At 37.2% G+C, this 57,671-nt stretch carries 51 protein-coding genes and 1 pseudogene (1 of these 52 cut by a window edge); 16 read left to right on the top strand and 36 right to left on the bottom strand.

What is annotated here, in order from left to right; all coding sequences use genetic code 11:
• Together ACFVT8_RS02940 and ACFVT8_RS02935 are read right to left on the bottom strand one after the other, a co-directional pair.
• On the bottom strand, positions 1-509 hold the 5' portion of the coding sequence (locus ACFVT8_RS02940) for a deoxyribonuclease IV (protein WP_387082031.1). The gene continues 385 nt to the left of window position 1, outside the view; only the first 509 of its 894 coding nucleotides appear in the window; its start codon is at positions 507-509; the stop codon falls past the left edge of the window.
• 12 nt (positions 510-521) lie between these two features.
• Positions 522-1,823, bottom strand: a complete 1,302-nt coding sequence (locus ACFVT8_RS02935; protein ID WP_387082032.1) for a DEAD/DEAH box helicase — start codon at positions 1,821-1,823, stop codon at positions 522-524.
• A 602-nt stretch (positions 1,824-2,425) separates the two neighbouring features.
• On the opposite strand from ACFVT8_RS02935, the gene ACFVT8_RS02930 reads away from it, so the two are divergent.
• Entirely contained in the window at positions 2,426-3,481 is a 1,056-nt protein-coding gene (locus ACFVT8_RS02930) for a 2,3-butanediol dehydrogenase (RefSeq protein WP_387082033.1), read from the top strand.
• Positions 3,482-3,540: 59 nt separating this feature from the next.
• Here ACFVT8_RS02930 and kdpC read toward each other — a convergent pair whose 3' ends face one another.
• The 3 genes from kdpC to kdpA form a co-directional block, all read right to left on the bottom strand.
• Positions 3,541-4,185 (bottom strand): potassium-transporting ATPase subunit KdpC, encoded by a 645-nt coding sequence (gene kdpC / locus ACFVT8_RS02925; RefSeq protein ID WP_387082034.1) that lies wholly within the window; start codon positions 4,183-4,185, stop codon positions 3,541-3,543.
• A gap of 11 nt (positions 4,186-4,196) precedes the next feature.
• Positions 4,197-6,260, bottom strand: a complete 2,064-nt coding sequence (kdpB, locus tag ACFVT8_RS02920; RefSeq protein ID WP_387082035.1) for a potassium-transporting ATPase subunit KdpB — start codon at positions 6,258-6,260, stop codon at positions 4,197-4,199.
• A gap of 137 nt (positions 6,261-6,397) precedes the next feature.
• Positions 6,398-8,101, bottom strand: a complete 1,704-nt coding sequence (kdpA, locus tag ACFVT8_RS02915) for a potassium-transporting ATPase subunit KdpA (protein ID WP_387082036.1) — start codon at positions 8,099-8,101, stop codon at positions 6,398-6,400.
• A gap of 372 nt (positions 8,102-8,473) precedes the next feature.
• Here kdpA and ACFVT8_RS02910 point away from each other — a divergent pair, with 372 nt between their 5' ends.
• The 5 genes from ACFVT8_RS02910 (at position 8,474) to ACFVT8_RS02890 (ending at position 14,559) form a co-directional block, all read left to right on the top strand.
• On the top strand, positions 8,474-11,191 hold the full coding sequence (locus ACFVT8_RS02910) for an ATP-binding protein (protein ID WP_387082037.1): 2,718 nt from the start codon (positions 8,474-8,476) through the stop codon (positions 11,189-11,191).
• Between the two features lie 138 nt (positions 11,192-11,329).
• On the top strand, positions 11,330-12,034 hold the full coding sequence (locus ACFVT8_RS02905; RefSeq protein ID WP_387082038.1) for a response regulator transcription factor: 705 nt from the start codon (positions 11,330-11,332) through the stop codon (positions 12,032-12,034).
• A gap of 131 nt (positions 12,035-12,165) precedes the next feature.
• A complete protein-coding gene (locus tag ACFVT8_RS02900; RefSeq protein WP_049663835.1) occupies positions 12,166-12,393 on the top strand; it encodes a FeoA family protein in 228 nt (75 codons plus the stop codon).
• Positions 12,390-14,369, top strand: a complete 1,980-nt coding sequence (gene feoB / locus ACFVT8_RS02895; protein ID WP_387082039.1) for a ferrous iron transport protein B — start codon at positions 12,390-12,392, stop codon at positions 14,367-14,369. Before ACFVT8_RS02900 ends, feoB begins: the two co-directional genes overlap by 4 nt.
• Before the next feature lie 10 nt (positions 14,370-14,379).
• Entirely contained in the window at positions 14,380-14,559 is a 180-nt protein-coding gene (locus ACFVT8_RS02890; protein ID WP_387082040.1) for a FeoB-associated Cys-rich membrane protein, read from the top strand.
• Between the two features lie 210 nt (positions 14,560-14,769).
• Here ACFVT8_RS02890 and ACFVT8_RS02885 read toward each other — a convergent pair whose 3' ends face one another.
• Together ACFVT8_RS02885 and ACFVT8_RS02880 are read right to left on the bottom strand one after the other, a co-directional pair.
• A complete protein-coding gene (locus ACFVT8_RS02885) occupies positions 14,770-14,901 on the bottom strand; it encodes a hypothetical protein (RefSeq protein ID WP_387082041.1) in 132 nt (43 codons plus the stop codon).
• A 210-nt stretch (positions 14,902-15,111) separates the two neighbouring features.
• Positions 15,112-16,800, bottom strand: coding sequence for a methyl-accepting chemotaxis protein (locus ACFVT8_RS02880; RefSeq protein WP_387082042.1), 1,689 nt, complete (start codon positions 16,798-16,800; stop codon positions 15,112-15,114).
• A gap of 361 nt (positions 16,801-17,161) precedes the next feature.
• On the opposite strand from ACFVT8_RS02880, the gene ACFVT8_RS02875 reads away from it, so the two are divergent.
• Together ACFVT8_RS02875 and ACFVT8_RS02870 are read left to right on the top strand one after the other, a co-directional pair.
• On the top strand, positions 17,162-17,701 hold the full coding sequence (locus ACFVT8_RS02875) for a 4-hydroxy-3-methylbut-2-enyl diphosphate reductase (protein ID WP_387082043.1): 540 nt from the start codon (positions 17,162-17,164) through the stop codon (positions 17,699-17,701).
• 73 nt (positions 17,702-17,774) lie between these two features.
• The gene (locus tag ACFVT8_RS02870) at positions 17,775-18,743 is read left to right on the top strand and encodes a 4-hydroxy-3-methylbut-2-enyl diphosphate reductase (RefSeq protein WP_387082044.1); all 969 of its coding nucleotides are present in this window, start codon (positions 17,775-17,777) and stop codon (positions 18,741-18,743) included.
• Between the two features lie 207 nt (positions 18,744-18,950).
• Here ACFVT8_RS02870 and ACFVT8_RS02865 read toward each other — a convergent pair whose 3' ends face one another.
• Positions 18,951-19,652, bottom strand: coding sequence for a response regulator (locus ACFVT8_RS02865; protein WP_387082045.1), 702 nt, complete (start codon positions 19,650-19,652; stop codon positions 18,951-18,953).
• Positions 19,653-19,842: 190 nt separating this feature from the next.
• A complete protein-coding gene (locus ACFVT8_RS02860) occupies positions 19,843-21,426 on the bottom strand; it encodes an ATP-binding protein (RefSeq protein WP_483869498.1) in 1,584 nt (527 codons plus the stop codon).
• A 111-nt stretch (positions 21,427-21,537) separates the two neighbouring features.
• Here ACFVT8_RS02860 and ACFVT8_RS02855 point away from each other — a divergent pair, with 111 nt between their 5' ends.
• From ACFVT8_RS02855 to ACFVT8_RS02840, 4 genes are all read left to right on the top strand, one after another.
• Positions 21,538-22,587 carry a TRAP transporter substrate-binding protein gene (locus ACFVT8_RS02855; protein ID WP_387082046.1) on the top strand — a complete coding sequence of 350 codons (1,050 nt, stop codon included), beginning with the start codon at positions 21,538-21,540 and terminating at the stop codon, positions 22,585-22,587.
• A 287-nt stretch (positions 22,588-22,874) separates the two neighbouring features.
• Positions 22,875-24,137: a dicarboxylate/amino acid:cation symporter gene (locus ACFVT8_RS02850; RefSeq protein WP_387082047.1), complete on the top strand. Its 1,263-nt coding sequence runs from the start codon at positions 22,875-22,877 to the stop codon at positions 24,135-24,137.
• A 237-nt stretch (positions 24,138-24,374) separates the two neighbouring features.
• Positions 24,375-24,911 carry a tubby C-terminal domain-like protein gene (locus ACFVT8_RS02845; RefSeq protein WP_387082048.1) on the top strand — a complete coding sequence of 179 codons (537 nt, stop codon included), beginning with the start codon at positions 24,375-24,377 and terminating at the stop codon, positions 24,909-24,911.
• Positions 24,912-25,298: 387 nt separating this feature from the next.
• On the top strand, positions 25,299-25,478 hold the full coding sequence (locus ACFVT8_RS02840) for a hypothetical protein (RefSeq protein ID WP_249073528.1): 180 nt from the start codon (positions 25,299-25,301) through the stop codon (positions 25,476-25,478).
• Positions 25,479-25,546: 68 nt separating this feature from the next.
• On the opposite strand, the pseudogene ACFVT8_RS02835 reads toward ACFVT8_RS02840, so the two are convergent.
• The 12 genes and pseudogenes from ACFVT8_RS02835 to ccpN form a co-directional block, all read right to left on the bottom strand.
• Positions 25,547-26,437 (bottom strand): annotated as a pseudogene (locus ACFVT8_RS02835) (PhzF family phenazine biosynthesis isomerase).
• A gap of 435 nt (positions 26,438-26,872) precedes the next feature.
• Positions 26,873-27,409, bottom strand: a complete 537-nt coding sequence (locus tag ACFVT8_RS02830) for an NADPH-dependent FMN reductase (RefSeq protein WP_387082049.1) — start codon at positions 27,407-27,409, stop codon at positions 26,873-26,875.
• Between the two features lie 150 nt (positions 27,410-27,559).
• Positions 27,560-27,808, bottom strand: coding sequence for a DUF2164 domain-containing protein (locus ACFVT8_RS02825; RefSeq protein ID WP_387082050.1), 249 nt, complete (start codon positions 27,806-27,808; stop codon positions 27,560-27,562).
• Positions 27,809-28,557: 749 nt separating this feature from the next.
• Positions 28,558-28,782 carry a hypothetical protein gene (locus ACFVT8_RS02820; RefSeq protein ID WP_387082051.1) on the bottom strand — a complete coding sequence of 75 codons (225 nt, stop codon included), beginning with the start codon at positions 28,780-28,782 and terminating at the stop codon, positions 28,558-28,560.
• A 15-nt stretch (positions 28,783-28,797) separates the two neighbouring features.
• The gene (locus tag ACFVT8_RS02815; protein WP_387082052.1) at positions 28,798-29,919 is read right to left on the bottom strand and encodes a Nif3-like dinuclear metal center hexameric protein; all 1,122 of its coding nucleotides are present in this window, start codon (positions 29,917-29,919) and stop codon (positions 28,798-28,800) included.
• 1 nt (position 29,920) lies between these two features.
• The gene (locus ACFVT8_RS02810; RefSeq protein ID WP_387082053.1) at positions 29,921-30,613 is read right to left on the bottom strand and encodes a tRNA (adenine(22)-N(1))-methyltransferase; all 693 of its coding nucleotides are present in this window, start codon (positions 30,611-30,613) and stop codon (positions 29,921-29,923) included.
• Positions 30,614-30,797: 184 nt separating this feature from the next.
• A complete protein-coding gene (locus ACFVT8_RS02805; protein WP_387082054.1) occupies positions 30,798-31,145 on the bottom strand; it encodes a c-type cytochrome in 348 nt (115 codons plus the stop codon).
• Between the two features lie 441 nt (positions 31,146-31,586).
• Complete coding sequence (locus tag ACFVT8_RS02800) at positions 31,587-32,150, bottom strand: hypothetical protein (RefSeq protein ID WP_387082055.1); 564 nt, start codon at positions 32,148-32,150, stop codon at positions 31,587-31,589.
• Positions 32,151-32,403: 253 nt separating this feature from the next.
• Positions 32,404-33,531, bottom strand: coding sequence for an RNA polymerase sigma factor RpoD (gene rpoD, locus ACFVT8_RS02795; RefSeq protein ID WP_049663796.1), 1,128 nt, complete (start codon positions 33,529-33,531; stop codon positions 32,404-32,406).
• Positions 33,532-33,563: 32 nt separating this feature from the next.
• Positions 33,564-35,396, bottom strand: coding sequence for a DNA primase (gene dnaG / locus ACFVT8_RS02790; protein ID WP_387082056.1), 1,833 nt, complete (start codon positions 35,394-35,396; stop codon positions 33,564-33,566).
• A 207-nt stretch (positions 35,397-35,603) separates the two neighbouring features.
• A complete protein-coding gene (locus ACFVT8_RS02785; protein WP_387082057.1) occupies positions 35,604-36,416 on the bottom strand; it encodes a pyruvate, water dikinase regulatory protein in 813 nt (270 codons plus the stop codon).
• A gap of 19 nt (positions 36,417-36,435) precedes the next feature.
• Positions 36,436-37,068 carry a transcriptional regulator CcpN gene (ccpN, locus tag ACFVT8_RS02780; RefSeq protein ID WP_387082058.1) on the bottom strand — a complete coding sequence of 211 codons (633 nt, stop codon included), beginning with the start codon at positions 37,066-37,068 and terminating at the stop codon, positions 36,436-36,438.
• 450 nt (positions 37,069-37,518) lie between these two features.
• On the opposite strand from ccpN, the gene ACFVT8_RS02775 reads away from it, so the two are divergent.
• Entirely contained in the window at positions 37,519-38,904 is a 1,386-nt protein-coding gene (locus tag ACFVT8_RS02775; RefSeq protein ID WP_387082059.1) for a glycine--tRNA ligase, read from the top strand.
• A 50-nt stretch (positions 38,905-38,954) separates the two neighbouring features.
• Here ACFVT8_RS02775 and ACFVT8_RS02770 read toward each other — a convergent pair whose 3' ends face one another.
• Positions 38,955-40,700, bottom strand: coding sequence for an HD-GYP domain-containing protein (locus ACFVT8_RS02770; protein WP_387082060.1), 1,746 nt, complete (start codon positions 40,698-40,700; stop codon positions 38,955-38,957).
• A gap of 1,256 nt (positions 40,701-41,956) precedes the next feature.
• Between ACFVT8_RS02770 and ACFVT8_RS02765 the strand changes: the two genes are divergently transcribed.
• Entirely contained in the window at positions 41,957-43,375 is a 1,419-nt protein-coding gene (locus tag ACFVT8_RS02765) for an S-layer homology domain-containing protein (RefSeq protein WP_387082061.1), read from the top strand.
• A gap of 42 nt (positions 43,376-43,417) precedes the next feature.
• Here ACFVT8_RS02765 and recO read toward each other — a convergent pair whose 3' ends face one another.
• From recO to rpsU, 13 genes are all read right to left on the bottom strand, one after another.
• Positions 43,418-44,212, bottom strand: a complete 795-nt coding sequence (gene recO / locus ACFVT8_RS02760; protein WP_387082062.1) for a DNA repair protein RecO — start codon at positions 44,210-44,212, stop codon at positions 43,418-43,420.
• A 391-nt stretch (positions 44,213-44,603) separates the two neighbouring features.
• A complete protein-coding gene (era, locus tag ACFVT8_RS02755; protein ID WP_387082063.1) occupies positions 44,604-45,521 on the bottom strand; it encodes a GTPase Era in 918 nt (305 codons plus the stop codon).
• The gene (locus tag ACFVT8_RS02750) at positions 45,508-45,921 is read right to left on the bottom strand and encodes a cytidine deaminase (protein ID WP_387082064.1); all 414 of its coding nucleotides are present in this window, start codon (positions 45,919-45,921) and stop codon (positions 45,508-45,510) included. The genes era and ACFVT8_RS02750 overlap by 14 nt, the downstream gene beginning before the upstream one ends.
• A gap of 107 nt (positions 45,922-46,028) precedes the next feature.
• The gene (locus tag ACFVT8_RS02745) at positions 46,029-46,379 is read right to left on the bottom strand and encodes a diacylglycerol kinase family protein (protein WP_387082065.1); all 351 of its coding nucleotides are present in this window, start codon (positions 46,377-46,379) and stop codon (positions 46,029-46,031) included.
• A complete protein-coding gene (gene ybeY / locus ACFVT8_RS02740) occupies positions 46,380-46,853 on the bottom strand; it encodes an rRNA maturation RNase YbeY (RefSeq protein ID WP_387082066.1) in 474 nt (157 codons plus the stop codon).
• A gap of 8 nt (positions 46,854-46,861) precedes the next feature.
• The gene (locus ACFVT8_RS02735; protein ID WP_387082067.1) at positions 46,862-48,982 is read right to left on the bottom strand and encodes an HD family phosphohydrolase; all 2,121 of its coding nucleotides are present in this window, start codon (positions 48,980-48,982) and stop codon (positions 46,862-46,864) included.
• A 289-nt stretch (positions 48,983-49,271) separates the two neighbouring features.
• Positions 49,272-50,228, bottom strand: a complete 957-nt coding sequence (locus ACFVT8_RS02730; RefSeq protein WP_387082068.1) for a PhoH family protein — start codon at positions 50,226-50,228, stop codon at positions 49,272-49,274.
• A 2-nt stretch (positions 50,229-50,230) separates the two neighbouring features.
• The gene (locus tag ACFVT8_RS02725; protein ID WP_387082069.1) at positions 50,231-51,349 is read right to left on the bottom strand and encodes a sporulation protein YqfD; all 1,119 of its coding nucleotides are present in this window, start codon (positions 51,347-51,349) and stop codon (positions 50,231-50,233) included.
• Positions 51,339-51,599: a hypothetical protein gene (locus ACFVT8_RS02720; RefSeq protein ID WP_100545958.1), complete on the bottom strand. Its 261-nt coding sequence runs from the start codon at positions 51,597-51,599 to the stop codon at positions 51,339-51,341. The genes ACFVT8_RS02725 and ACFVT8_RS02720 overlap by 11 nt, the downstream gene beginning before the upstream one ends.
• A 55-nt stretch (positions 51,600-51,654) precedes the next feature.
• Positions 51,655-52,143 carry a hypothetical protein gene (locus ACFVT8_RS02715; protein WP_387082070.1) on the bottom strand — a complete coding sequence of 163 codons (489 nt, stop codon included), beginning with the start codon at positions 52,141-52,143 and terminating at the stop codon, positions 51,655-51,657.
• 25 nt (positions 52,144-52,168) lie between these two features.
• Positions 52,169-53,173: a flotillin-like protein FloA gene (floA, locus tag ACFVT8_RS02710; RefSeq protein WP_387082071.1), complete on the bottom strand. Its 1,005-nt coding sequence runs from the start codon at positions 53,171-53,173 to the stop codon at positions 52,169-52,171.
• Positions 53,174-53,176: 3 nt separating this feature from the next.
• On the bottom strand, positions 53,177-54,505 hold the full coding sequence (locus tag ACFVT8_RS02705; RefSeq protein ID WP_387082072.1) for an NfeD family protein: 1,329 nt from the start codon (positions 54,503-54,505) through the stop codon (positions 53,177-53,179).
• Between the two features lie 331 nt (positions 54,506-54,836).
• On the bottom strand, positions 54,837-55,010 hold the full coding sequence (gene rpsU / locus ACFVT8_RS02700; protein WP_004227078.1) for a 30S ribosomal protein S21: 174 nt from the start codon (positions 55,008-55,010) through the stop codon (positions 54,837-54,839).
• A gap of 221 nt (positions 55,011-55,231) precedes the next feature.
• Between rpsU and ACFVT8_RS02695 the strand changes: the two genes are divergently transcribed.
• Both ACFVT8_RS02695 and ACFVT8_RS02690 read left to right on the top strand, forming a co-directional pair.
• Positions 55,232-56,569: a TrkH family potassium uptake protein gene (locus ACFVT8_RS02695; RefSeq protein WP_387082073.1), complete on the top strand. Its 1,338-nt coding sequence runs from the start codon at positions 55,232-55,234 to the stop codon at positions 56,567-56,569.
• 179 nt (positions 56,570-56,748) lie between these two features.
• Complete coding sequence (locus ACFVT8_RS02690) at positions 56,749-57,405, top strand: potassium channel family protein (RefSeq protein WP_387082074.1); 657 nt, start codon at positions 56,749-56,751, stop codon at positions 57,403-57,405.
• On the opposite strand, the gene ACFVT8_RS02685 is transcribed toward ACFVT8_RS02690, so the two are convergent.
• Positions 57,380-57,671: hypothetical protein (locus tag ACFVT8_RS02685; protein WP_387082075.1), on the bottom strand; the 292-nt coding region annotated here is incomplete at its 5' end. The genes ACFVT8_RS02690 and ACFVT8_RS02685 overlap by 26 nt on opposite strands.

The following is a 57,671-nucleotide window of genomic DNA, read 5'->3' as shown; positions in this document are numbered from 1 at the left end:
TTATGTGTAACGCCATCGATAATTTTTGCAAGTTCTTCAAAGGAACGTCCACATTCAGTTCCCTTCCCCGCCATTGTCTCTAATGCGATTTGTACAGGATAATCCTGTGACAGTACTTCATTTAAACCTTCAATAATCTTGGCAATCCCTGCGTCTGCTCCCGCACCTACATGAGCACCCGGATGCAAAACAATTTGTGTTGCTTCCAACGCCGCTGTACGTTCGATTTCAGACTGTAAAAAATCTACACCTAAACGGAAAGTTTCAGGTTTTTCTGTGTTCGCAATATTAATAATGTATGGAGCATGGACAACAATATTCGTCATACCATGCTCTTTCATGTGTAATAAACCGTTCATAATATTGAGGTCAGAAATTGCTTTACGACGAGTGTTTTGTGGTGCTCCTGTATAAATCATAAAGGTATTTGCCCCATATGAAAGAGCCTCTTTACTTGATCCGAGCAGCATTTCTTTTCCACTCATTGAAACATGCGATCCAAGTAGCATTTGAATGCCTCCTTATTTTTTACCGCGAGCTTTTAAACGACGTTCACGTTTTTTAATTTTTTCCATTTCCCATTTCATATTACGCTTGTAGCCTGGTTTTACTTTTTTCGGCTTACGCACTAATGCTTTTGCTTTCGCATCGATTTCATTTTCATGCTTCACACGATTTTTACGTGCATGACGATCTTTTAGTTCAGTCCATTCGCCATCTTTTACATCTTTTTGAACAAATGGAATGCCCATTTTCTCAACACGTACTACTGCATCCTCATCTGATGGCTCAAACAACGTGATAGCCGTTCCTTTATTCCCTGCACGCGCTGTACGTCCCACACGATGAATAAAGAATTCTAAGTCCTCTGGAATTTCGTAGTTAATGACATGTGAAATTCCTTGAATATCGATACCGCGTGCAGCAAGATCTGTTGCAACGATATATTGATAATCCAATTCTCGAATTTGCTTCATCATCTTCTTACGATCACGTGGACTTAAGTCACCATGTATTTGACCACAGCGAATCCCGTTTTCATTTAAGTAACCAGCAACGTGCTCTGCTGTTTTGCGTGTGTTGGTGAAAATTACAGCTAAAAATGGATTGATTCCTTCGATAACTTCCATCAAACGTTTATTACGTGATTTAGAACGCACTGGTACAAGCACAAAGTCAATTCCTTCTGCGACCGGGCGTTTATCGTTCATATGGATATGAACAGGTGCTTCCATATATTTTTTTAAGAAAGGCTGAAGCTTTTCTGGGATTGTTGCTGAGAATACAAACATTTCAAGTTTTTCTGGCATTTGTGAAGCAAAACCATCGATTTCCTCTATAAAGCCCATATCGAAGGCTAAATCTGCCTCGTCGACAACTAAAATTGGTGCCGTATGCACAAGTAACGCTTGCTCTGAAACGAGATCACGAATACGTCCTGGCGTTCCGACAACAATTTGTGGTTGCGTTTTTAATTTATCAATGGAGCGTTGTTTATCCGTACCTCCGATAAATAATTTCGCTTGAATAGTTGTTCCTTCTATTAATTGATTTAACGCATCAAAAATTTGTTGTGCAAGCTCACGTGTAGGTGACGTAATAACAGCTTGTACTTCCTGCTTCTCAGCATTAATTCGTTGCACTATTGGAATTAAAAAACTATGTGTTTTTCCTGTTCCTGTATGCGCTTGTCCGATTGCACTCTTTCCTTTTAATATTAGCGGAATGATCTCCTTTTGAATCGGCGTTGGTTCTGTAAAGCCAAGTCTTGCAATTGCGTCCTGCAAAAATGGCTGAAAATTATAATCAGTATATTTTGACATAATTCGTTCCTCCTAACATCTTTCACATTGTATCATGATTCGAACTCCAGGTATATTAACGTCCCATTATCTCAAGCATGAACATAATTTTATACTTTTATCATGGCTGTAGCGAAGCCCTTATCAAAGTTACTCGAAATACTATGAATATGCAATAAAAAAAGCGCTAAGACCTGTGACAAACGCCACTTCTTCTTACATAAAACTGTGTGATAATTTTATCGTAAGACTTCTACATTTCCATTTTGTGAGGAGTATCGAAACTTCTATAGTTTCCTTCCATTATAATTTAGTCTCGTCTTTTAGTGTGTTAAGCATAGCTTTAATACTATTTTGATACCGTCTGCTACTAAATACTAATGATGAGGAGCCGTTGATTTTTCATGATAGTGGTGACTCCCGCGGATAGCGCCAACTTGGAGTGAAAATCAACTTTTTTTATACACTTTTATTTTATATTAATATTTTTTCGACAAGCTAAAACGCTGTTAAAAAAAGTAAAAAAATAGTATTTTTCATGTCGATTTATTGTAAACTAATGCCTTGAAGAATTACCATATGTTACGATAAAAATGTTAGATACTAGAGGAGGTTGACTTATTATGAAAGCAGCAAGATGGTATAAAGCAAAAGACATCCGTGTAGAAAACATTGAAGAACCAGTAATTTCATCTGGAAAAGTAAAAATTAAAGTACATTGGACTGGGATTTGTGGTAGTGATTTACATGAGTACGCAGCTGGTCCGATATTCATACCAGTGGAACAACCTCACTATGTAAGTAAAGATATTGCGCCAATTGTTATGGGACATGAGTTCTCTGGTGAAGTAGTAGAAATTGGAGAAGGTGTTACAAAAGTACAAGTTGGAGATCCTGTAGTTGTAGAACCTATTCTTGCATGTGGCGAATGTGCAGCTTGCAAAAAAGGGAAATACAATATTTGTAAACATTTAGGATTCCACGGTCTTTCCGGCGGTGGTGGTGGTTTCTCTGAATATACAATGGTAGATGAAAAAATGGTACACAAAATGCCCGAAGGTCTTTCCTATGAACAAGGTGCACTTGTTGAACCAGCGGCAGTAGCATTACATGCAGTTCGTCAAAGTAAACTAAAAGCTGGCGATACAGCAGCTGTCTTTGGTACTGGGCCAATCGGTCTTCTAGTAATCGAGGCATTGCGTGCAGCTGGAGCAGCCGAAATTTACGCGGTAGAGCTTTCTGCAGAGCGTGCTGCTAAAGCATTAGAGCTTGGCGCTACAGCAGTTATTAATCCTAAAGATGAGGATGCAGTAGCTCGTCTACATGAATTAACAAATGGTGGCGTAGACGTTGCGTTTGAAGTAACAGGTGTTCCTGTAGTATTACAGCAAGCTATTGATTCTACAACATTTGAAGGTGAAACAATTATCGTTTCTATTTGGGAAACTGCAGCTTCTATTCTGCCTAACAATATCGTACTGACAGAGCGTTCTGTAAAAGGTATCATTGCATATCGCGATATTTTCCCAGCCGTTATGGAATTAATGAAACAAGGTTACTTCCCTGCTGAAAAACTTGTGACGAAACGAATTGCTCTTGATGAAGTCGTAACAGAAGGCTTCGAGGCACTAATGAAAGAAAAAAATCATATTAAAATCCTTGTAAATTCACAAGCTTAATATATAGAGAGACAGGTAGAGAAAACGAAGAAACCTTTCTCTACCTGTTTTTGATTTTGTTAACCCTCTTTATTCTCCATTTTTTTCATAATATCTAGATTGGCCATTAGGTAGTTCACCTTATTTTCCCCAAAAATCCTCAACGTTCGTTTTTCTGTATTTGCTTCTATAATTTTTTCAATCTCATCCTTCGAAAGCCCACTTGCTTGGGCAATTCGTTCGACTTGTATTTCTGCAGCTTTCATACTAATATGTGGATCCAAACCTGAGCCTGAAGCGGTCATTAAATCAGCAGGTATGTCTTGTCGTTTTACGGATGGATTTGCTAGTAAAAACTTCTCGATATCTATTTCTATTCGTTTCTTCAATTCTGGATTAGATGGTGCATAGTTAAACGTTCCAGAGCTAACACCACTATAGTTCACCTGGCCATTTTCGTCTGGGATCGTATCTTCTTTCGTATAGACATTATAGTTAACAGAGGAAACACGCCCCCAGAAATATTCCGGGGCAGTAAAAGCTTGACCGATTAATTCTGAACCAACAGCTTCCCCACCCGCTTCTATTAAACTACCATTTGCTTTATGATGAAATAACCCTTGGGCTAATGCAGTCACTGCAAATGGGTATATAAAACCACATAACACGAACATTGTCATTGTGATGAGTAATGCTTGCTTTGAGTCCTCAAAAAATTTCCGCATGTACTTTCCTCCTATAAGCCAAACGTATGGAATAGTGGTCCAATTAATAAATCAATCAATTTAATCCCAATAAAAGGAGCTATTATCCCACCTACTCCATAAATAAATAAGTTTTTATTTAATAATTTTTCAGCACTCATCGGCTTATACTTTACACCCTTCATTGCAATAGGTATTAATAGTGGTATAATCACAGCGTTAAAAATTAAAGCAGAAATAATCGCACTTGATGGAGAATGGAGATGCATAATGTTTAATGTACCCATTTCTGGTACAGCGACCATTAACATGGCTGGGATAATGGCAAAATACTTTGCGATATCATTTGCAATACTAAAAGTTGTTAATGCCCCTCGCGTCATGAGCAACTGCTTCCCTATTTCTACAACTTCAATAATTTTAGTAGGATTTGAATCTAAATCGACCATGTTCGCAGCTTCCTTTGCTGCATTCGTTCCCGAATTCATAGCAAGACCTACGTTAGCTTGTGCTAATGCAGGGGCATCGTTCGTCCCATCACCAGTCATAGCTACTACTTTCCCTTGTGCCTGTTCATCTTTAATTACTTGAATTTTGTCTTCTGGCTTACTTTCTGCTATAAAGCTGTCCACCCCTGCCTCCTTTGCGATGGCTGCTGCGGTTAGTGGATTATCTCCTGTACACATAATCGTTTTAATACCCATTGCTCGAAGCTGTTCAAAGCGTTCCTTGAGTCCAGCCTTCACGACATCCTTTAAGTAAATGACACCTAAAATTTTATCGTTTAACGCTACTATAAGTGGTGTCCCACCAACAGAAGATACTTGTTGAATAAGCTGTTCAAAATTTGTAGGAATGCTATGACCTGCTTTTAGGCTCTCTTTTTTTATCGTATCATAGGCTCCTTTTCGAATTTTTGTGCCATCCTTCATATCCAAACCACTCATACGAGTCTGTGCGGTAAAGGGAATATGTTCACTTGACTTAATAATGTTTTCTTCATCGTCCGTATTTACACCTAATTCGCAAGCAAGTGACAAAATAGACTTTCCTTCAGGTGTATCATCTGTTAAAGAACTAAGCCATGCAGCTTGCATTAAATCCTTACTTTCCACTCCTTTTACCGGAAGAAATTCTGCTGCCATGCGGTTTCCATAAGTAATAGTGCCAGTTTTATCTAAAATTAATGTATCTACATCCCCACACGCTTCTACGGCTCTACCAGACATCGCAATAACATTAAACTGAGTAACTCTATCCATACCTGCAATACCGATTGCCGATAATAATCCACCAATGGTTGTAGGAATTAAACAAACTGTAAGGGCAATTAACGTTGCGATAGAAATCGGTACATTTAAATAAGTTGTCATTGGATAGAGCGTCACAACGACTAATAAGAAAATAATCGTTAAGCTTACTAAAAGTGTATTGAGTGCTATCTCATTTGGCGTTTTTTTACGACTAGCCCCTTCAATGAGCGTGATCATTTTATCTAAAAATGATTCACCAGGCATCGAAGTAATTTCGATCATTAGCCAATCACTCGTAACCGTCGTACCACCTGTAACTGATGAAAAGTCTCCCCCCCGCTCTTTTACAACTGGCGCAGATTCACCAGTTATCGCCGATTCATCTACTGTAGCAATGCCTTCAATGACTTCTCCATCGTTTGGTATAACCTCTCCTGACTGAACTAAAACAATATCGCCCTTTTTTAGTTCATGTGCTTGTTTAAGTACTTCAGAGCCATCACTAAGCAAAACACGAGCCTGTGTAACTGTTTTTGTCTTTTTTAACGTTTGAACCTGTGCCTTTCCTCGTCCTTCAGCAATCGACTCCGCAAAGTTTGCAAATAAAATAGTTACAAAAAGAATGATAGCGACGATCGCATTATACAATCGATCATGTTCTCCTACTCCGCTACCAAACATATTCGGAAAGAAGGCTAATAGCAGTACAAACATAAACCCTACTTCTACTACAAACATAACGGGATTTTTCAGCATATATACTGGATTAAATTTCTTTAAAGCATCTATAATCGAGCTTTTTAGCATATTGCTCGTAATTAAACCTTTTCTTGCTGTTTCCATAGGTGTCTCTCCTTATTAAAAATCAATTTCGCCTTGGCGTAATTGCGTCCGAAGGCTCTTCATTCAGTAGGTATTTGGGTACCCACTGAAAAGGAACCACATCCGCATTCATCTCACCACATTCAGAGGCGGGAGTCTTAAGCTGAATGAAGATAAAGTTGTAAGTGCTCTGTAATTGGTCCGAGTGCTAATGCCGGTAAAAATGTAAGAGCACCAATCATTAAAACGATAGCTACAAGTAAAAATGTAAAAATAGTATTATCTGTTCTCAATGTTCCCACCGAGTCACTGTGAAACATCTTTTTCGCAAGTAGCGACGCTATTGCTAGTTGAATAATGATCGTCAAATAACGTCCGAAGAACATGGCAAGCCCTGTCGTCACATTCCAAAATGTTGAGTTGTCAGCTAATCCTTCAAAACCTGAGCCATTATTTGCTGAGGCAGATGCAAATTCATATAGAACTTGAGATAAACCATGCGCACCTGGATTCGTTATGGCTGCTACTCCTGACGGTGTTATCACTGCAAGCGCTGAAAATAGCAAAATAATAGCAGGATGGATTAGAATACAAAGCGCAATGAGCTTCATTTCCTTCTCCTCAATTTTCTTACCTAAAAATTGAGGTGTTCGACCAATCATCAAACATGCGATAAAAATTGTTAGTAACACATACATCATCATGTTCATCAGGCCGACTCCCTTGCCTCCAAACACAACATTTAGCATCATATTAAACATCGGTACAAGACCACCAAGCGGCGTTAATGTATCATGCATATTGTTAACAGACCCCGTTGTAAAAGCAGTAGTCACTGTCGTAAATAACGCAGATTGTGCCACTCCAAAACGCATCTCTTTTCCTTCCATACTGCCAAGCTCCTGTGAAATTCCGAGCTCATTAATGATTGGATTACCCGCCCTCTCCGCAACATACACAGTCACCAATCCGGCTAAGAACAGCGCACTCATTGCTGCAAAAATGGCTAGCCCTTGCTTTCCAAATATAGTTTTCTTTTTCCGATATACAACCATCAAACTGAATGCAACTACACAAGCACCTGGTAATAACATCATAGATAGCATTTCCACAATATTAGATATGACCGTTGGATTTTCAAAAGGTGTTGTTGAATTCGCCCCATAAAAGCCACCACCATTTGTTCCTATATGCTTGATGGATTCAAGTGAGGCTACAGGTCCAAGTGCAATATCTTGTAATTTACCTTCTATTGTTTGTACAGTTGTATTCGCATTCAAGGTTTGTGGTGTACCTTGAGATACTAAAACAATGGCAACAACAATAGATATAGGTATTAACACACGTGTAATAACACGAATAAAATCAATATAGAAATTGCCGAGTGCGTCTGTTTTAGCAACAAGACGACGACAGAAAGCCATACATGCTGCATAGCCAGTAGCTGCAGATGTAAACATCATAAAGATAATGACTAGCATTTGAGATAAATAACTAAGTCCCGATTCACCACTATAATGTTGAAGATTTGTATTCGTCATAAATGAAATAATAGTATTAAATGAAAGTGTTGCTCCCATATTGTCAATCTCATTTGGGTTTAAAAACAACATAGCTTGAATTCGTAAAAGAACATATCCGATAAACACCATAAAGGCATTCGATAAAATTAATGAAAGTACATACTGCTTACCAGTCATCTCTACTTGCTTAACGCCACACAATTTATAAATAACGGCATCAAGTCTGTCCATTACTGGATCAAGCCATGTTTTTTGTTGCATCGTCACTCGAAATAGATAGTGCCCAGTTAAAATAACGATCGGTAAATAAATAATTAAAACGATGGCGATTTGCCACATAACGCTATACCTCCTACAAGCCTATTAATAGTTTTCAGGATAAAGTAATGCATGCCCTAGATAACCGAAAAGGAATACAAGAACAATCCCCATAACAATCCACATTTTTTATTCCCCCTTATTTTTCATCGACTAGTTTGAAGCACCAAGTTGTTAATGCATATAGACTTGCAAAGCTTATGAAGAGTAAGCCAATCATCCAAAAGTCCATCAATCGAGCACCCTCCTTTATTTGGATGCTCTCATCATACTGACTTTCAAATTAATGTAGTGTTAGGAAATCGCTTTTCCTATTAAGAAACTATAAAGAGGGAAAATCTTAATACTTTCTTAATGAAAGATAACGCTATAATACAAATGAGGTGAAAGAGGATGGAAAATACACGTCCAACTCCAGAGACGTTTTTAGCGAGGCTTCAACAGGAAGAACAATTTGTAGGGAAGCTAAAGATTTTTCTTGGATATGCTGCTGGAGTAGGTAAAACTTATGCAATGCTAGATGCGGCACATCAAGCAAAAAAACTTGGAAAAGATGTGGTAGTTGGCTATGTAGAACCACATCCTCGTCCAGATACGTTAGCTTTACTTGAAGGAATTGAGCAAATTCCTACGAAAAAAATAATTTATAAGGGAAAACCTTTTCAAGAATTAGATATTGATACAGTACTGAAGCGCAAACCGGAAATTGTCCTTATTGATGAATTGGCACATAGCAATGTTCCGACTATGCGTCACAAGAAACGTTTTGGAGATGTAGAGGAATTACTTGCAAAGGGTATCCATGTCTATACAACCGTAAACATTCAACATATTGAAAGCCTACACGATTTAGTAGAGGAAATAACCGGAATAAAAGTACGAGAGCGTATTCCAGATTATTTAATTGATCAAGCTGCACAAATAAAGATTGTCGATATTGAACCAGATGAGTTAATCCAACGCCTACAAGAAGGCAAAATTTATGTAAAACAACAAGCAGAAAAAGCATTACAATCTTTTTTTCGTAAACAAAACCTAGTATCACTTCGAGAAATTGCACTACGAAGAGCTGCCGATACGATTAACTATAAGCAGGTAAACAGCGACGAATCTATAAAGCATCATGTACAAATCGAAGAGCATTTACTTGTTGGCATTAGTAGCTCTCCTACTAATGCCAAGGTTATTCGAACTACCGCACGCCTTGCACAGGCACTGCATGGTAAGTTTACAGCTCTTTATGTTCAAAACGTACAGGAACATGACAGGAGTAATGCAAATTCAGAAAGGCTCCAGCAGCATTTAAAACTTGTTGAACAGCTTGGTGGCCATGTCGTAATCGTTCAGGAAGATGATATAGCTGCTGCCCTTGCCAACTATGCACAAATAAGTGGTGTCACCAAATTAGTCATTGGTAGAACTAGCATGAGAAAAAAATGGTGGCAACCAAGCACCAAAATCAGCGATCGACTCAACGAATTTGTACCAAATTTGGCCATACACATAGTGCCAGATCAGGAAAACGAACAATTCTACTTCCCTACTATAAAAAATAAGCTGTCATTTGAATGGCTTGATTTATTTAAAATGACCATTGTGTTTGCCATAGTATCGATTATCGGACTGTACTTCTACACAATTGGTGTAAGCGAATCGAACATTATCACTATCTATATTTTAGGTGTCTTAATACTTGCCATTTGGTCATCAGGATGGATGATGAGCATTATTAGCTCCATTATGGCGGTACTGCTTTTTAATTATTTGTTTACAGAACCGCGATTTTCATTTAACGCCTATCATCGCGACTATCCGATCACCTTTGTGATCATGTTCCTTTCCGGAGTGATAACAAGTAGCTTAACAAAAAAAATAAAGAAGCAAACTATTGTAGCTGTTCGTAAATCTTATCGAATGGAGGTGCTCCTTGATACAAATCGCAGACTGCAACATGCTAAATCAATAGAAGAAATTATTATTGAAGGCATGTCACAAATCGTTAAATTAGTAGAAAAGCCAGTACAATTTTTTGAAATAGAAAATGACTTAATTGTGAAATCTATTTTTTTCCGTACCGAGAGCATATCTAGTATTGAAAATAAGAAGATAGCTTCCCAATTTGAGAATCCGAATGAGCATGGTGTAGTAAGCTGGGTTATCAATAATAAGCATGTAGCAGGCATTTCCACTGATATATTTCCTGAAGTGAATGCCTACTATTTACCGGTTATTTCAAATGGGAGTGTTAAAGGCGTTATCGGTATTGCCCTGTCAAAGCAATCACCGTTACCTGCATTTGAGCGTAATATTTTACATGCCATTATTAATGATTTTTCATTTGCACTTGATAAATGGTATTTACAAAAACTCAATGCAGAAGTAGCTAGAGAAGCTGAAATGGAACAAATGCGAGCAAACCTTTTGCGCGCCGTTTCTCATGATTTAAGAACACCACTAACTGCTATTTCCGGTAATGCAGATATATTACTATCTAATTCACCTCTAATTCGAGAGGATGAAAAAAGCAAAATATATGAGGATATTTATAAAAATTCAAAATGGCTTGTACAAATGGTTGAAAACTTGCTTGCTGTGTCTAAATTAGAAGATGGACAATTTGCTATAGAGATGCAATTGGAACTTGTAGAAGATATTATTCAAGAGGCATTAACACATGTCGTTCGTCTAAACAATACACATGAAATTTCCTATCATATTGAACCGGAATTTTTATTTGCTGTAATGGATGCGCGACTGATTATTCAAGTTCTAATTAATATTATTGATAATGCATTGACCTATACACCGTCAGGCAGTGTTATTACTATAAATGTCAAAGAATCTGAACGTTTTGTACACTTTAGCATTTCTGATGATGGGCCTGGCATTGATGATGCTATTAAAACCAGTCTATTTGAGCCATTTACTACCGGAAAAGTACAGCGTAGCGATAGCCGAAGAGGATTAGGTTTAGGCTTGGCTCTATGTCAAACTATTTTAAAATTACATGGTAGTGAAATAACAGTTTCGGATAATAGGCCAAAAGGAACGATTTTTAATTTTTCACTGAAAAAAAGCCCATTACCAAAAGTTAGAGATAAAATTTATTAAATAAGTTGATTTGAATAGAAGCTGGGTGACATCTTGGAGATCAGTGTCATAGAGTAGATCCTGAACGGGGCGCCCCAGGTAAGCACAAATCGGTCACATATTTATGGTGATGAGCTAAAAAAGGAGTAATGAAATTCTATGAATAAACGAATTCTAGTAGTAGAAGATGATATAGCCATTGGCAATTTAATTAAAATGACATTAGCTACTCAACAATATGAATTTGATATTGCACGAGATGGCCATAGTGCTTTACAAAAGGCTCTTGCCATGAATCCAGAAGTTATTATTTTGGATTTAGGACTACCAGACATAGACGGTGTAGAGCTTATAACGAAAATTAGAAGCTGGACTCAAACACCTATTATCGTAGTTAGTGCACGCGGCGAGGAGCACGATAAAATCAATGCTTTAGATGCCGGTGCAGACGATTATGTTACAAAGCCTTTCAGTGTTGAAGAGTTACTAGCCCGAATTAGAGTAGCTTTGAGAAGAATGTCATTTGAGCATCAGTTAGAAAATGAACCCTCTGTCTTTGTAAATGGTCATTTACAAATAAACTACGCGGCAAATACAGTGTTTGTAAATGACAAAGAAGTACATTTGACGCCTATTGAATATAAGCTCTTAGTTATTTTATCAAAGCATGTCGGCAAAGTTTTAACGCATAATTTTATTTTAAAGGAAGTTTGGCACAACGCACTTCAATCGGATGTTCCAAGTCTAAGGGTTTTTATGGCCACTCTTCGAAAGAAAATAGAGGATAATCCAACTAACCCAAAGTTCATCCAGACACATGTCCGCGTCGGGTATAGAATGCTTCGTTGTCACGATGAAGAATAAGGTTTGATCTTACTTTAACTTTGCTATTCCAATATTACTTTCTACAATAAACTTAATATTGATACACTAGAAAAAAAATGATAAGATTTTTTTGATAATGATTATCACTCACAAGAAAGTAGGTAGATCTTATGAACCTTCACGCGGTTCAATTGGGGGAAAAAGTTAAAGTGAAAGATCTACAGCAAATTGACTCTCTTTTATGTAAACGATTAAATGCTTTTGGTATAAAAGAAGGCTGTCAAGTTTGTATGGTCCAAAAAGGATGGTTTTCTGGAGCTTGTATATTGGAATGTCAAGGACAAAAAATCGGGCTTAGAAAAAAAGATTTAATGGATATAAAGGTCGAACAAGTATGAGTAGATTAGCTTTAATAGGAAACCCTAATATCGGTAAAACATCATTGTTCAATACGTTGACAAATTCATATGAATATGTTGGCAATTGGAGTGGTGTAACCGTTGAAAAAAAAGTAGGACAAGTAAAAAAACTACAAAAAGAAATAATTGATTTACCTGGTGTATATACGCTTAACCCTATTTCAAAAGATGAAAGTGTTGTTACTTCATTTTTACTAGAAGATCAAGTAGATGGAATTTTAAATATTATCGATGCTTCTAATTTCGAACGAAATATGCAATTAACTGTAGATATTCTCGAACTTAGAAAGCCTGTTTTCATTTGTTTAAATATGATAGACGTAGCGAAAAAGAAAGGCATCTCAATTGATGTCGAGAAATTACAGAGTTCTTTAGGAGTACCAGTCGTTCCGATAAGTGCTCGTACGGGGAAAGGTGTCGAAGGTATTTATGCCGCTATTCAAGCCTCAGATCGTACTCAACAACGTTTTACATTAACCTATGATGACCTAATTGAAGAAGGTATCGCAAAAATTGAAGCATTGTTACAGCATGTTCCTGAAGAACAAAGAAGATGGTGTACTATTCAATTTTTAATGGGAAATGACGCTGTTGACGCTTATTTGCAAAAGAAGGAATACTTTGAACAGCTAGCTACAATGCGCGATGCTTTAGAGAAGCAAATAGGTGAACCATTAAATAAAGCTATTACTTCAAAACGTGATTTATATATTTCTAACATCTATAGCGAAGTAATCATACAAGAGAAAATTGAAACACAATGGTCAGAGAAAGTTGATAAAATTCTAACACATCCGATTTTTGGTATTCCAATCTTCTTAGCGCTTATGTTTTTAATGTTTCAAGCAACGTTTGCATGGATAGGTACCCCTCTTTCGGATTTCCTGGATGGCTTTGTAAGCGGACCTCTTTCGGATGCTGTTACTAAGGGCTTAGAAGCAATTGGGGCAGCTCCTTTTATTGTTCATTTAATATGTGATGGAATAATTGCAGGTGTTGGCGGTGTTTTAGTTTTCATTCCGCAAATCTTTGTACTATTTTTCTTTATTTCACTATTAGAAGATTCAGGGTATATGGCGAGAATTGCAGTTGTGATGGATCGCCTTATGGAATTTTTCGGCTTAAACGGTAAAGCCTTCATTCCGATGATTGTAAGCTTTGGATGTAATGTTCCAGGTGTAATGGCTGCTAGAACAATTGAACAGCCAAAAGAACGACTATTAACAATTCTTGTTGCGCCATTTATGAGCTGCTCAGCAAGGTTACCTGTATATGCTTTGTTCGGTGCAGCATTCTTTTCTGCACATCAATCGTTAGTAGTATTCTCCCTATATGTTATGGGTATTGTGGTAGCGCTTATTGTAACAAAAATATTATCAATGACGATATTAAAAAATGAAACCTCCGTGTTTTTCGTTGAGTTACCAGCCTACCATGTACCACAGCTTAAAACACTTTGGCGTTCTACTTGGGAAAAAGGGAAAGGTTTTTTCCGCAAAGCTGGTACTATTATCTTTGCTGGCTCCGTTATTATTTGGCTTCTTTCTTATTTAGGACCACATGGTGCGAATGTCAATATGGATGACAGCTTTTTAGCAATTATTGGGGGCGCTTTTGGTGTATTGTTTATCCCACTTGGCTTTGGAACATGGCAAGCCGGTGCATCTCTTATTGCTGGATTCCTGGCAAAAGAAGTGATTGTTTCGACAATGGCGATTATTTATGGCGTAAGTGAAGGTGTCTTATCCTCTACAATGTCAACTCATTTTACTGCTTTAAGCGCCTATACATTCTTGGCCTTTGTTTTACTTTACATGCCTTGCTTAGCCACAGTAGGCGCAATAAAAAGGGAAACACAGTCTGTGAAATGGACTTTATTTGCAACCATATATCCATTTGTTGTAGCTTATGTTATCGCACTTTTGATTTATGGTATTGGGAATTTATTGATGTGAGGTGTAGAGAATGACTTTATTAATTAATATCTTAATTGGTAGTATTATATTTGGCTATGCTGGTATTACTTTATATAAGAGCATTAAAAAGCAGAAGAAGGGTAAATGTGCATCATGCTCAATACAGAAGAGTTGTTCTTCTAACGTCTGTGCCCCTCCTTCTAAAATTAAAGATTTTACTACTAAATAAATTTGTATGAAAATATAGCGAGGTAGTTTCCAAATGGAAAATTTCATTGGGAACTACCTCGCTTTTAATTGTGAGTTTTTAGACATAGAGGGCTTTCTTTGTTCTAAAGCTTAGTATTAAGAAACGTACTAGAGAAGATTACTCTACAGCCAACGATTTTAAATGTTTCATCATCAAGAGTTAGTGATGGCATTTGTTATAGTGTATATCCTATATAAAAGTTGATTGGAGTGGAGGCTGAGCGACTCCTTGGAGATCAGCGATAGAGGAACGAAGGCTAAACCCATCACGTCCTGTGATAACGCCTTCGTGACCAACATCGTGTTGGCCCAAGCGACTCATCGGGCGCCCCCAGGACGCTCTGCTCTGCGCGAAAGCGAAGCGTCAGCGGCAAATGTTTTATCTGCGCGAAAGCGAAGCGTCAGCGGCAAATGTTTTATCTGCGCGAAAGCGAAGCGTCAGCGGCAAATGTTTTATCTGTGCGAAAGCAAAGCGACAGCTACAAAGCGCCCAGCCGCAACGGAAATCAACTCCACGTTATGGTAATAAGCCTTAAACTTTAAATTTATTGATTTCTTCCTTCACGAACACCGCTTCTGCACTTAATGCCTTTGCAACAGCATTTATTTCCTGAATAGTCGCAGTTTGCTCTTCTATTGTCGATGCTATTGTTTCAGATTGCTCTGCAGCATAATTAGAAGAAGAGGACATTTCATCGACCGAAGCTGCCATTTCTTCAGTACTTGCAGAAATTTGTTGCGTAGAAGCAGATACATCCTCGATTTGAGATGTCATATCACCAATCGCTTTCAAAATTCCATCGAAGGAGTTTTGGGCATTTTGAATAAAAGTGACACCCTCATCGACATTCGAAACTGTTACATTTACGGCATTTTCTACTTCCTTCGTTTCTTGCTGAATAAGTGCTATTACATCCACTATTTGATTGGCAGATGCTTTTGATTCCTCTGCTAATTTGCGTACTTCATCTGCCACAACAGCAAAGCCTTTTCCATGCTCTCCTGCACGAGCCGCTTCAATCGCAGCATTCAGTGCTAGAAGATTTGTTTGCTCAGTAATATCAGTAATTACTTTCGTAATATTAACTATTTCAGCTGATTGTGTGCTTAGCTTCTTAATTCGCTCATTTGTTGTATTTGAAGATTGTTGGATAATCGACATTTGATTTTCTGCGATATGTAATGTTTTTTCACCATCATTTGCAATAGATTGTGTATCTACTGCTTTAGAATGAAGCATTTGAGTTGCCTCCGCAATACGTTGAACACCTTGAGCAGTTTCGTCCATTGCTATCGAACTTTCACGACCAGTAACAGCTGCTTGGTTATCACTAATTGCCATTCTCTCTACAAGGTTTGCAATATCATGAGAGGAATTTGAAATTTCATCTGTACTTGCTGCTAGCTCTTCAGCTGCTGATGTTGTATGCTCAACATTTGCTGTCATACTATATATTAATGAATGTAAATTAGACTTCATCAAATTAAACGAATCAGCCAAATCTTTAATTTCATCCTTCGTTCTAACTTCAATATCCTTTTGACATAAATCGCCTTTAGCGATTACCTTTGCTGCAGAAGTTAACTTATTGACAGGAACAACGATGGAACGTACGAATATAATTCCAACTACTATACAAATCATTAATATAATACAGAACATCCATAAGAACCACTGCCCGTTATCATCGATAAGCGTTTCAACATGTGCTAAAGAATTTTGCATGTCTGTGATGTTTTCTTGTTGAAACAAATCTACTTTGTCGTTAATCTCAACGGATGTAGTATCAAATTCAAGCATTATTTTATTCCCTAGCTCTGGTCCGCCCTGAACATAGCTATGAGCCATTTTCTGACCAGTACTATAATACTCATCAAACGCTATTTTAATCGCATTTAATCTTTCCTGGTCTTGCGGATGCATTTTTTTCACTTGCTCCAAATCTTTAATAAAGATTTGGCTATATTTTTCTGCTTGCTCAAATCCATCATCTAAATTATCGAGTGCTCTTGTAGCACTAATATCAGTCAAATACTGCTGAACCTGCACAACTGCTAATTTCATCTCATCTGCTAGTAACGTCGTTTGAAGTGTTTTTTCTTTCATCAAATGTATTTGCTTTTGTTGGGATTTAGCATTTTGTTGCTGAAATATCCCCATTACTAAAACTAATAATACAATAATGCCAAACGTCACTATACTTCTAACTTTAATTGTCACAAAATACCTCCTACTTTTAACCGCTGCTGTTAAAAATTATTTTATTAGCTTATTTACATTAATGTAATCCATTTCAGATAATACTTTTCTTTTTCTAAAATGATGATTTACCAAGAAATCATTATACCTTTCAAAACTGCCGGAAAAGTGAAAAAAATATGTATTTTTCAAGAATTTTTCACCACTTATCAACTACATACGAAATAAGTAAGCCTTAAAGGATATAATGAGATACATTTACAATCGTACCATCCCCTAATTATTTATTTTGTGCGTGTCGAACGCTAACTTACCCATCTGCATATCATATTTATAATCAGGTATGTCATCAATGTTAAATCACTATCGAAAGGAGATCGTTATGGTATTTAGACCACAGTTCCCAATGTATCCTGGTGGCATGAGAATGCCCATGCAAATGCCGATGCAAATGCCCATGCAAATGCCAATGCAAATGCCAATGCCAACACCTCCACAAATGTCACCGCAGTCCTTTTTCCAGCCTGGAGGCTTCCCAAATCCACGAATTCCGGGTGGCTTTCCAATGTCCAGTGGAATAGGATCATTTGGAGGACAAATGCCAATGCAGGAACCTTCAAAGATTGGTTCATTTTTGCAGCAGGCGAATAGCTTATTTAACTCAGCAAAAACATATACGCCTTACATTCAGCAAGCAATGCCAATGGTAAAAAATATTCCGTCACTTTTAAAATTGTATAAAGGATTTCAAGGTCTTCCTGCTGCAGGAGCTGCCGCAGGGGCTGGAGCAGTAGCAGCTGAAGCAGCAGCTAGTGAAGGATCAGGTTCAAGTAAAAGTCGAAAAGCGTCTCGACAAAATGGATCATTTACTCCTGCTGACCCACTTCCATCTAAGCCCCGTATATTCCAGCCACCTATGTAGATGAAGGTTTCTTTGTATTCGCCGTCCCTGTCCGTTATAATGTAGATAGGTAAGCTTGAAAGGAGTCACAACCATGCAAGTATTAAAAATTAATCCACGTGGCTATTGCTACGGTGTTGTTGATGCGATGGTCATCGCTCGAAACGCCGCACTAGATAAAACATTACCAAGACCTATCTACATTTTAGGTATGATTGTGCATAATAAACATGTTACAGATGCCTTTGAAGAAGATGGCATCATCACATTAGATGGCGAAAATCGTTTAGAAATTATTGAACAAGTTGAAACTGGCACTGTTATTTTCACAGCCCATGGTGTTTCACCCGAAATTCGTGAAATTGCGAAGCGAAAAGGCTTAGTATCCATTGATGCTACATGTCCTGACGTAACAGTTACACACGATTTAATTCGTGAAAAATCAGCAAATGGCTATGATATTATATATATCGGTAAAAAAGGCCATCCCGAGCCAGAGGGAGCAATTGGCGTTGCACCAGATCATGTGCACTTAGTGCAATCGTCCACTGATATTGATGCATTAAATTTATCGAATAATAAATTACTAGTAACGAATCAAACGACGATGAGTCAATGGGATGTCGCTCATTTAATGGATAGTTTAAAAGAGAAATTCCCAAATATTGAAGTGCATAAGGAGATTTGTTTGGCAACCCAGGTACGCCAAGAGGCAGTTGCTCAGCAAGCTGGGGAAGCAGATTTACTTATTGTTGTTGGTGACCCAAAATCCAATAACTCGAATCGTTTAACACAGGTTTCTGTTGAAATAGCAGGAACGCCATCTTATCGAATTGCAGACGTTTCTGAGCTAAAAGTTGAATGGTTAAAAGGCATTAATTCTGTCGCTGTTACAGCAGGCGCTTCAACGCCAACACCAATTGTAAAAGAGGTTATTTCATTCCTTGAGCAATTCGATGAAAATGATGAATCAACACATATTATTAAGCGTACAGTTACATTAGATAAAATTTTACCTAAAATTAAAACGCCTAAGCCTGTTGACAAAATTATGCCTTACTAAGAACAAATGCGCTGAAGCGTTCGTTTACATCTGACAAGCGCTGAAGAAACCCGAAGCAAATGTAAATGCTCCACCATTTTTGCCCGAGGGATCGGAGAGACCCGAGGATGTAGCGCTTTAGCCTAGATATGACTTTGGTTATCTACAACTTTAAAATCTATAGTAGTAAAAAATCCTGATTGTCTATTTGACAATCAGGATTTCTCATTATTTACTAAAATAATAATTGACCGGACGACCAATGCCACCATAATGCACATCCATCGTAATTTCCTCTTGCTTCTCTAAATAATCTAAGTATCGTCTTGCTGTTACGCGTGCAATACCTACGCCACTTGCAACTTCTTCTGCCGATGCTCCTTCTACAGATTGCAAATAGTGCACAACTTTCTCAAGTGTTGCACGATTAAAACCTTTCGGTAAACTTTTTTCTGACCGTAAGACATTGGATTGCTGAACCTCATTAAGTCCACCATGATAATGGAATAACTGATCAAGCTCCCCTTGTGTTAGCTCATGTTCCGTTTGCATTTGTTTTTTGAAGCGCAAATAATTTTCAAGCGTTCCTTGGACCCGTTCAAATGAAAAAGGTTTCATAATATAATCAAAAACGCCCAGATGCAGGACCTGTTTTACAGTTTCCATATCATTAGCAGCAGTTACCGTAATTACATCTACTGGTAACTTGAGTTCACGAATTTTTCGTAAACTTGTCACTCCATCCTGCTCTGGCATGAAAATATCCATAAATACTAATTCTGGTTTAAGTTTTCGAATTTGGGCAATCCCTTCAACCCCATTTGAGGCTTGTCCAATTACTTCAAATCCAGCTATCTTCTCAATAAATTGGCGATTAACCTCTCTCACCATTGGATCGTCCTCTATTAATAAAACCTTTGTTTGTGTCACTGTTAGTCCTCCATACACTCGTTCTATCTCTATATGTGTAAATTTTCACTTCATGAAGCTGTCTAAGAGAGTGTCACACTGTTCCCATAGAATTTCTCGCTTCTATTCAACTAAATTCCCCAGTGGGTTGATCTCCCATTTTGATTTCATTACTCCAATCAAAAGGTATAAGTTTTAACAAATCTTATTCTCAGCCTTGGTAATAAAAAGTTATTAAAAAACTTGTTCCTTTATTCGGTTCACTTATGACTTCAATTTCTCCCTTTCCTTTTTGTACAATTTCTTTTATTAAAAAAAGTCCAATCCCTCTACCTTTTTTCTCTTTTGTTGAATAGCCATTATCAAAAATATGTGCCTTTACTTCATTTGTCATGCCAATACCATTATCTGTGACTAAGATTGCCAACACATCCTCATCCTCATCAACAGAAACATGGACAACTTTTTCTTCAACTTGTACATCCTTTAAAGCATCAAAAGCATTTTCAATTAAGTTACCAAATAAAATAACGAAATCATGATGATCTAGATTATTAGGAAATGTTGTCAAACGGCTTTCTCTGTCAATCTCCAGTAGAATTCCCTGTTCTTTTGCATAGGAGATTTTACTAAGCAATAGCCCAGAAATATTTTCATTTTTAATCCGTTCATTTAGAAAATTTGTAATTTCATCATGCTCTTCTTTTACTTGTGTTAAGTAAGAAAGTGCTTGTTCATGATGTCCAAGTTGTAACAGACCAGCAATTGTGTGCAATTTATTTTTATGCTCATGTGTTTGTACGCGTAATGCTTGTACAAATGCCTTAACACCCGTTAATTCCTCTGCAAGCTTTTTCACTTCTGTACGGTCCTTAAACATGGCCACAGCTCCAACCGTTTTTCCATTAACTTGTATAGGAATACGGTTACTCATAATATTGTTATCATTAATATAGAGCTCGCGATTAAAAATTGGCTGATCTAGCTCCAAAATTTCCGGTAATCGTGTATCAGGTAAAACGTCAAAAATTTTCTTCCCAATTAATGTTGCCGGCTGTTTGTGAACACCTAATATGTCACATGCTTTTTCATTAAATATTGTGATTGTCAAATCATTATCAATGGCAATAATCCCTTCATGCATCGCGTTAAATGTTTCTGTTCTTTCTACATACATTTTAGCAATTTCGTGGGGCTCTAACCCAAACATTTGCTTTTTCATATGAAGCCCTAATGTATGAGCCCCCCATGCACTAAAGACAAGAGATAATAAAATTGTAATCATTAATTCTGTTTGAATAGATTGTAGCAACTCTGCCACAGTTAAAACACTATAGCCCACCACTACTACGCCTATTTGTTTACCTTCTTTAGTCATGATTGGTACGAATGCTCGTACCATATCTCCATGTTCACCATGTGCGATGGATGTATAATAATGCTCAGAAAACGCAGCGTTTAGATCTCCTGACTTCGAGATTTGCCCAATCTCCTCTGTATTTGGATGTGAGTACTTGCGCCTTTGCATATCCAGTACAACAATATACTGTGCGCCATTTATATCACGTATTTCCTCTACTACAGGATTTATGTGTTTCGTAGCCTCGTAAAAATTATTATTTGATATGTAAGTTTTCAACTCGGGAAGCTGTGATACTGTTTTTGCCACAAGTAAAGCCTGATCTCCAAGCTTATCCTTTTGCACAGTCATGACGAACCCTAGCAAAAATGTTCCACCTATACTAAAGGAGAGCATGAGAATAAAAAAAGTCAGAGACATGATTTTTCTCTTCATCGATATTTTTTGAAATTTCAAGATGTACGCCTCCCCTTACTATATTTTAACTTACTCCATATGTTAGAATAACAAAAACATCAGAAAATACGAATAAATTAGGTGTAATAGATGAAAAAATTTATTATTGGAACAATAGCAACCGTTTTACTGTTAACGATAGCGATCGGTGTTCAACAAGGCTTATTCTTCGCCAAGCCTCTTCCCTATGATGATGAGCAAAAAGGTTTGAATACGCAAATTACGATTCATTTAAGTCATGTTGTTGCTGAGAATACGCCAAAAGGACAGGCGGCAAGTAAATTCGCCGAGCTTGTAGAGGAAAAAACAAATGGCAAAGTGAAGGTTCACGTCTACCCAAACTCCTCCTTGTTTAATGATGAAAACGAGTTTCAGGCTTTGCAAAATGGACAAGTAGAAATGATTATCCCTACTTTCTCAAAGATGACATCCTATATACCAAATTGGCAGGTTCTTGATTTACCTTACCTTTTTAATACGGATGATGAAGTGCATGAGGTACTTACAGGTTCGATTGGTGAACAATTGTTAAATGAGCTTAAGCCTTTTCATATAAAAGGGCTAGGCTTTTGGCATAATGGCTTTAAACATTTAACCTCTGTCGGTCACCCTATTCATACTTTTGAAGATTTAAAAGGCTTACGTGTTCGTACAATGCCAAGTAAAACCCTTGAGAAGCAATTCGAGGCTGTTGGGGCTACACCAATCCCGACTTCTTTCAGCGAGGTTTTTACTGATTTAGAATCGAATACCATTGATGCTCAGGAAAATACAGCGTCAAATATTTATTCTAAAGGTTTCTATAAAGTGCAGAAACATATGACATTAACTAAGCATGGCATTTTAGGATACGCCGTTTTAATGAACGATAAGTTTTGGAAATCCCTACCTCTGGAAATCCAAAAACAGATTATGGAGGCTATGAAAGAAACAACAGACTGGCAATTTGAACAAGCAGTAGAAATGAACGAAGAAGATTTGCAAAAACTTAAGCAGCAGGATAACTTTGAAATCTATACGATGAGTAATAAGGAACGCCAACGTTTTAAGGAAAAACTAGCACCTGTTTATAATTTTTATAGAAACAATGTACAAGAAAACGATGTTTTATCAGATATTGAAAAAATTGTTTCTCCTTAAAGTATTTCTTCACTGCGGGATCAATACTTTTGTTCATTAATGATAAAATCCTCACTAGAGTGGGGATTTTTTCTTGTGTATTATAATAGATTCCAAAATTCAAAAACTACTATAAAACAGCTTAAAACCCTTGATATCACTAGTTTTATTGATCTCCCAACAAAAAATGAACAAAATGAACAATAGAAACTTTACGGTCATAAAAACTATTGTCGGAAAATTTCAGCTAAGATAACCTCATGAAAGCGTTCACATAATATTCATAAACAGTGTTAGGGGAGAATTTTATGCGTATAAATTTTAAAAATTTAACTGTACAAGTACTGATTGCTATTGTGCTAGGTATTATTGTAGGTGCTACGTTCCCAGAATTCGGAGCGAAGTTGAAAATATTAGCAGATATTTTTATTAAATTAATTAAGATGTTAATAGCTCCTATCATTTTCTTAACAGTTGTTATTGGAATTGGTAGTATGGGCGATGTAAAAAAAGTTGGGAAAATTGGTGGGAAGGCATTAATCTATTTTGAAATTGTTTCTACTTTCGCACTAGCAATCGGCTTAATCGTAGTCAATATTGTAAAGCCTGGTAAAGGCTTTAATACAGCAGCTGCAAACGGTGCAGATGTATCCCAATATACAGAGGCAGCAGCCGCTACAGAGCATGGTATTGGTGCATTTATTATGCAAATTATACCTGATAATGTTGTCGGAGCACTTGCGAATGGAGAGTTATTACCTGTTTTATTCTCAGCTGTTTTATTCGGCATAGCTGCTGCAGCTATCGGTGAACCAGCTAAACCAGTTATTAAATTTTTTGAACAAGTAGCAGATATATTCTTTAAAATTGTTAATATGGTTATGAAAGTTTCCCCAATTGGTGCATTTGGAGCTATGAGCTACACAATCGGAAACTTCGGTCTTAAATCACTTGGAAACCTAGGATTTTTAATGCTTTCCGTTTATATTACAATGTTTATCTTTATCGTAGTCATCATTGGTCTTATTACACGTTACTTTGGATTCAGTATCTTTAAGTTTATTAAATATATTAAAGATGAAATTTTTATCGTTATTGGAACATCATCATCAGAATCTGCCCTTCCTTCGATGATGCGTAAATTAGAAAACTATGGTTGCTCTAAACAAGTCGTTGGTCTTGTCATTCCAACGGGGTACTCCTTTAACTTAGATGGTACGTCCATTTACTTATCTATGGCAGCTATTTTTATCGCACAAGCTTATGGCGTTGATTTAGATGTTTGGCATCAAATTACATTGCTTGCTATTTTAATGCTAACATCTAAAGGTGCAGCCGGTGTTACAGGCTCTGGCTTTATTACACTCGCAGCAACATTAGCAGCATTCCCTATGATTCCAGTAGAAGGGATTGCACTTTTAATCGGGGTCGATCGCTTTATGTCAGAAGCCCGCGCCGTTACTAACTTAATTGGTAATGGTGTAGCAACAGTTGTCGTTTCAAAAATGGAAAAAGAATTCGATCCAGAGCAGGAAAAGCGTGCTCTTGCAGGAGAAGTTACGCCTCAATAATAAAATCAAAGGCTGACCGAACGTGAAAATTCCACACGATCGGTCAGCCTTTTAGTATTAAATTTCGCTCCATATCATAAAATGAATATTCTCTAGAATTTAAGGCAATACCTTCTGCTCGCTCTTGTATCATAATGCTTAACTAGTTCACTGGAAATTCACTTCTCTAAAATTTTTGTTACTGGTGAAACCTAGAGTAAAGTTTCTCCGTATAGTAAGTAGATTGGAGGCTTTTTTATGACTACATTTACCCTTACCTACCCAAAAGCTTTTGAAAGCTTTTCAAATATCCCTATTGTGAATGAACAAAATGAGACCGTTTGTGTGCTTCAAAAGATTGAACGTTCATCCGTTGGAAAAGTAATCAATGCTGTCATGCTCGTTGCAGCACAACAGACATTACCACATCGTTATGAAACCCGCACTACTTTAGGTGCACCACTTTTTCAAGTGCAATCTACACTATTAACAAAGGGTGTTAGCCATCAGCTTATTATGCCAGATGGATCTATTTTACCGATCCAACGGAGGACGGTACAATTACTTGAATCCTCCTACTCTTTTACAATGGATGGACTAGCTTTTCGCTTTGAAAAGGATTTTACTTCAACCGCCTATTTATATTGTAATGATGAAAAAATAGCTAGCGCTAGTAATATAGAAACTGAACTTGTGCATACTGGTATATCTTTCAAACTTTTTAACTCTGACGATACACTCTTTGTTGCTTTGCTAGCAGCTCTGTATCAGACTTTATTCTCAATGAGTAATTAGGGGCTTATCACCGGCAAAGTAGACGGCTTTAGCGGTGGAAATAGCAGATTTAGCGGCGAATCAGACAGCTCTTGCAGCGGAAAACAAAATTCTATCAACATAGATGCAGCTCCTAATTATAAATACATACCGATTTAACTAGATAATGAAAAATAAACTCCTATTGTTAGGAGTTTTTTGATTTGTGAATTATTAATTAGCTTTATTGCGTTTACAACTATTTGTCGCTAATTTCTAGCTATTATATGTATTCCACTACTGCTAGAATCATTCAATATATTCCGGGACACGAAATATTTTCGCTTTGTTTTGACCATTTTACGCCGTCCTTCTAAAAAAGGAGTACACTAAAGAGGTAGAAATACTATACATTCGGAGGCATTTAAAATGGATACAAAAGCAGCAGAAATTAAAAATTTAATGACGTTAAATTTACTTGTTCAAATTCTAGAAGAACGCGGGATTATGACAGATAGAGAGTTAAAAGAACGTCTAACTAATAACGTTAAACTTTCCTCTATGGATGCAGACTTAAAAGAAAAAGTTATTGAAGAAATAAAACATTAATGGAATGGATGACATTTCAAGAAAGAGCCGCTTCCTAGTTTAAAAAAATATTGTAAGCGGCTCACTTTTTATATATGCACTTTTAGTTCATTCACATGTACAGCCGTTCCTGTAATCGAAATATTCAGTATCCCCTCATCATTTTTCACATGTACATGCACACGTCCATTTTTCTCAAGTTCCTGGCCTTGTTCTACGGTAAGTATTTTTGGCAATTGAGCTTCTCGATCGATATACTTTGCAAAATATGCCCCCATAACACCAGAGGCAGTACCTGTAGTTATATCTTCAATTTTTCCAGAATAAGGTGATGAAAAATGTCTTGCGTGCATATTTGCATTCTTATCAAATGCCTCTAAGCAAAAAGGATGCACGGATGCTTTTGGCATTTCTTCAAGGACATCCGGAAAATCTGCAGTTTGCGGAGTCATTTTTTCAAAGTATGATAAATTTTTTATAGGTACTAGCAATGTCCAAATTCCTGTACTTCCATAGACTATCGGTAATTCAGTATGTATTGCTTCCTCTGTTAGTCCAATGGATTGTGCAAGCTTAGTTTTTGAACCGTTAAAGGCTTTAAATTGAGGTTCTGCATGTTGCATGGTAATATGAATTTCCCCTTTTTGTTCTTTTAACTCAATTGGGAGAATTCCTGCTTTCGTTTCAATAGTCAATTTTGACTTATCTTCTAGTAAACCTTTTGTTTTTAGTGCGTATATTGTTGCCATTGTTGCATGTCCACATTAATTCATTTCATGCCCTGGCGTGAAATAACGTATACGTAAATCTGCTTTGACCGATTTTAGCGCAAAAGCTGTTTCATTAAAGCCTACTTGCTTAGCAATAGCCTGCATTTCTATTACACTATATTGATCTCCCTCTACGACGACACCTGCTGGATTTCCCATATTAGGTATCGTGCTAAACGCATCATAATGATCGACGGTAACAATTTTCATATACTTTTCCTTCCTTTATTTATGTTTTACAGCAAAGTTTGGCTACTCTAACTGACGTGTATTACCAAGCCTTTCTGTTCCTAAAATTTTATCCTGCGAAACAAATCTGTCAATGCTTACTCGGTGGTTATATCCAATTCCCTTATATTAATAGATACGAATCGACTGCATAAAAGTTCTATTATTTCTAAAAAAGGATTTTAGGAGATACCCCCTATTAAAAAGAGAATTAATGCAGAAGCTTTTTGCCGCAACGCTAATTTTGTAAAATACCACAAAGAGACCTTTTTAAAAAAATTTAGTCATAAGGTAGCATCAACACTCTATTAGATATCACCTATCTATGTTTTGAGATAATACTTCACTCAGACATAGATCTCTAAATGCATAAAAAAAGCAATATGCACTCTTTAAAGTACATACCGCTTAAAGCTTTTATCGAATTGTTTTTAAAGCTGTTGCCCAAGGGATAAGTTGATCTAGCATTTGATTTACTGAATCTGCTTGAACTTCCTTTGGTTTAAATACTGCACCATTTTCGAAATCTGTAAATAATGATAAAGCCGGATGGACACGAACATCTGCAACTAATAACTCACCAAGAATTCCACGTAAATGTTCAGCAGCTCTTGCTCCCCCAACAGAACCGTAAGAAACAATTCCTGCCGCCTTATTATTCCATTCCACTCGTAAGTAATCTAATGCATTTTTTAATGCCCCAGTAATGGAATGGTTATATTCTGCAACGATAAAAACAAAACCATCGCATGAAGCGACTTTTTGTGACCATGTAGCTGCTCCTGAAGCATCTCCACCTGGCTCGCCTAGCAGTGGTAATTTAAAATCTGCAATATCAATAATTTCATATTCCGCATCACCACGTTTTTCAGCTACTTCCTTTACCCATTCGCCAACTTGCGGACTTAAACGACCTTCACGCGTACTACCTAAAATTACCCCTATTTTTAACATGTTGTTCCTCCTTGGATTATCCCTCAAAGTGTGACCGAAACTCAAATTGAATAAAATCGGCTCTCTTAGCCATGTTATACAGGAGACAGCCTCTTTATTCAAAAGATAGATAATTAATTAGCAACTTTATTATTAACTTTGAAACAAAAATTATTTTAAATTAATAGGTCTTTCTAATGCTGCAAGCTCATCCTCAATCGATGCATATTGTCTTTCTACCACATATTTTGCATCCGAGATAGCCGCATTATAAATATGCGGAGCAATATTTTCCTTTATAAAGTCTAGTACTCTTTCTGCTTCAAATTCTGTAATATCCTCATCACGATTATTATAGAAAAAACGTTGAATATCAGCTATTATTGTTTCTTGTTGTTCTTTTGTTAAACGAATAAACAATCCAAAACTCTCCTCCCATTGCCATTTATACTCACCTATCATAACACTCTAAAATTAATCCATGCATACACAAAAAGACTGAATTATATTAAATACTATAATTCAGTCTTCATATTCCGTATTATGTCAATTATTTTAAAGTTTCACAATAAATTATGTTTGGCTCTTCGGCAAAACGAGGGGTTGATTTCCGTTCCGGCTGGACGCTTTCCTGGGGGCGTCCGATGAGCCGCTTCACTCGCGAAGCTCGCTCCAGGGTCTCATCTGTGACGCTGATCCCCAAGGAGTCGCCCAGCCTCCACTACAATCAACCATTTAGCATGTATCTATTGGCATGTTACTCTAATATTAATAATCATACAACGAAACAGCGACGGCATCTTTGTGCGAAATCTAAGCGTTAGCAATAATAGGTTTACAATTGAGTCACTGTTATAAGTCTTTTCTGTTTGATTAAGGGAATAGTAATAGTGTTCACTTTTAAAATGAATAAAATTTATAAAAGTTATACACTATTGCTGATTGGAGTGGAAGGCTACTCGACTCCCGTGGGAAAGCGAGACAGGCGAGACCCTGCACGGAGCGTAGCGGAGGAAGCGGCTCGACGCTCGCCCACAGGAAAGCGAGTAGCCTGGAACGGAAATCACCCCTAATTTTTAGAGCACGACATTCACAAAGATTTCCTTAAGCGTTTTGTTTTCTACACAAAAAGACTGAATTATATTAACTATAATTCAGCCTTGTTATTATTATTGTTTACATTTAAATGAATAGTTTGTTGATAGAAAATTCTTTTCCTTTGAGACGATGGCTTCTCCACCATCTTTTTCACATTGCTCGGTCATAGCATCAATTTTTTTGGCATTCATCGTATTTGTCATGAATGTCATCCCTACCCCAAACACAGCAATCAGTAAACCAATCATAATCCATAACTTGCCGGCTTTATTGCCAGCAGGTCTTTCACTCGCCACAACTATTCCCCTCTCTTACACGAATAAAAACGGTTCTGTATGAATAGTAGATTGGACAAATTCGACAGAATATTTTTTATCTTCACACATTCTCGTCATCTTTTTAGCTACTCCTGCAATCATCACTTTCTCCACATGATGACCTGGATCTACGATTTGTAGACCAATTGCTTGAGCGTCTTGGGCTGTATGGAAATACATATCTCCCGTTAAAAATACATCTGCCCCAGCACGTTTCGCAGAATAGATATATTTATTGCCATCGCCACCGACAAGCGCAACTTTCTTCACCTTCGACTGTAAATCACCAACAACTCGGACAGCAGGTACATCTAGCTGGCCTTTTACAAATTGCGTAAATTCATGAAGAGTCATCTCTTGTGGTAAATAACCAACTCGGCCTAATCCCATTATATTCGTTTGCTGGTCTAGGCGAATGATATCATAGGCAGGTTCTTCATACGGATGTGCGTTTAACATTGCCTTAAATACACGATTTTTTATGGATTCTGGAAATACTACTTCTACCTTCACTTCTTCTTCAACATGTAATTCACCAATAAAACCTACATGTGGATTTGCACCTTCTAAAGCACGGAAACGCCCTTCTCCCAATGTAGTATAGCTACACGCTTCATAATCTCCAATACGACCTGCTCCTGCCTTTGCTAAGGCCTCACGTAAATCATTGGCATTGGCAGTCGGTATAAAAACTGCCAACTTCAACATATTTTCCGCATAAGTTTCTTCTAAAATAGAACGGTTTTCAAGCTGTAGAGCATCTGCTAGTAAATCGTTAACACCGCCTTCAGCCACATCTAAATTCGTATGTGCTGCATAAACGGCAATATCATTTTTTATAAGCTTTTCATATAACCGCCCAGCTGGATTGTCAGTACGAATATTCGAAAGTCTTCTGAAAATCGGTGGATGATGCGCTATTATTAGCTCACATCCTTGAGCAATAGCTTCCTCAGCTACTGCTTCATTTACATCTAATGTGACTAATACTTTACTTACAGGTTTATTTAATGTGCCGATTGCAAGACCAATTGGGTCATTTTCCATACATGCTAGCTTTTTAGGCGACCATGATTCGAACAATTGTATAACTTCCTGACCGTTAACTGTTTTCATCTCACAGAACCCCTTCCACTAAATTGAGTAAAGCTACTAATTCTGCACGTTTTTCTTCAATTTCAGGTGTTTGATCTGCCCCTTCAATGGACTTTAATACGCGCTGCCAATTTTCTGTTTCACGAGACCATTTTTTTATAAATGATGGTGATTTTCGTTGCATTAATTTCGGACCAAATATAATTTCAGGTTCCGTTAATGTCATTGAGCCTCTTTGCAATACAAGAATTTCATAAATTTTTTCGTCTTCCTCTAAAATCTCTTCGTCCTGAATTGCCCAATTATGTGCTAATGCCCATTCGCGAATCACTTTAGCATGAATATTGGGCTGCAAAATTAGCCTTGTTACCCCTTGTAATTTTTCTGGATGCTTCTCCAAAATGGAGACGATAAGAGGTCCACCCATCCCAGCAATAGTAACTGTATCTACGTGATCAGCTTCTTCCACTGCTGCTAAGCCATTCGCAAGCCTTACTGTAATTTTTTCTGTTAAACCTTCCTTCTTCACTTGTCCAACTGCTGATTCAAAAGGTCCTTTCACAACTTCTCCCGCTATCGCATAAGAAGCAATTCCTTTATGAATTAAGTAGCATGGTAAATATGCATGGTCACTGCCAATATCCGCTATAACCGCACCAGAGGGTACATATTTTGCTACTGTTTCTAATCGCTTTGATAATTTTTGTGCATTCATTTTTTTACCGCCTGTCTTAAATAGTGTCCATTCTTAGTATGTATGATGTCGTGAAAAAAAACAAATGGAGTTGACTCAAATTTTTGAGCAACTCCATTTTTTTTCATTAACTGAAATGAAGATAAATAAATTGTAGCTGTACCGATTACGATTAAACGCTTTCAGTACAGCTACTTTTTTTAGACTATTTTAGAGTTGAAATGTACTTCGCGATCGCTTTTGCTTCCGCTTCGTTTTTCATACCAGGCTCCATTGGAGTTCCTGGGATACCGTTTGTTAAAACATCTACGATACGAGCTTCATCTAAGCCGTGTAGATTTGGACCAAAAGCACCACTTAAGTCAGCACCGTGACAACTAATACAAGATTGTACTAATGCAGAATCATCAGTAGCTTCTGTTTTTTCGCCACCACCCTCTTTTTCAGCAGCGATTTCTTTTTTGTTTTCTGAGCCTGTTAAAGACATAAAGAAAATAAGACCAATACCAAATGCTAAAATTAAGATGTAAGGAACGACTGGATTGTTTTTCATATGTTTCCCCTCCTCATTTTAAATCTACTTCTATGATAATATAGAATCAGTCAACATCTAATATTGTACTTCATTAACCATCAAACGAAAAGCCTATTCGGTAAGTTTTCCTTTGTTTGTAACAATTTCGACATTTCTGTAACTATTGGATAAAATATGTCTTGAAATCCCGAATGTTTAGACTATCCATTACCTTTTTACACTTAGCTTCCTTACACGCTGTTATCTTTCCTCTCTTTGCGCATTCATATACCAAGAAAATCAAAATATCTTTTTAAAAGGTATTATTGCACTAAATAAGCTATACGATTATTGTTTTCAGCAATAGAATGTATACAGGAGGCTGATGCCGGGATAAATACATAATTGAAACAAAAAAAGAATCCGTAAGCTATTTAAAAGCAAACAGATTCTTGTGAACTAAAAATACAAAATGAGTTCTTATAATAAGTTTATGATATAATAGCTAATCAGTGCTAGTAAACCTAGGACACCTGAAACCGTGAAATAAAGTAGCTTCATTTTTAAACCTGACCATAGCCAAACCCCACAGTTTGCTGCAATCAAGCAAAACAACACAATATTATTTCCATTAAAATATGTAGTGTAGATTCGAATAGACATACTAAACAATAAAATAGCAGCTAACAAATGGAAAACAGGAGCTAATAAATCATTTTTTCGTGCCATACGAAACGCCGTCCGAAATAAGATCAAAGCAGCTATTCCAACGACAACCGTTAAAATAATCATTAAGGATGATATTGTAAAGTAAATAGAAAGTAGCGTAATCACGGCAATACATATACCCGCAATTACAAGTAGTAGTTTTCTCTTTTCAGAAGGCAATATAGCTTGTTTATGATGTACTGGTTCTAACTCCTCTAAATCCGCTCCCTCCGCATATAGAGCCGCTAAAAAGTCACAGTAATGCTCTGGTAATAGCTTATTTTGCTTCCAAAATAAAATCTCATTCAAGATTATTTTTTTTCGAGGATTTGTCATAGTTTTTGCTCCAAACATTGCTTTATAATGGTTGTTATTACAATTTTATCTCAAAATATTCAAAAACACATCTGTATAAAGTAGCAAAAATATGAATATCGCCTCATTCTAATACGCAATATAAACATTTCAGAAACAATATTTTCTTTTGATAGACTTTGCTTACAAGAGTACTCTCCTGATTCAATAGTAGCATAACAAAGGGCTACCCAATTAGTCATCACTAATTAGATAGCCCTAAAATTGTTTAATTTTATTCTAAGAAGTCTTTTAAACGTTTGCTACGAGAAGGGTGACGTAGCTTTCTAAGCGCCTTAGCTTCAATTTGGCGAATACGTTCACGTGTTACACCAAATACTTTCCCTACCTCTTCTAAAGTACGTGTGCGACCATCATCTAAACCGAAACGTAAACGAAGAACATTTTCTTCACGGTCAGTTAATGTGTCTAACACATCCTCTAATTGCTCTTTTAACAATTCATAAGCTGCATGGTCGGATGGAGATTGAGCTTCGGAATCCTCAATAAAGTCTCCTAAATGTGAATCATCTTCTTCTCCAATTGGTGTTTCAAGAGATACTGGTTCTTGTGCAATTTTTAAAATTTCACGTACTTTTTCAGGTGTTAAATCCATTTCTTCCCCAATTTCTTCAGGAGATGGCTCGCGACCTAAGTCTTGTAGTAATTGGCGTTGTACACGAATTAATTTATTAATTGTTTCTACCATATGCACTGGAATACGAATTGTACGTGCTTGGTCCGCAATTGCACGTGTAATCGCTTGGCGAATCCACCATGTTGCATAAGTGGAGAATTTAAAGCCTTTACGGTAGTCAAATTTCTCAACAGCCTTGATAAGCCCCATATTCCCCTCTTGAATTAAATCAAGGAATAGCATTCCACGGCCAACATATCGCTTTGCAATCGATACAACTAGACGTAAGTTCGCTTCTGCTAGGCGTTTACGTGCTTCTTCGTCACCTTGCTCTATACGCTCCGCTAATGCGATTTCTTGCTCGGCAGAAAGTAAATCAACTCGACCAATTTCTTTTAAATACATACGTACAGGGTCATTTATTTTAACACCCGGTGGTACACTCAAATCATTTAAATCAAAAGTCTCTTCGTTCGCTTCTTCTTTCATTAAGCTTTCTTCTTCAAACTCTTCTTTTCCAATGATTTGAATGTCTTTAGCCTTTTCAAGATCCTCAGCAAAGTGGAAAATCTCTTCGTTCTCCAATTCATAAGGCGCTAGTTTCTCTGAAATTTCTTTCATTGAAATTTCACCTTCTGTTTTTGCTTTTTCTTGTAGTATTTTTTTTGCTTCATCTAATGTAATTTCTACTTCTACCTCTTTTGAACGTTCTGACTTGTCCGCCATAAACCTTCCTCCTTCTAAACAACCGAATCGGATTAAATCGCCGATAACGATTTTCTTAAATGAATAATCTGTTGGGCGATTTCAAGTGCACGCGCATACTCATGCATCTTCTCCGCTTCCTTTGACTCATGCATCTTTTGTTGAATTTCTTGCTCAATTCTATATTTTTGCAGCTGACGTATTGAGTCTGTGACCTCTGCCTCTGCTTGGTCGGGATCCCGTTCCGCTAAAGCCGCTTCCATTACAATCTTACGTAATTCAGAGTCATCTAATATCTCAACAAAACGCTGATAATCAGGATGACCGTATTCTTCATAAAATCCTACTAAGCGAACAAAAACTGCCATATAGGCATCTCGTGCAAACGGATCTTTTTGCTCACTACGTAATACCCTGTCCACTACATCTATATTATGAAGCATATGAGCCAGTAATAAACGTTCGGCACGTTCAGCTGCGTCCATAGGCTTGTGTTGCTGAGTGACCGGCATCGAAGGCGTTTGAACAGGCAATTCTACTTTTGCAGAACGCACCTGATTTGCCTCTAGCTTTCGGAATTGAGCATAAATCGCTTCTTCCGAGATGTTTGTTTCATTCGATAGCTGTCTTATATACAGATCTCGTTCAACTGGTGATGATCTACCTACCAGCTGTTCAAGAACTTCTTGTATATATTGAAGCGTATCATTTTCAAACTGAAAGTTCTTATTTCGTCTAGCATGCATCATCATAAAAGCAATATACGCATGAGGGTTTTCCAAAATTTGTTCTTTAAATGCTTGTCCACCTAAACTACGAATGTATTCATCGGGATCAAGCTTATCTGGTAATACCGCAATATTGACTTTCATACGTTCCGTTTGAAGTAACTGTGCTGCTCTTTTTGCCGCATCAAAACCAGCATTATCACCGTCATAGCAAATCGTAATCTGCTCTACTAAGCGCTTTAGCTTTGTGATATGCTGATTCGTAAGCGAAGTGCCCATTGTTGCTACAGCATTTGTTATACCCACAGAAGTTGCTGCTAAAACATCCATAAATCCTTCCATCAATACTACTTGACGATTTTTTCTAATTGAGGTTCGTGCTTTATCTAGGTTATATAGCACTTCACTCTTTTGAAAAATTGGTGATTCTGGACTATTTAAATATTTTGCCTCTTCACCAGTAGATGCAAGAATTCGTCCTGAAAATGCTATAATCTTACCGTTCTCATCACGAATAGGAAACATAATACGCCCTCTAAAGCGATCAAAATAGCGCTCTTCTCCTTCACGCTTGATTACTAAACCACTTTCCGCGATTTCTTGTAAGTTATAACCTTTTCTTTCAAGCAATATTGTTAATGCATCAAAGCTAGGAAGAGACCATCCAATGCTATTAGATTCTATAAGTTCCCTTGTAAATCCTCTTTCTAGCAAATAATTTAAAGGTTCTTCACCATCTTCAGTATTTAACAGTAAATGCTGAAAAAAATCTGCTGCAAAAGCGTGTGCTTCTTTCATCCTTTCTTCCGCTTTAGATACCTTTTTCGCTACTTCAGGTAAACTTGGCCCTACATCCAAATGTATGCCAACACGTTCACCAAGTTTCACGACTGCGTCAGGAAAAGAAATACCTTCTATATCCATAACAAAAGTAATGGCATTACCGCCTGCACCACAACCAAAGCAATGAAAAATTTGTTTGTCTGATGACACAGAAAAAGATGGCGTTTGTTCTCCATGAAATGGACAGAGGCCAAACCAATTTCGCCCACGCTTTGTAAGCTGCATGTATTCGCTTATGACATCAACAATTTCTGATTGTGTGCGAATCTGTTCAATCACTTCTTCAGGAATCTTCCCTGCCAAATCCATCACCATCTTTAAATTACGTTATAAAACACAATTCGCTATCCGATTTAAAAATCCTTTATTTCTCGACAAAAAAATAGGATTTTTCTCTTAATAATTATTTTTACCACAATTTTATTATTATAAAACAAAAATCAGTTTTTATCTATACTATTTTCACAACCGACTCAAAAAAACCGCCTCTTACAGCCGAGGTGGTTTATCATCATTCGTTTCTTATTTACAATTCGAGATATGCTCGATAATAACATTCGCTGTTTCCTCAACAGCTTTGTTTGTCACATCAATAACCTTACAACCGATTTTAGCGACAATTTTTTCAAAATGCTGAATTTCTTCTGATATTCGTTTATGCTGCGCATAGATAGCATCATCATTCAATCCAAGAGATATTAATCTCTCTTTTCTAATTGAGTTTAATTTATCAGGAGAAATAATTAAACCAATACATTTTTTCGGATCAATTTTTAATAGTTCTTCTGGCGGCTCCACTTCTGGGACTAAAGGTACGTTCGCTACCTTATAGCGTTTATGTGCTAAATATTGTGATAACGGTGTTTTAGAGGTACGTGAAACACCAACTAGCACAATATCAGCCTGTAATAAACCACGTGGATCTCTACCATCATCATATTTTACTGCAAATTCAATAGCTTCAATTTTTTTAAAATAATCATCATCTAGCTGGTGAACAATTCCTGGTGCTTCTAAAGGGAATTCTTCCATAAAAGTTGCCATTGTACTTAAAGCAGGCCCTAAAATATCGACAGCATATACTTTTTCTTGCTCACACAGATCACGTAATACAGATCGCATTTCCTCGCGAACAAGTGTGTATACAATAAATGCCTTCTGTTTCGCTGCAAGGCATACAATTTTTCGAATGAGCTCCTCTGATTGAATGTGAGGAAAACGACGAATTACCGTGTTTTCCAAACCAGGCCGAAACTGGCTAATAACTGCTTTCGCTACTTGATCACCAGTTTCACCGACTGAATCAGATACAACAAAAACCCGTAGTCTCTTCATGTTGCTCTCCTTCAAAATTTTAGACATTCTGTGCTAGTGATAAGAAAGCTCGAGTAATCGTTGTTTTTGTAAGACGACCAACGATTTTCAATCCACCTTCTTGTGGCTCTACTACTGGTAGCGAATCAACTTCACGTTCAATTAGTTTATTCGCTGCGACAACTAAAGAATCTGATCTCTCACAGTACGAAATATTTGGCATACGTGTCATAATTATATGTACAGGAATTTTATTTAAATCCTGCGTGCCAATACTTGTACGTAGTAAATCCTTACGAGAAAGTACACCCGTCAAAAATTCATTCTTATCTACGACAAAGAGTGTTCCAACATCCTCTGAAAACATGAAGCAAATTGCATCATAAACAGTCATTGTTTCCGGTACAACAACTGGTCCTGAATGAAATTCTTTCACCTTTAAATTGTTAATACTATCCATCAATGTAACGGATGCTTTTTTACCTGAATAGAAATAGCCAACACGAGGTCTAGCATCTAAAAAGCCGGCCATTGTGAGTATTGCTAAATCTGGTCTTAAAGTTGCTCTTGTCAGATTGAGACGTTCTGCAATATGTTCGCCTGTAATTGGGCCGTTTTCTTTCACAATTTGTAAAATGTCTTCCTGACGTTTATTGAGTTCGATTGGACTCACCGCCTCAAATCTAATAGTGTTATACTTATGCTCAATTATTATATACTATTTTAATAATTATTGCGAAGAAAAGAACTACATGCTACAATATTGACACATACGCTTGCTCTAGATGTATTTTCGAGCGATTTGCGTTATACAGGCGATGATGGGAAAAAAGTATCTGTTCCATATTTAAGCGAGTAGAAGATGGTGAAAGTCTACATAGCGACAGAGAAAAGGCACTCCTTGAGCTAACTTTTTGAAAAGAGGTTTTAAACAACACGTTTAAAACAATCAGGGTGGAACCGCGGGTTATAGCACTCGTCCCTGGGCATTCTTTGTGCCCGGAGACGGGTGCTATTTTTAATTTAGTCCTTACTAAATTAAAAAATACCTTAGCGAATTTTATAAATTTGCTAAAACATAATTAATATTCACTCTGTGAAAACTATGAAGGAGGCTATTTTTATGGCTAACAAATCAATGGAAACAATCGTATCATTAGCGAAGCATCGCGGCTTTGTCTTCCCAGGTTCTGAAATCTATGGAGGCTTAGCAAATACTTGGGATTACGGTCCACTAGGTGTTGAATTAAAAAACAATGTTAAAAAAGCATGGTGGCAAAAATTTGTCCAAGAATCAGAGCACAATGTTGGAATTGACGCTGCTATTTTAATGAACCCAAAAGCTTGGGTGGCTTCTGGTCACGTTGGTAACTTTAATGACCCAATGATTGATTGTAAGGCATGTAAAGCGCGCCATCGTGCTGATAAAATCATCGAGGACGCTGCGCTAGCAAAAGGCGAGGAAATCATTGTCGATGGTATGACATTTGATCAGATGAAAGAAACGATGATTAAGTACGACGTAGTATGCCCTGATTGTGGTAAAGCTGATTTTACAGATATTCGTCAATTTAATTTAATGTTTAAAACATTCCAAGGTGTAACAGAATCTTCTACTAACGAAATTTATTTGCGACCAGAAACAGCACAAGGTATTTTCGTGAACTTTAAAAACGTACAACGTTCTATGCGTAAACGTACACCATTCGGTATTGCACAAATTGGTAAATCATTCCGTAACGAAATTACTCCAGGTAACTTCACTTTCCGTACCCGTGAATTTGAACAAATGGAACTTGAATTTTTCTGTAAGCCAGGCGAGGACCTTGAATGGCACGCATACTGGAAAGAATTTTGTAAAAATTGGTTATTAAATTTAGGCATGAAAGAGGAGTCTATGCGTCTTCGAGACCATGAAGACGACGAATTGTCTCACTACTCAAATGCTACAACTGATATCGAATTTAAATTCCCATTCGGTTGGGGTGAGCTATGGGGCGTAGCAGACCGCACAGATTTCGATTTAAAACAGCATATGGAGCATTCTGGTGAAGATTTCACTTACATTGATCCAGTATCAAACGAACGTTATGTTCCATATTGCATCGAGCCTTCTTTAGGTGCAGACCGTGTAACATTAGCATTCCTTTGCGATGCTTATGACGAGGAAGAGCTTGAAGGCGAAGATAAACGTACAGTTTTACGCTTCCACCCTGCTTTAGCACCATTTAAAGCAGCAGTCCTACCGCTTTCTAAAAAGCTTTCAGATGAAGCTACAAATGTTTGGGCAGAGCTTCGCAAAGCATTCCCAGTTGATTTTGACGAGTCTCAATCAATCGGTAAACGTTACCGTCGTCAAGATGAAATTGGTACACCATTCTGTATCACATACGATTTTGACTCAAAAGAGGATGGTCAAGTTACAGTGCGTCATCGCGATTCAATGTCTCAAGTTCGTATGCCAATTACAGATGTTAAAGCATACATTGAAAAACATCTTCAATTCTAAAATTAATCAGTATATAAAAAAGGAGTCGCATATTAAGCGGCTCCCTTTTGTTATGTCTTTAATGATGAAAACAAGCGCTCTTGCATCTTCTCCTCAAATGAAAACCTTTTCATACTCATACCGACTAAGCTAATAAGTAATTCCTCAATATCTACAAGCGAATAGTAAAGGAACGTTCCTTCTCGCATTGGGCGAACTCTCTTATCGACCGTTAGTTCATCCTCAATAAAGTAAGCTATATTTACGTTACAATGTTCCATTAATTGTGTAATGCGTTGATCATCATCTGGATTAATAAAAAACGGCACAATTTTGTCAATATACAAAATACTTTGCACAAGTTTTATGAAGAAATTTTCACGAAGTGAAGTTTCCACAACTAATATAGTCGTTTTCTCATGCTGATAATCCATATACAATACATTTAATTGCTCTTCTAATAATTTCTTTAGAATATTTATAGAATTCCTATATTTTGTCATATCCGTTTGAATTTCTCTCGTTAATAAACGTAGAATTCGAAAAGCAGGTAAAAATATTTTTAAAACAATCTCTTTTGGATGTAGATGATCTATTAATTTATTAAAGTAGACTCTTAAGCTATTTTCGTCACAACGGATTAATTGTTCTATAAATAAATTAAAAATTTCTTCAAAGCTGTTAGCACGATAATCAATCATTTTCGCAATTTTCACACTATAATTTAAAGGTAAAATCATAGACTTTTGTTCATCCAACAATTTAACTTTAGGTAACGTCGGGAATAAATCATAGACAAGTTCGACTTGTGCACTTCGATTATCAGATAATTGAACGACTGAGTTGACAGGAAAAATCCCTAAGCACTCTACAAATTTATTCATAAATTTCTCATTATATAAATGTCGATCACGATATAAAACAGCTAATGCATCTGTTGCAGCATATCCCGAATGATATACTCGCTTCGATGTCATTGCTGAATAAACATCAATAATTTGCAGCAATTGAACTCCCTCACACATATCATCCTCGCAAAGCTGATTCGGATAACCTTGACCGGCAAAGCGCTCATGATGATCACGTGCAAAATAGGCAATATCCCCTTCCTCATTTTCTAAGAGCAGTTCATAACCTTTAGTCGCGTGTGTTTTGACAATATCAAATTCATCTTCCGATAATTTCCGCTTCAAATTTAAAATTTCCTGTGGAATAAATACTTTTCCAATATCGTGAAACAAATAGCCTCTTGCAAGCGTTTCAATGTCCGTTAACCCTAAATAACGTGCAAAAATTGTACCTAAAACAAAAACATCAAATGAATGCACAAAAGAATACTCATCCCATTCTTTTAATCGCATAAGTAATTCATAACGATGTTTTTCTTCTAAAATTTTTTCAAAAACACCTCGTACATACGCAGTATCTTGGATGCTTTTTAAAATTTGTCCATAGCGTAATTCATGCACAACATTCTCTAATGTAGTTATAAAAAGGTTACTTACTGTATCTTTATATTCATCTATCTCATCCTTTTTATCCAATAGTGGTGCAAAAACATCCTCAAAATCCCTTGTACGTTGAACGCTTAAATCATTCACAATTCGGACTGAGTCGGTTGGTAAATAAACAGATAGTTCGTCTACTTTTCTAAGTTTAAGTAAGGCAATAATTCGTTCCGTTAAAACTAGATCTTTTTTAGCTAGTAAACGATAATCAGAAAAAATATCTTCAGCTAAAATATCATTTGCTTCAACTTCATCAATACTTAACGTCACTTTTCTTAGCATATTTTCTGCCACATACGCAATGTTCAAGCATTATGTGACTCCCTCCTTCTTCGATAAGACTGCGTTGTTCATCAATTATGCCTTGGCATAATTGTGACCAGAATCGGCTTTAACTTCTTTCACATATGTAACTGACGTTTCACATACATTACACCATTTGTAGCTGACGCTTTGCTTTCGCTACAGAAAATGATTGTAGCTGACGCTTTGCTTTCGCTACCAAATAATTGCTGAAAGAAGTTAAAACGCTTTTGCTGATAGAGGCTTTACATTTTATATGCATGTCAGATTTATATAAATCGGCCTAGTTTCAATGGGTCGAAACGTATATCAATTATGCCTCGGCATAATTGCGTCCAGAATCAGCTTTGCGTCTTCACAAAGAGCTCCTTTTTGATTCCGTGACATCCGCCAGAAGCTTTAAGGCAACAGATGTTTTTCGCGCGAAAGCGTAATGCTAACGTAGCGGTAGCAAATCGCCACAGGACGTGGCGTTCTTAGACAGAGTTCCTCTATTTCAGTGGATGTTTGAACACCCGCTGAAGGAAGTTAAATTTCATCATCTATATCATTTACAATAGCATAGATTAAAATGCCTTTTCAACTAGTTTATGGCACTTGAATGAATAGTTACTACTATGTTTATGTTAAAAACTATTCAAAAATTAGTTTTTTATGCCTAACACATCCTCTTAACAACAGCTAATAATTTGAAATCAAAAAGGTATAAAGTTCTATACAAAAGACTTAAAAGCGTATATTTATAATTTAGAGTTAAATTTTTCTTATAAATAATATTTCTGTAAATTATAAAGAATTAATCAATTCGTCCTAATACCGTTAGCGAAAATCCAATATAAACATATAAATATTGCCATTTAAGAGAAATAAATACTCACATTTGTATTTAGGAAACATTGGAAATTAACCATTTTTATGGTTTCAATCCGACTTTTGTCTCACCTCTAATATAGGATCAGAGATAAGTAGCCCCCTGTCTCTAAAAAGATTATCGTTCGACTCTAAAGCAACTAGTTGGAACGGAAATAATATCTACTCCATGTTGATGAATAAGCCCTTTTCCCATGTTAATTTTTAGCAGTATAAAATTCCCTCTATTCTCAGCTTCATCATTTTGATATAAATAAAGTACTATAGTTAATCCTTAATGTTAAACATCAATAATTTAACAATTCATGGAGGTTCCAACCTATTACATTCAGCCCAATTGTAATAGGTTTGGTCCTAGCTATAAATTTTTCATTTACTTTGGAGGAAATTATTTGAAGACCAATCGTTTTTATCACATCGCAATGGCATCAGCACTAGCAACAAGTGCTATTGTAATTGCCCCACAAGCACATGCTGCATCGGTGTTCCCCGACATAAATGCATCAACTGAGGAAGGCAAAGCTGTTATTAACTTAACCCAACGTGGCATTATATCAGGCTATCCAGATGGCACATTTAAACCTGCGAATTCAATTACTCGTACACAAGCCGCGAAAATTTTAGCTGGTATTTTAAAGCTAGATACGGTCCATGTAAAAAATCCTAATTTTAAGGATATAAAACCTGGCGATGCAAATTATGGCGCGATTGCTGCTTTAGCAAATGCAGGTATTATTAGCGGATCCAATGGATATTTCTACCCAACTAAAAATATTACACGTGGACAAATGTCAAAAATGATTGTGAAAGGCTTTAAATTACCAATTACAAACGGCACTTACATTCCTTTCGATGATGTCAATGAAGGCAGTGAATACGAACCATATATAAAAACGCTATTTGCTAACAGCATCACAAAAGGTACAACCCCTACTACCTATGGACCACAAAGCAATGTAAAACGCTCTCAGTTAGCACTTTTTGTTGTTCGTGCTGAAAAAGCTCAAGGCAACACTACAGTTTTTGCTAGTCAATATAAGCAAGACTATATCTTTGCTTCTTATGGCGGCATTAAACCTTCAGAGGATATCTTTACATGGGATGAAGATGAAGATGATTTTATGGCAGAGTCTATTACAATTAGACCGCTAAAAGAAGGTACAGGAAAATTAGTTATTACGGGCTATAAGGAAGATTCCGAAGAATTTATGGATTTCTTTTACTTAGTACATGTGAAAAACGTAAATGGAAAGCTACAAACAACACTTGAAAAAGTGAAAGAAGAGGATTATGCAGAAGACTTACCGCTCAACTTAATGGAAAGCGATTTAAAATTTGTCCCTACAGGGGTAAGTATTCAAACTGCGGATGGTCAAGCCCTATCTCCTACTTTATATAGTTTTAAATCAACGAATAATTCAGCCACACTTTCTATCTTTAAAAATGGGCAATATATTTTGAATTTCACTAATGGTACTCAACAACAAACGATGGCTGCTGATGTTAATACGTATGATTTCGTGCGTAGTATTGATTTGTATCAAATTACGGATGAGTTAACGTTTTCGAGTAATGATCTATCTTTCGAGCCAACACAGGTTGCCGTAGAAAAATTTGATTCTGAACCAGCAACTGTGAAAGCTTCAATAAAGGAAAAGAAAGTAAATGTTACACCATTAGCAGAAGGCCCCTCAATTTTACATATTACAGGTAAAAATGGTGAAACTGCTTATCTTTATATTGAATTTCTAAAAATCGCTAATAAGTGGGTTGCTCGTTTTGAATTTTTGGATGATCAAGGAGATTATTAATATATTGTAGTGTAAGAAAAGTAAACTGCCAGAAGATCAATATTAATGGTCTTCTGGCGTTTTTTCTTGATCAGCACTTGTTCTTAACTGAAATTCAGGCGTTCTCTCAAGCTGTTCGATAAATTTTTTAGTCTTAAAACGAATTCCTGTTTGTTCCTCGTAAATTGTAGTAATTATTTTTTTTATAAAATATTTTGTTTCCTTTTTCAATTCTAATTTCCCAATCTGGTCAATCGGTACAGTATAGAACATTCGGATAAGCTTAAGCTGAGTCGGTGTTAATCGAATGATATAAGGATCATGCTGATAACAACGATGACACAGAAAACCTCCCTGTACAAAAGAAAACGCAAATTCTCCATCTACTGCACCACAAGTAGCACAAGCATGTAATATAGGCTGTACACCTGTATAGGGTAGCATTTTCCATTCTACGAACAATGTGATGGCCTCTGGGTCATATCCTTCCTCAATTGCTTGTAATGCTTGAAGGAGCACATCAAATGCAAGTGGCTCAGGTCTCCCCTCTTCTACTACACGTTCGACAAGTTCCATTATATAACTTGCATAGGCTGTTGCCATTATATCCTCGCGAATATGCCGCATAGAATTGAGATGCTCGCCTTGTTGCAATGTCCCCATACCAGTATGATGCTGTACCATAAACATGCCATACGTAAATGGCTGTGTCACAGATGATAATCTACTGGAAGGCTTCTTCGCTCCTCGAGCCATTGTTGCAACCTTTCCTGCTTCTCTTGTTAGTAATGTTACAATTTTATTTGATTCCCCATAGGCACGCACCTTTAGGACAATTCCTTCCCATTTATGAAGCATCGATTCTCCCCCTTTCTACAATGCAATCAATTATGCCTCGGCATAATTGCGTTCGGAATCGGCTTTTTGCTTAGGCCTGCAAATGTTTTTTGTGCGAAAGCGTAGTGCTAACGTGGCGTAAGCAGCATAATGTTGGTCACTCAATCGTGTGTTGCTGTCGCTGCGCTTTCGCACAGATAAATTGCCACAGGACGTGGCGTTCTTAGATTGAGTTCCTCTATTTCAGTGGTGTCTTAACATCTGTACCTGCCGCTTCGCTTTCGCTACAAAAAACATTTGCTGAAAGAAGTGAAAATAGAGCTCTCCAATAATTATTGGACAGCTCCATTTTAAACTACAGCGACAAATAGGAATGTTAGTAGGTTGCTTTGTAACTTAACAGCATTTCCTATTAATATTCATCATCACGGAAACCGAAGTCACGTAAATGTGTTGATTTATTTCGCCAATCCTTTTGTACCTTTACCCAAAGCTCTAAATACACTTTTGAACCTAGAAGCATTTCAATATCTTTTCTTGCACGTATCCCTACTTCTTTCAATAGCGCTCCACGTTTACCAATAACAATCCCTTTTTGAGAATCCCTTTCCACGATAATCGTTGCTGCTACACGAATTTTATCTTCGTTTTCTTCATCACGGCGAATTTTATCAATAACAACAGCAATGGAATGAGGTATTTCTTCACGCGTTAAATGTAACACTTTTTCACGAATTAACTCTGAAATAATAAAACGCTCAGGATGATCTGTTACTTGATCAGCTGGATAATATTGTGGACCCTCTGGTAAATATTTTGTTAATGTTGATAATAAATTTTCGACATTATTCCCTTGTAACGCTGAAATTGGAACTATTTCCGCAAAGTCATAACGCTCTTTGTAGCTTTCAATGATCCCTATTAATTCATCAGGATGAATTTGATCGATTTTATTAATCACTAGGAAGACCGGCGTTGGATTACCCGCCAGCATTTCAAGGATGAATTCGTCACCCTTTCCAAGTTTCTGCTCTGCATTTACCATGAACATAATAACATCCACTTCGCGCAATGTATTTTTAGAAACCTTTAGCATAAAATCCCCTAGCTTATGTTTCGGCTTGTGGATTCCTGGTGTATCTATAAAAATCATTTGGCTATCGTTTGTTGTTAGTACACCTTGTACTTTATTTCGTGTTGTTTGTGGTTTATCACTCATAATCGCAATTTTTTGACCAATGACACGGTTTAAAAATGTTGATTTCCCTACATTTGGTCGCCCGATTATGGAGATAAAACCTGACTTATAGCCATTGTTATTTTCCAGCATTCTCTAAATCCTCCGTTGTAAATGCAAACGGTAGTAATTCGCCTACAGACGTTACCGTGACATCACCTTTTAAGTTTGTTAAATATACAGGCATAGATGGTTTGCAAAATTCCATCATCACTTGACGACAAGCTCCGCATGGCGCACATGGTCCATCCGTATCAGCTACAATAGCGATCGCCTCAAAATCATAAATACCTTCTGACACGGCTTTGAAAAAGGCTGTACGTTCAGCACAATTGGTCATACTATAGCCAGCATTTTCAATATTGCAACCATGAATAACCTCTCCATTTTTCGTTAAAATCGCCGCGCCAACTTTAAATTTTGAATAAGGTACATAAGCTTTTTCACGCGCTTTTTTTGATTCTTTTAGTAATGCATGCATATCAATTGTCATTAATGTTCTCCTCTACATAATCAATTACGCCTTGGCGTAATTGATTAAATCATTATTCTTCAGCACAACTGCTACTACTTCATGACCGATTAATATTTTTTGTAATATCAAAACCATTTCGGTATAAATATGAGTAATCCGATTATAGCACTGAATATCGCAAATACAAGTACTGCGCCTGCTGCTAGATCTTTAGCCTGCTTAGCAAGTGGATGGATGTTAGGTGAAGCTAAGTCCACTACTCGTTCAATTGCAGTATTAATCATTTCAAGTACTAACATTAGTGCTATTAATAGCAACACAATATACCATTCTATACGTGATAAATCCGTAAAATAGCCAGCAATCAAAACTATTCCTGCACTTAGCAAATGGGACTTAAAATTTTGCTCGGTACAGGCTGTAATGATACCTTTAAAGGCATACCCAAAAGAGCATACGAATTTGCGTACATTCATTTATTCTCGTCCTAAGCCGAAAGATTGTAAAATCTCATCCTGTTTACCGAACATCACCTTTTCATCTTCTGGCTCCATATGATCATAGCCAAGCAGATGTAAGAAACCGTGAACCGCTAAAAAGCCTAATTCTCGCTCAAATGTATGCCCATATTCCTCCGCTTGTTCCTTTGTACGATCCGTTGAAATAATAATATCTCCTAAGACACGAGGCATCCCTGCAAATGTTACTTCCATTTCTCCCTCACCTAATTCCTCCAGGGCAAACGAGATAACATCTGTCGGTTGATCCTTGTCACGATATTCTCGGTTTATTTCTTGAATCGCTTCATTTGTAACAAACGTCACTGACACTTCTGTTTCAGGCTCAATATTCTCTACTTTCGCTGCATGCTGTAAAAGCTTTTCAACAAGCTCCATATGCTCAGCAGCCACTTCATTTGTTTCATCTGTAAAATCAATTGTTAAAATCATAGATCCTCCTACTTATCTGCCTTTGGATATTCAATTCGTGAGTGGAAAATTCCATTCATCGTTTCACAAAGTACTCGCTCTATACATTTTAACTCTTTTATTGAAATATCGCATTCATCAAATTGATTGTCTTGTACTCGATCATCAATAATTGCTCGTACCAACTTTTGAATTTTCTCTGCATTCGGTTCCTTCATCGATCGAACCGCTGCTTCAACGCTATCTGCGACACTAATAACCGCCGCTTCCTTCGTTTGCGGCTTCGGACCTGGATATCTGTACTTTGTATCATCTAAACATTTTCCTTCTTCTTTCGCTTTAAAGTAGAAGTATTTTAACAGACTAGATCCGTGATGTTGCAAGGCAATATCGATAATTTCCTGTGGCATCTTATAACGTTTTAACATTTCAGCCCCGTCAGTTGTATGCGCGATAATAATTTCCGCGCTTTTTTCTGGGGGCAATGAATCATGTGGGTTAATACCAGACATTTGATTTTCGATGAAAAAGGCAGGACGCTTTGTTTTACCAATATCATGATAATAACATCCTACACGAGCCAGTAATCCATCCGCTCCAATTTCTTCACATGCTGCCTCTGCTAAGTTCGCCACCATTACACTATGATGATATGTTCCAGGAGCCTCCATTAGTAATTTTTTCAACAATGGATGATTTGGGTTCGATAATTCGATTAAACGCAACGACGACAATAAACTAAATGCTGATTCAAAGAATGGTAAAAGCCCCATTGTAAGAGCCCCTGATAACAGAGCCGATATCATTGCTGCGATAAAGTAAAACACCAACTCCGACATGCCATAAGAAGATTGTGTCATCAGTAAATAAAATGCGATAAACGACATATTGACTAGCCCAATGACACCTACAGCATGTAGAATATGCGAACGCTTTTCTACACTGCCCAAAAAGAATAAGCTCGCAAAGCCTCCAAAAATTATATACAATGTAATTTCCATCTGCATGACAGATGAATAACCCTCTTGAAAAATAACACCCGCAGATGCCGCTGTCATAACCGTAATTAGCACCGCTGCACGATCATCCGCTAATAGCCGTACAAGCATTGTTGCCAAAGCTGTTGGGAAAAGGAAGGCTACAGTAACATCAAAGCCACCTGAGACTAGGCTTATAAATTTCATCAGCAAGATGGATAAACTATAAACAATTACTGTTACCAACAATGCATTACGTTTCTTGTGCTCATTTATATCCCAACGTTCAAATAAAACAAACATAAACGTCATTTCCAGAAGGATTAAAATAATCAGCCCTGCAATCGGTTTCATCGAGGCCTTATTACTCACCATACCTAGAAGCTCTAATTGACGAAACGCCTCATTATCAATAATTTGCCCTTCCTGTACGATGATTTGCCCTTGAAGAATTCGAGTTGGTTCAACCGATTCCTTCGCTTGTTGCTTTCGAATTTTCGTTTGTTCTTCGTTTATCGTCTCATTTTCGATAATACTCGTACGTCCAATTAAAACTACCGTATTAAATATTTTATCTGGATAGCCTCGTTGTCCACGAATTTTTGTCTCAAAATCATTTTGAGCCGCAAACACATTTTCTGATCGAATGGATTTTTGCAAATATTCCTGCACAAGTTTTGATAGTTGTGTACTCGTTCTTTTTAAATCAGCTTCACTTTGTATTAACAAACCTTCTAGTTGTGAATCAGTAAAGATAATTGGCATTTGATCTGAATCTATCGATTCAAACTTTTTGCGAAGCTGTCCCACTTGGTCTGCAATCGGAACAGGTTCTTTACTACTCTCAACATCCGCCTTTACCTCAAGAACATAATCAAATAAAGAGGTTACAATCGCAGCTCGCTGTTTAGCGACATCCGCAGAAAATTGATAGACTGGTTCAACCGCATTTGTTGCTTTTTCTCGTTCCTGTTGTGTTTTATAAGTATCTTCTATCGTTTTAGTAGATCGTACTGTTTCAGGCGCTAGTTGTAATGGTTTAAAATCATATGTAACACCTTTAACATTGCCATACATAAAAGCAAATTGTAGGGCTCCTGTTAAGATGAGAACGACAATTAAAAAGTAGCGGAAGCCAATAAGTTCTGTAAATTTTTTTAATTGTTTCTCCATCTGGCACCTCCTCTATCTAATTACTATCATACCAATTCAATAAACATTTTTCTCGAGAAATGTATAAGAAAGCAAAAAAACAGCTATACAAATCGTATAGCTGTCACAAATTTTCCCATTTTCCAATCATTTTCACGTTTGTTAAATTTTACTGCTGTCATATTAACTCTAACCATGTTGTACCTGTCACTTCGCTTTCTGTGCCAGATTTTCAAACCCCGTTGCACCTGCCGTTCCGTTCCACTCCACTTTCGGTGCAGACTTTAATATGACCGCATATGCGGTCATATTAAAGTTGCTGTTCTTCGTAGGCTTGGATGATTTTTGCTACGATTGGATGGCGTACTACATCGCCCTGTTCTAAAATTTGGAAATGTATTGATTTAACATACTTTAGTGTACGTTCTGCTACGATTAATCCAGAATCTATATTTTTTGGTAGGTCAATTTGTGTTTTGTCGCCGGTAATGACCATTTTTGAGCCAAAGCCTAGTCGCGTTAAAAACATCTTCATTTGTTGATGTGACGTATTTTGAGCTTCATCTAAAATGACAAAGGCATCGTCTAATGTACGGCCACGCATATACGCTAAAGGTGCAATTTCGATTGTACCTCGTTCAATAAGTCTTTGAGTTTGTTCTGACCCGTAGATATCGTTTAAAGCGTCATAAAGAGGGCGTAAATATGGATCTACCTTTTCCTTCAAATCCCCCGGAAGAAAGCCTAGAGACTCGCCTGCCTCTACAGCAGGGCGTGTTAAAATAATACGCTTAACATGCCCATTTTTTAGCGCCTGTGTTGCCATGACTACCGCTAAATACGTTTTCCCAGTACCAGCTGGTCCGATACCAAAAACAACGTCTTTATGACGGATTGCTTGTATGTATTCTCGTTGACCAATTGTTTTTGCACGAATAGGCTTTCCTTTCGTCGTACGAGCTATTTCTTCATCATAAAGTTCCGCAAAATATTCAATCGTTCCTTTTTGTGTCATTTCAATAGCTGTTGCAACATCACGCTGATCAATATTTATTCCTTTACGAATGACCTTTAAAAGAGCATGTAACAGGAATGTCGCTTGTTCCTTTGCATCCTCTTCACCAGCAAGCTGAATTTGTTCACCACGTGTAATGATGTGGACGTGTAAAGCTTCTTCGATTAATTTCATATTTGCATCGGAAATTCCGAGTAGCATAACCGCTTCGTTTGGATTATCCACTTGTAATACAGTTAAATGTTCTGACATAATCATTCTCCTTGTGGGCCTTGTATTGGACTGGCTATGTTTTCATTGACTAAAAATAGAACTTTCCCTTCAACTGTACCATTCCCCCACTTTACCTGTAAAAGGTTTTCTTTTTTTATAACCGTTTTCGCAGGTAATGAACGTATTACCTTTTCATGAAGCAATGGTATGAGCAATGAATCTATTTTAGACTCATCAAGCTCTACTTGCATTTTTTTAGTGTACTGCTCCTCAACAATTGAAACATATGGATCGAGCCAAGTAGGTAAATCCTTCTTTTGCACATAGTCAACTTTTCCTTTATCTTGATGAATGCCTTTCACTAATACACGCCACTGCTTCTGTTGTAGCGTTTCCATTGTTAGCTTTCTTGGAATTTTAAATGAACATTCGAGCCAATAATCTGCGTAGACCTCTCCTTTTGCCCCAACAAAGACTTGATCTTCACCACTTTCAATTACGCCACTTACGAGAACATCACCTTCATAAGCCGTATCGTTGACTGAAATTTTCCGTTCACCATTTTGAATATTAAAGTGAGTAATAACACCACTTTTTGTTGCCACTAAATGTGTCGCTAATTTTTCATTCGTTTGTTTTGTTTGTTTCGGGGACTCCTGAGGTCGTAATATTACACGTCCACCATGCTTTTCAATATGCACCCATGAAAGATCTCGATGCCCTTCTAGTAGCTTCTGACGAATGACAGCATCTGAAGGTAACCCTTTTTTTGAAATAGGTGTTTCTAAATGAAAGGTATCTTCAAAGGTCTTTCCCAGACGTTCCTCTAACTCTGGTGTTGCCGCTTCAATATCAATACGCCAAATAATTTGTGCACATAGCACTGGAATTAATATCATCAACGCTAGACCAAGCAGAGTCCAAAGCTGCGCTCGTAAAACTTGAAGTTCATCAGCATAATAGACAGCCATTTTAAGTCGGTAACGCCTACGTACACGGCGAATCTTTGGTAGATAATGCATAGTAGTTTCAAAAGCAACTTCTTGCTCACGAAAGACAATCCGCTTTAATGGCACATGTTGTGCATGCAATGCTTGAATAAAAGGATGAACATTTTCATGTCGCTTTATACGTATGATAATTGGCCGATTATTCCACATTATCGCTCACACCCATATCCTTTGTCATTTTCATATGAAGCTCCTGTAAATCCTCTACAGAAAGATGAAGCATTTCTTCTTTAAGAGCATTAATTTCCACTGATTTTCCACGCACAGTAATATGATAATCTGCATAGATAAAAGAGCATGATGAAGCATCAGCATGTAGAAAACGATATGGCCCAATGATTTTTAATGTGTCATATTGTAATAATTCAAGTAGTGGCGTTAATTGAAATAGTTTTCTCATAAAAAAATGCCTCCTTCTTCGGCAATATATGCATCGAAAAAGGAGGACATGCTAGTTATTTTCTTTTCGCTTTCGGAGGACCTAAAACTTCTGCCATTACAACAGCCTGCATCAATGATTTTTTTGATTTTGGTAATTGAAAAGCCGATTGTGATTCAGCTACTCCCACAACTTTTTTCCCAGCTGCCAAACGACCGATACTTTCTCTATTCGAAGTCCGACTCACTTTCTCAGTTGGGATTAACGGCGGTGCTACATAGCTTGATACTTCCTCACTTACTGTTTCTTCGACAATTTTTTTCGGCTCTTCAACTTTAGGCTGTTCATTTTTCCATTCACCTATAAATTCACGTGCAAAATCCTCAAAGCTCTGTGGTTTAGAAGTAGGACGTTGCGCTTGAGTCATCTCTGCTTTTGTTATAACAGGAGGCTCAACATGTGAACCCTTATTGAAAGGAGGCATTGGTTTTTGTTCTTTCTTTTTTGCTTTACCGAAAATAGAGCTGACTATGGCAATTATCACAAATATAATTAATTGTTCCATTTATTAGTACTGCTCCTTTCAGTTTTTATTCTTTAGGTTCATTTGTTTCTGATTTATCCGAGCCTACTTTAGAAATGGAGTCTCGCATAGCTGTATCTGCTTGAATGTTGCGGTAGTTCATGTAATCCATGATACCAAGATTACCCGAACGTAGTGCTTCAGCCATCGCCTGTGGTACTTCTGCTTCTGCTTCTACTACTTTCGCCTTCATCTCTTGAACGCGTGCAATCATTTCTTGTTCGTTTGCTACAGCCATTGCTCGACGCTCTTCAGCTTTCGCTTGGGCAATGTTTTTATCTGCCTGCGCTTGTTCAATTTGTAATTCAGCACCGATGTTTTTGCCGATATCAACGTCAGCAATATCGATCGATAAGATTTCAAATGCTGTCCCAGAGTCTAAGCCCTTTGCTAATACAGTTTGAGAAATCATATCAGGATTTTCTAGTACTGTCGTATGACTAGAGGCGCTACCAATTGTAGAAACGATCCCTTCACCTACACGGGCAATAACCGTTTCTTCACCTGCACCACCGACTAAACGTTCAATGTTCGCGCGCACTGTAATACGTGCCTTCGCTTTTACTTCAATCCCGTTCATGGCAACACCTGCAATAAATGGTGTTTCAATAACTTTCGGGTTAACAGACATTTGTACCGCTTCTAATACATCACGACCCGCTAAATCAATTGCCGCACAACGTTCAAATGTTAACTCGATATTTGCACGATGAGCTGCGATTAACGCATTGACAACTCGGTCGACATTACCACCTGCTAAATAGTGACTTTCAAGTTGATTAATCGTCACAGGTAAACCTGCTTTATGTGCTTTAATTAATGGGTTCACAATTCGTGATGGGATTACACGACGTAAACGCATACCGATTAATGTGAATATACTAACGCGGACACCTGCAGCAAGTGCAGAAATCCACAGTGCCACTGGTACAAAGGTAAAGAATACCGCGACAACAATGAATAATAAGACTAGCCCTACAATTGGACCAATTAAAGCTAAATCAAGTCCCATTTGTTATTCCTCCATCTCTTTTTCTGTTTGTCTCACAACTATACGTGAGCCCTCTACTTTAATAACTTCTACATGTTTCCCAGCATCAACATAGCCACCTTCCGATACTACGTCAATGCGTTCACTACCAAATAGCATTGTACCTGCCGGACGAAGTGGAGTAATCGCTGTACCTACTTTTCCGAGCAACTCTGTGCGATTCACGTTAGATACATAGCCCTCTTCCGTCGTTGTCGCATCCATCAAGACTAGCTTGTTTAAAACATGCAATTTTTTACCAAAAAATTTCATCAGGATCACCATTCCTATTATCGCTACAACAAGCGCAATGAAAATCGCTATAATCATTTGCATCATGTTTGCACCTGCCAGTATTAGACTTAGTAATATTAGCACACCACCTAAAATACCAACAATACCTCCGGGGACAAAAAATTCCGCAACAACAAGCGCTAAGCCTACAATAAATAAAAGTAATACTTCATAGCCTGCCAACCCCGCCACCATATGACCGAAGAAAAACAATCCAAGTGCTGACAACCCCATTATACCTGGAACACCAAAACCTGGCGAATATAGCTCAACTACAAGTCCCAAGCTTGCAATCGACAATAAAATTGGAACTATAATCGGATTCGTAATAAAACGAGCAATTTTTTCAGCAAAAGTAGGTTCAACCTGAACGATGTCACTGCCTTTTAATTTCGTTTTCTCTAAAAGATCTTGGAAATTCGAAACCGTCCCATTAGAATATCTAACTTTTTCTGCCTCCGAGGCAGATAAAGTTAATAATTTCCCTTCTCCTGCTCGAAATTCTGGTAAATCAACAGATGCATCAGCCATTGCTCGTGCATATTTTGGATAGCGACCTTTCGATTCTGCTGCTGCTTCCATTTGAGCAACCCAAGCACTATGAGCCTTTAAGTCTGCTGCATTTCCTGCCGAGTCAATAACTGCAGCCGCCCCGATCGTTCCATTTGGCACCATATAGATTTCATCCGCATGTAAGGCTAAAAAGGCACCTGCAGAATGCGCGTCTTTGTTAATATACGCAATCTTACGTATATCTGTTGCATCCATAAGCATAGCAATATCCCCTGCTGCATTCACGAAACCGCCAGGCGTATGAATGTCTAAAACAATCGCCTCTGCATCGTTTTCTTCCGCCTCTTTAAAAGCTCGTTCTAAAAATGCGTGAAGTCCTCGTTCTACTTCGTTATGAATAGGTATGTGGTAGACCTTACTACTAGCAAAAGCCGACGTTACTGGAAACGCTAACAAAAATGTCATCCAAATAACTAATAAATAGCTGAGGATTCTTCGTCTTCGCATCTTTTTCCCTCCCTTCTAACATGCTTCTCTCCTGTATTTACGACTGACCAACCAAAAAGTTTCATAAATCTTAATAATTTTATTATACAGTGATTTTTTTATCTGTGGTGCCTTAATAAACATATAGCTTGTACTATCAGTATGTAACATAAAAGCCGAATGAATCTCAGGGATCACATTCGGCTTCTCCAATATGTACGTAAATTTGAGAGTTTAAAGTAAAATACCTGAAATTAATCGACATGCGATTAATTCCAGGTATATCTTTGTCTGCTCAGTGAATCATACAATTGCGTGTTATGAACGTAGGGATTTTTAATGGGAAATTAAATTACCACTTACGTTTACGTGCAGCTTCTGATTTCTTTTTACGTTTTACGCTAGGTTTTTCGTAGAACTCGCGCTTTCTAACTTCTTGAATTGTACCACTTTTTGATACAGTACGTTTGAAGCGGCGAAGAGCATCTTCAAGCGATTCGTTTTTGCGAACGACAGTTTTTGACATCTCTCTTTCCCTCCCTCCGAACACACGTCAATACACAAATAGGCAAATAACCATTTGCTGTGTACTAAAGAATTATAACGTATTGTCTAAAAATGGTCAATAGAAAGTGTACGAATTAATCTAATGAATTTTTGGCTTTATTACCTTAAGAATTTTCAACATACTTTTGGACAACAATAAACAAACATAGTTTTTTACTTTAGGTTCATGAGGAGAATAAAATGAAAACATTCAATAATAAATTAAATCCTCCAAAAATACTTGTATTGGGCTTTGCTGTCATCATTTTAGCCGGAGCATTTTTCTTAACACTCCCCATTGCAACCGCCGATGGTAATGGTCTTTCATTTTTAGATGCTTTATTTACTGCCACCTCTGCTACCTGTGTAACTGGACTGGTTGTTGTAGATACTGGTACTACATTTTCGATATTTGGAGAATTAGTTATTCTTTTTCTGATTCAAATTGGCGGATTAGGTTTTATGACATTCGCGACGTTATTATTTTTGCTTTTAGGAAAAAAAATATCTTTAAAAGAAAGGCTTTTGTTAAAGGAAGCATTTAATAACGTTACAATCGCTGGTCTCGTTAAATTAGTTAAAAGGATACTATTATTTTCAGGACTAATTGAACTAATAGGTGGTTTAATTTTATCTATTCGTTTTTCATTCGATATGCCTGTAGGTAAAGCCTTTTATTTCGGTTTTTTCCATGCCATATCCAATTTTAATAATGCCGGATTTGATTTAATGGGTAACTTCAAAAGCTTGACAATGTACGTGGACGATCCTTTCGTAGTATTAACTATTTGTGCACTTATTACGATTGGTGGATTAGGGTTTATTGTTATCAATGAACTATATGAATACCGAGGAACGAAACGACTTTCAGTGCATACAAAAATTGTACTAACTACAACGTTTATTTTAACAGTTGGCTCGACGCTTTTAATTTTCTTATTTGAATACGGAAATAGCAAAACTATTGGATCGCTATCTGAATCAGGCAAAATTCTTGGTCCATTATACCAAGCTGTTACATCAAGAACTGCCGGCTCTAATACCCTTCCTATTGGTGATTTAACACATTCAACACTATTTTTAATAATTTGGCTAATGTTCATTGGAGCGGGTTCAGGATCAACTGCTGGAGGTATTAAAATAACTACTTTCGCAATTTTAATTGCTACGATGTGGTCTCAACTAAAAGGGAAAGAAGATGTTGTGCTTTTTAGACGTAGAATTGTACATGAAACGATCTTAAAAGCTTTAACTGTCACAATGTGTGGAATGATGATTGTCGTACTAGTTACCATTGTCTTAAGCCTTATTGAACAACGTCATAGTTTTATGATGTATTTATTTGAGGCTACCTCTGCATTCAGTACCACTGGGCTTTCAATGGGGCTAACACCCGAGCTATCAAGTGGTGGCCGTCTTCTTATCATATTAACAATGTTCGTAGGGAGATTGGGCCCATTAACAATTGCTTTCGCCATCACAAAACGTCGAAAAACAGAAGCTTTCCGTCATCCAAAAGGAAATATTATGATTGGCTGAGATCCCCACCCCTAAAGGGACAAGTTGACTAATGTCAGTAACACCTTTCAGACAATTAAGATAGCAAATGCTACCTTTTGTCTGATATCACTTTCATCCCATATCTAAAGATGGCTACACCTTGCATGAGCTTTCTCGTTCGGCAAATCTGTAACCATAATAAAGGAGCAAAAGTACAAATGACTATCAAACAATATGCTGTCATCGGTCTAGGTAGGTTTGGAGTAAGCGTAGCCCGCAAATTGAATGAAGCTGGGCATGAAGTTTTAGGAATTGATATAAATGAGGAAAGAGTCGATGATGCCGAACCTTACGTGACACATGCAGTAGTTGCTGATACGACAGAAGAAAAAGCACTTAACTCCATTGGGATAAGAAATTTCGATTGTGTCATCGTTGCAATCGGTATAGATATGCAATCAAGTATTTTAACTGTCTCATTATTAAAAGAGCTAGGTATTAAAAAAATAATTGCAAAGGCTCTTGGAAAAAGACATGGACAAGTTCTAGACAAAGTTGGTGCCGATTGGATTATTTACCCTGAGCGCGATATGGGGGAGCGAGTAGCCAATCAGCTACTTTCACCTAATATGCTAAATTATATTGAATTGTCAAAAGATTACAGTGTAGAAGAAATTATGATTCCTTCTAAAATGGCTGGCCAAAATTTACGGGATTTAGACATACGAGCGAAATATAATGTCAGTGTTATTGCCATAGTTCGAGATGGTAATATAACCATCTTACCCTCTCCAGATCAGATTATTGAAGAAAGAGATATATTAGTTATGATTGGCCATAGAAAGGATCTTACTGTATTTTCAAATGTTGAGTAGAAATAAGGCTAAAACAAAAAATAGGCTGCGTCAAAAGGGATTTTCCCTTGAAACAGCCCGCTACTTTTTTCTCAATTATACCTGGGTTTAAGCTTGCACTAAAAACTCTTTCATGCGTTGTTGCTGCCGCTTCGCTTTCGCACAGATAAAACATTGTTGCTGCCGCTTCGCTTTCGCACAGATAAAACATTGTTGCTGCCGCTTCGCTTTCGCACAGATAAAACATTGTTGCTGCCGCTTCGCTTTCGCACAGATAAAACATTGTC

The organism is Lysinibacillus sp. NPDC058147 (genome assembly GCF_042884205.1).
Taxonomy (GTDB): Bacteria; Bacillota; Bacilli; order Bacillales_A; family Planococcaceae; genus Lysinibacillus.
The sequence above is the reverse complement of the archived record's forward strand: the minus strand, read 5'-3'. Positions and strand labels throughout refer to the sequence as shown.

What these genes read in the sequence shown, in the direction of transcription:
- ACFVT8_RS02935 (WP_387082032.1), bottom strand. Translation starts at nt 1,823, where the DNA reads ATGTCAAAATATACTGATTATAATTTTCAGCCATTTTTGCAGGACGCA.
- ACFVT8_RS02930 (WP_387082033.1), top strand. Translation starts at nt 2,426, where the DNA reads ATGAAAGCAGCAAGATGGTATAAAGCAAAAGACATCCGTGTAGAAAAC.
- kdpC (WP_387082034.1), bottom strand. Translation starts at nt 4,185, where the DNA reads ATGCGGAAATTTTTTGAGGACTCAAAGCAAGCATTACTCATCACAATG.
- kdpB (WP_387082035.1), bottom strand. Translation starts at nt 6,260, where the DNA reads ATGGAAACAGCAAGAAAAGGTTTAATTACGAGCAATATGCTAAAAAGC.
- kdpA (WP_387082036.1), bottom strand. Translation starts at nt 8,101, where the DNA reads ATGTGGCAAATCGCCATCGTTTTAATTATTTATTTACCGATCGTTATT.
- ACFVT8_RS02910 (WP_387082037.1), top strand. Translation starts at nt 8,474, where the DNA reads ATGGAAAATACACGTCCAACTCCAGAGACGTTTTTAGCGAGGCTTCAA.
- ACFVT8_RS02905 (WP_387082038.1), top strand. Translation starts at nt 11,330, where the DNA reads ATGAATAAACGAATTCTAGTAGTAGAAGATGATATAGCCATTGGCAAT.
- ACFVT8_RS02900 (WP_049663835.1), top strand. Translation starts at nt 12,166, where the DNA reads ATGAACCTTCACGCGGTTCAATTGGGGGAAAAAGTTAAAGTGAAAGAT.
- feoB (WP_387082039.1), top strand. Translation starts at nt 12,390, where the DNA reads ATGAGTAGATTAGCTTTAATAGGAAACCCTAATATCGGTAAAACATCA.
- ACFVT8_RS02890 (WP_387082040.1), top strand. Translation starts at nt 14,380, where the DNA reads ATGACTTTATTAATTAATATCTTAATTGGTAGTATTATATTTGGCTAT.
- ACFVT8_RS02885 (WP_387082041.1), bottom strand. Translation starts at nt 14,901, where the DNA reads ATGAGTCGCTTGGGCCAACACGATGTTGGTCACGAAGGCGTTATCACA.
- ACFVT8_RS02875 (WP_387082043.1), top strand. Translation starts at nt 17,162, where the DNA reads ATGGTATTTAGACCACAGTTCCCAATGTATCCTGGTGGCATGAGAATG.
- ACFVT8_RS02870 (WP_387082044.1), top strand. Translation starts at nt 17,775, where the DNA reads ATGCAAGTATTAAAAATTAATCCACGTGGCTATTGCTACGGTGTTGTT.
- ACFVT8_RS02860 (WP_483869498.1), bottom strand. Translation starts at nt 21,426, where the DNA reads ATGAAGAGAAAAATCATGTCTCTGACTTTTTTTATTCTCATGCTCTCC.
- ACFVT8_RS02855 (WP_387082046.1), top strand. Translation starts at nt 21,538, where the DNA reads ATGAAAAAATTTATTATTGGAACAATAGCAACCGTTTTACTGTTAACG.
- ACFVT8_RS02850 (WP_387082047.1), top strand. Translation starts at nt 22,875, where the DNA reads ATGCGTATAAATTTTAAAAATTTAACTGTACAAGTACTGATTGCTATT.
- ACFVT8_RS02845 (WP_387082048.1), top strand. Translation starts at nt 24,375, where the DNA reads ATGACTACATTTACCCTTACCTACCCAAAAGCTTTTGAAAGCTTTTCA.
- ACFVT8_RS02840 (WP_249073528.1), top strand. Translation starts at nt 25,299, where the DNA reads ATGGATACAAAAGCAGCAGAAATTAAAAATTTAATGACGTTAAATTTA.
- ACFVT8_RS02830 (WP_387082049.1), bottom strand. Translation starts at nt 27,409, where the DNA reads ATGTTAAAAATAGGGGTAATTTTAGGTAGTACGCGTGAAGGTCGTTTA.
- ACFVT8_RS02815 (WP_387082052.1), bottom strand. Translation starts at nt 29,919, where the DNA reads ATGAAAACAGTTAACGGTCAGGAAGTTATACAATTGTTCGAATCATGG.
- ACFVT8_RS02810 (WP_387082053.1), bottom strand. Translation starts at nt 30,613, where the DNA reads ATGAATGCACAAAAATTATCAAAGCGATTAGAAACAGTAGCAAAATAT.
- ACFVT8_RS02805 (WP_387082054.1), bottom strand. Translation starts at nt 31,145, where the DNA reads ATGAAAAACAATCCAGTCGTTCCTTACATCTTAATTTTAGCATTTGGT.
- ACFVT8_RS02800 (WP_387082055.1), bottom strand. Translation starts at nt 32,150, where the DNA reads ATGACAAATCCTCGAAAAAAAATAATCTTGAATGAGATTTTATTTTGG.
- rpoD (WP_049663796.1), bottom strand. Translation starts at nt 33,531, where the DNA reads ATGGCGGACAAGTCAGAACGTTCAAAAGAGGTAGAAGTAGAAATTACA.
- dnaG (WP_387082056.1), bottom strand. Translation starts at nt 35,396, where the DNA reads ATGGTGATGGATTTGGCAGGGAAGATTCCTGAAGAAGTGATTGAACAG.
- ACFVT8_RS02785 (WP_387082057.1), bottom strand. Translation starts at nt 36,416, where the DNA reads ATGAAGAGACTACGGGTTTTTGTTGTATCTGATTCAGTCGGTGAAACT.
- ACFVT8_RS02775 (WP_387082059.1), top strand. Translation starts at nt 37,519, where the DNA reads ATGGCTAACAAATCAATGGAAACAATCGTATCATTAGCGAAGCATCGC.
- recO (WP_387082062.1), bottom strand. Translation starts at nt 44,212, where the DNA reads ATGCTTCATAAATGGGAAGGAATTGTCCTAAAGGTGCGTGCCTATGGG.
- era (WP_387082063.1), bottom strand. Translation starts at nt 45,521, where the DNA reads ATGCTGGAAAATAACAATGGCTATAAGTCAGGTTTTATCTCCATAATC.
- ACFVT8_RS02750 (WP_387082064.1), bottom strand. Translation starts at nt 45,921, where the DNA reads ATGACAATTGATATGCATGCATTACTAAAAGAATCAAAAAAAGCGCGT.
- ACFVT8_RS02745 (WP_387082065.1), bottom strand. Translation starts at nt 46,379, where the DNA reads ATGAATGTACGCAAATTCGTATGCTCTTTTGGGTATGCCTTTAAAGGT.
- ybeY (WP_387082066.1), bottom strand. Translation starts at nt 46,853, where the DNA reads ATGATTTTAACAATTGATTTTACAGATGAAACAAATGAAGTGGCTGCT.
- ACFVT8_RS02735 (WP_387082067.1), bottom strand. Translation starts at nt 48,982, where the DNA reads ATGGAGAAACAATTAAAAAAATTTACAGAACTTATTGGCTTCCGCTAC.
- ACFVT8_RS02730 (WP_387082068.1), bottom strand. Translation starts at nt 50,228, where the DNA reads ATGTCAGAACATTTAACTGTATTACAAGTGGATAATCCAAACGAAGCG.
- ACFVT8_RS02725 (WP_387082069.1), bottom strand. Translation starts at nt 51,349, where the DNA reads ATGTGGAATAATCGGCCAATTATCATACGTATAAAGCGACATGAAAAT.
- ACFVT8_RS02720 (WP_100545958.1), bottom strand. Translation starts at nt 51,599, where the DNA reads ATGAGAAAACTATTTCAATTAACGCCACTACTTGAATTATTACAATAT.
- ACFVT8_RS02715 (WP_387082070.1), bottom strand. Translation starts at nt 52,143, where the DNA reads ATGGAACAATTAATTATATTTGTGATAATTGCCATAGTCAGCTCTATT.
- floA (WP_387082071.1), bottom strand. Translation starts at nt 53,173, where the DNA reads ATGGGACTTGATTTAGCTTTAATTGGTCCAATTGTAGGGCTAGTCTTA.
- ACFVT8_RS02705 (WP_387082072.1), bottom strand. Translation starts at nt 54,505, where the DNA reads ATGCGAAGACGAAGAATCCTCAGCTATTTATTAGTTATTTGGATGACA.
- rpsU (WP_004227078.1), bottom strand. Translation starts at nt 55,010, where the DNA reads ATGTCAAAAACTGTCGTTCGCAAAAACGAATCGCTTGAAGATGCTCTT.
- ACFVT8_RS02695 (WP_387082073.1), top strand. Translation starts at nt 55,232, where the DNA reads ATGAAAACATTCAATAATAAATTAAATCCTCCAAAAATACTTGTATTG.
- ACFVT8_RS02690 (WP_387082074.1), top strand. Translation starts at nt 56,749, where the DNA reads ATGACTATCAAACAATATGCTGTCATCGGTCTAGGTAGGTTTGGAGTA.